The sequence below is a fragment of the Stenotrophomonas bentonitica genome (assembly GCF_002887735.1).
GTDB classification, from domain to species: domain Bacteria; phylum Pseudomonadota; class Gammaproteobacteria; order Xanthomonadales; family Xanthomonadaceae; genus Stenotrophomonas; species Stenotrophomonas bentonitica_A.
On the sequence record NZ_PKQP01000004.1, the window covers coordinates 1 to 56,864 of the forward strand.

Sequence of the window (56,864 nt, forward strand, 5' to 3'; positions counted from 1 at the left end):
GAAGCGAGCCGCCTATTATGTCAGGCTTTTCGTTTCCGTCAACACCTTCTTTCGAAGCTTGTTGCCGTCGCTGCGGGTGGGTGTTCACCGGGGTGAAGACCGCGTCGCAGCGAGGGAGCGAATACTAAAGACTTCTGAAAATTCGTCAAGCGTTTTCGTCGATCTTTTTCATCATCGCGTCATCCGTGCGTGCTGCTCGACAACAAGCGCGGCAGCACGCGCGTTGCGCGTGCTGCCGCAGGCTTGCTAACAATGCATCTCTTGTCATCAGGAATGCATGCGATGTCTGCGGTAGGCAAACGTTCGTTGTGGCGCGATCTCTCCCTGCCTGCGGTGATGGCGGGTTTCATCACCGTCTTGGTGGGCTTCGCCAGTTCGGCGGTGATCGTGTTCCAGGCCGCACGCGCGGTCGGCGCAGACCAGGCGCAGATCGCTTCGTGGATGTGGGCGTTGGGCCTTGGCATGGGCGTGACGTGTATTGGTCTGTCACTGCGCTATCGGATGCCGGTCGTCACTGCATGGTCCACGCCCGGTGCGGCGATGCTCGTGGTCGGTGCGGGCGCGGTCGGCTACAGCGACGCGATCGGTGCGTTCGTGCTTGCCGCCGTGCTTGGCATGTTGGCCGGCTTCTCGGGGATCTTCGCGAAGCTGATGAAGCGTGTGCCGATGGCGCTGGCCGCGGGCATGCTTGCGGGTGTACTGCTGCGCTTCGGGCTGGATGTGTTCGTCTCGATGGGCACCCAGCTGGGCATGGCATTGGCGATGTTCGCCACCTGGCTGATCGGGCGACGGCTGTTCCCGCGCTATGCGGTGATCGCCACCCTGCTTGTCGGCGTCCTGGTGGCGGCCGGTCAGGGCCTGCTTCATATGGAACAGGTGCGACTGGAACTAGCCACGCCGGTGTTCACCTGGCCAACGCTGTCGTGGGCAGCGGTGTTCGGCATCGCCCTGCCCCTGTTCGTGGTCACCATGGCCTCGCAGAACATCCCGGGCGTCGCGGTGATCCGTGCCTCCGGGTATGACACGCCGGTCTCACCCGTGATCGGCTGGATCGGCGTGGTCAATACGATCCTGGCCCCCTTCGGTGCGTATGGGCTCAATCTGGCCGCGATCACCGCCGCGATCTGCATGGGGCGCGAAGCGCACGAGGATCCGGCCCGCCGTTATACCGCCGCAGTGGCCGCGGGTGCCTTCTATATCGTGGTCGGGCTGTTCGGGGCGACGGTGGCCGCTGTATTTGCTGCCTTCCCCAAGGAGCTGGTCGCCTGCGTGGCCGGCATCGCGCTGTTCGGAACGATCGCCAACAGCCTGGCCATGGCGCTGAGCGAGGAGGCCGATCGCGAAGCGGCGCTGGTGACGTTCCTGGTCACCGCTTCGGGCCTGTCGCTGGCCGGGATCGGTTCGGCGTTCTGGGGGTTGGTGGCTGGCGGGATCTGTCTGGTGGCGTTGCGGCCGCGCCCGGCCGCACACTGACCGGTCACGCGCCTTACAGCCGCCTCAGCACGACGGATGGCGGTCATACACGGCCACGGCCGCATCGATCTGGGCGTCGATCATGGCCTCGTGCAGGGCGGTGCTGGGCGCGCGATAAGGATCCTCGGCCGTCTCGTCCGGCCGGGCCGGGGGTGGAACCGTACTCATAGCGGGCGAACCGCCAGCGTCTGCTGCAGCACGTGCTGCGCGCCCGGCGCCAGCGTCACCACATCCGGACCGGCGTTGGCCGCTTCCAGGCACACATAGTTGCGCCAGCCGGCCCCGACATCGGCCATCTTGCTGGCGCCGGCCTCACCCGGGTTCCAGGCGACCAGCGAGCGGCTGCCGGTGGTGGTGATCTCGATGCGGCGCTTCAGGCCCGGGTCCTTGAGCACGTAGCGGCCGCCGGCCTGCGTATAGATGCGGTCGCTGCGGCCGGGATCGCGCGGGTCGCGCAGGTTCCAGTCGCCCTGCTGCTGGCGCGGGGTCGCGTAATTCTCGAACTTGTCCAGGTAGGACAGGCCATCCAGGCCCTCCACGCTGACCTGCATCGCATCGCTGACATGGAAGTAGTTGTGCAGGGCCTGGGTGAAGGCGACCGGCTGGCGGCCGGTGTTGTCGGTGATCAGGCGCTGTTCCAGGGTCCGGCCGATGCGCAGCTCCATGCGCAGGCGCAGGTCCAGGTTCTCCAGCACCGGCGGCGCCAGGGTCAGCACCATGGTGCCGTCGGCCTCGCGACGGGCCTGCTGCAGGGTCCATGGCACGTTGCGGACGAAGCCATGCGAGGGCACGTCATTGCCCTGCCCCTGGCGGCCGAAGTACGGCCAGCACACGGGGCTGCCCCCGCGGATCGGGGTCGGCAGCGGCTGGGCGCTCGGCGAGAGCCACATGACGTCCTGCCCGCCCTTGGGCACATAGGACAGGAGCTGGCCGCCGAACACGCTGATCGCGGCGGTGGCGAACGGGGTCTGGACCGTCCACGCGGGGAAGCCCTGGATGTCGGCCAGGCTCAGGCCAGGCACCTTGGGCAGGGCAGCGCGCGGCGCGGCCGGGGACTGGACATACTGGGCGTGATTGGGCGGCAGGGTGAATACGGTGGATGCGGGCATGGTCGGTGTGGAAGAAGGAGGAGCACCGCGCAGGGCGGTGAGAATGCGCTGGCCGGCACGGCCATCGGCGGGGGTCCAGCCCAGGCGCTGCTGCTCGGCCTGGATGGCGCGGCGGGTCGCGGTACCGATCATGCCGTCGGCCGTACCGATATCGTGGCCGCGGGCCAGCAACAGGGTCTGCAGCTCTCGACGTTCGGTACGGCCGATGCCGGGATCGTCGGTCGGCCAGGCGGCGACGATACCCGGACCACCCCGCAGGCGATCGGCCAGGGTGGCGATCGCCAGGGCGTAGCTCTCGGCGGCGTTGTAGGCGTAGATCGCGTCGTAGTTGCGGAACACCAGCCAGGCCGGTCCCTTGATCCCGGTGGGCAGCAGCAGCGCGGCACTGCTGTCGGCGGGCAGTCCGGCCGGGGCCAGCGTGCCGCCGGCCACCGGGATGATGCCCTGTGCGCGCCAGTCGGCCAGTGGCCTGCGCTGGGTGCGGCCGGCCTGGCCGGCGTTGAAGCCGGCCGGAACCGTCACTTCCATCCCCCAGGGCTGGCCGGTGCGCCACCCGGCCTTCTTCAGATAATTGGCGGTGGAGGCCAGCGCATCGGGTATCGAGGCGACCAGATCGCGACGGCCATCGCCGTCGCCATCCACCGCGATGCGCGCATAGGTGGAGGGCATGAACTGGGTATGGCCGAACGCGCCGGCCCACGAACCGGTCAGGCCTTCGGCGCGCAGGTCGCCGGCATCGATCAGCTTGAGCAGGGCGAGCAGTTCGCCGCGGAAGAAGGGCTGGCGGCGGCCTTCGCAGGAGAGCGTGGCCAGCGACTGCAGCAGCGGGCGCTTGCCGAACACGCGGCCGTAGTCGCTCTCCACGCCCCAGACCGCCACGATGGTGGCCGGATCGACCCCGTACTCGGCCGAGACCCGGGCCAGCAGGTCGCGGTGCTCGACCAGGCGGGCACGCCCGTCCTCGACGCGCTGGGTATCCACCAGCGCCGCAAGGTAGTCCCACAACGGGGTAGTGAATTCCGGCTGCGCGTCCAGCAGCGGGAGCACGCTGGGATCCGGGGTCAGCCCGGCGGTGAGCACATCGAAGCGCTCGGCGCCGATGCCCTGCTTGCCGGCCTGCGCCTTGAGCGTGGCCAGACAGGTGGAGAATGCATCCGGGGAGGCCACCGCCAACGACGGTGCGCCGAGCCACAGCCCGGCCAACAACAGGGGCGACCATCGCATTGGCGGAATCCTTGCAGCCAGTGGACCTGCATCATAGCGGCAATGCGGCGCAGGTCAGACCGGCTGCAGCAGGCGCAGGCCGAAGGCGGGATCGGTGGCGTTCCAGTGGGCCGTCACGCGCAGGCCCGCGGCTGCGGCCATCGTTGCGAACACCGCGTCGGTGTACTTGTGGCTGTACTCGACCGTCATCGCCTCGCCCGCGGCGAAATCGAAGCTCTGCCCGTCCACCTGCACGCGCTGCTCGCGCTGGCTGACCAGTTCGGTTTCGATGCGCAGGCGCGGCACGCTGTACCGCGCGCGATGACGGAACCCGTCGAGATCGAAATCACTGCCGATGTCGCGGTTGAGCCGGCGCAGCAGATTGAGGGTGAAATCGGCCGTGACGCCGGCCGCATCGTTGTACGCCGCTTCGATCAGCCCCGCATCCTTGTGCAGGTCGATGCCGATCAGGGCCATGCCGTCGGGGCCCATGGTCTGGCGCATGGCCTTCAGCAGCGCAATGGCCTCGTCATGCGCGAAGTTGCCCAGCGTCGAGCCCGGGAAGAACACCAGGTGGCGCGCCGGCTCGCGCTGCGGCGATGGCAGCTGCACCGGCTGGGTGAAATCCGCGCAGACCGGCAGCATTTCGATCTCCGGCAGCAACGGGGCCAACCGGGTGATGCTGTCCAGCAGTGCGGCACGGGAGATCTCGATCGGGGTGTACGCCACCGGGTCACGCAGTGCCTGCAGCAGCAGCTCGGTCTTGCGCCCACTGCCGCTGCCCAGCTCGACCACGTGCAGGCGGGGACCAACCACCTTGGCGATGTCACGCGCGCAGTCCTGCAGCAGCTGCAGCTCGGTGCGGGTCGGGTAGTACTCCGGCTGCTGGGTGATCTGCTCGAACAACGCCGAGCCGTGGGCATCGTAGAAATACTTCGACGGCAGTTGCCGCGGCGTGGCGGAGAGGCCACGCAGGATGTCGGCGGTGATCTGGTCGCGGTCCGGCTGCAGATCGGTCAGCGCCTGGAGTGCATCACGGACCGAACTCATGCGGCGTCCCGGGCCAGGCGCAGGCCGGCGAACTGCCACCGGGCCGACGGCGCGAAGAAATTGCGGTAGCTGGCGCGCAGGTGATCGGCAGGCGTGGCACAGCTGCCGCCGCGCAGGACCCATTGCCCGCACATGAACTTGCCGTTGTACTCGCCGAGATTGCCCGGGAAGGTGCGGAACCCCGGATACGGCCCGTAGGCGCTGCTGGTCCATTCCCAGACATCGCCGAACAACTGGACGATATCGCCTGACTCCTCCGCCCCGCCGGGGTGAAGCTGATCGCTATCGGCGAAACGACCCCGCAGCGGGCGGCCGGCGGTGGCCGCCTCCCATTCGAATTCGGTGGGCAGGCGGGCCTCCTGCCAGCGCGCGTAGGCGTCGGCTTCGAAGTAACTGAGATGGCAGACCGGGGCGTGCGGATCGAGCGGGCGCCACCCGCCGAGGGTGAACTCGCGCTCCAGTGCGTCGTCCCAATACAGCGGATGCTGCCAGCGCTGGTCCTGGCACAAGGTCCAGCCTTCGCTCATCCACCAGCGTGGCTCGCGGTAGCCGCCGGCCTGGACGAACCGGCGATACTCATCATTGCTGACCGGGCGGTTGGCCAGCGCATGCGCCGGGACCAGGGCGCGGTGTACGGGCGATTCGTTGTCGTAGGCGAATGTCGGCTGGGTAGGCCAGACCGGCGCGCCGATCTCCACGATCTGCTCGGGACTGCTGAGCCACTGCAGGGGCAGCGCACGGGCCGGCGCCACCGCAAGATCCTCACGGTAGGCTGGCTGCAGCGGGTTGGACCAGAACGCATGCTTGATATCGGTCAGCAGCAGTTCCTGATGTTGCTGTTCATGGTGCAGGCCGAGCAGCAACTGGTGCCGGGCCTGCTCGCTGAGGCTGCCGGCCTGCAGGGCGGTGATCACGCGCTGGTCAATCCGGGCGCGGAACTCCAGCACCTCCTCCAGCGACGGGCGCGAGAGCAGGCCACGCTGCGGACGTGCATGTGCCGGACCGATGCTCTGGTAATAGCTGTTGAACAGGTAATGCCAGTCCGCATCGATCGGTGCGTAACCGGGCCGGGTGGCCAGCACGAAGCGCTCGAAGAACCAGGTGGTGTGGGCCAGGTGCCATTTGGCCGGGCTGGCATCGGCCATGCTCTGCACCATGGCGTCTTCGGCGCTCAGCGGGGCGGCCAACGCGACCGTGCGGGCCCGCACGCCGGCGTAGCGGGCGGCCAGCGACGACGGCGGGGCGGCGGTGAGCGGTGGTGCGGCAGCAACGGCGGTATTCATTGCGATCAGGATCGACCAGCCGGAGTGAGTGCCACGTCATGGCACGGCATCGGTCTGGTGACAGCGTTCAAGTTGAATACGCGATCCCCGTACGCGGCCGGGGCGACGGCGCTGGGGGTGCGTGCGGCCGCCTTGGGTCAGGGCAGCGCGTCGAGGTAGAACCAGCGCCCGTCTTCGCGCACGAAGCGGCTGTGCTCGAGCATCTTCACCGCACTGCCGCCGCCCACCTTGTAACGGGCAAGGAACCGGACCTGGGCGTGGTCCGGATCCGACTGCGTGTGGGCCTGGATCGTCAGCCCCAGCCAGTGGGTGCGCTGGCCGGGCGCTTCCTCCAGCGACAGCTCGGCCGGGCGCGTGGACGGGTGCCAGCTGGCCAGCAGGTAGTCGGCCAGGTGGCGCACGTAGGCGCTGTAACGCGAACGCATCAGCGCTTCGGCATCCGGGGCGGGCGCGCCGGCGTGATAGCGGCCGCAGCAGGCGGTGTAGGCCAAGGGGCGGCCGCAGGGACAGGGATCGGAGTTGGCGGTGGTCATGGGGGTATTGTCGCGCGATGACCGGGCGTATGCTGGCGCGCCTTCTGCCGCGATGTCCCGCCGTGCTTGAGCTGGTTCCCCCTGAGCTGTTGTGGTTGGTGGCGATCGCCTTCATCGCCGGTCTGGTCGATGCCGCGGTCGGCGGCGGCGGGCTGGTGCAGTTGCCCGGGTTGTTCACCGTATTGCCGCAGCACACCCCGGCCATGCTGTTTGGCACCAACAAATTCAGTTCGATGTTCGGTACGGCAGCGGCGGCGTTCCGCTACGCACGCAATGTGCGATTCCCGTGGCGGCCAGTGCTGTTCGCCGCGGGCACGGCCTTCGTGTTCTCCTTCGCCGGCGCCACGGCGGTCAGCCTGCTGCCCAAGGACGCGGTGCGCCCGCTGGTGCTGGTGCTGCTGGTGGCGATGCTTGGCTACACGCTGTGGAAGAAGGACTTCGGTGCCCTGCACCGCCCGCGCGAGATCGGCCGCAAGGAGCTGGTGACCGCGCTGGCGATCGGTGCGGTGATCGGGTTCTACGACGGCTTCTTCGGGCCGGGCACCGGCAGCTTCCTGATCTTCCTGTTCGTGCGTTTCTTCGGGCTGGACTTCCTGCGCGCCTCGGCCGCCTCCAAGGTGGTGAACCTGGCCACCAACGTGGCGGCGATCTCGTTCTTCGTGCCGACCGGCAACATCCTGTGGCTGTTCGCGCTGCCGATGGCCGCGGCCAACATCATCGGCTCGGTGGTCGGCACGCGGATGGCGCTGCGCGGTGGCACGCCCTTCATCCGCAAGCTGTTCGTCGGCCTGGTGGTGGTGCTGATCGCCCGGATGGGCTGGGATACCTTCGCCGGCTGACAGGACGGGCCAGCCCTGGGGGCTGACCCGTCGATTGCTCAACGCTTGGGCTTGACCGGCTTCTTCGCGGCGGTCCTGGGCGCCGGCCTGGCCGCCGCCTTGCTGGCGGCCTTCCTGCCCGGCGCTTTGGCGAGTGCCTTGGCCGGTGCCTTGGCCGCGGCTTTCTTCGGGCGCGATACCGGTGCCGGTGCATCCGGCGTCGCCGTGGCGGCGTCGGCCTGCCCGGCAGCCGGTTCGGCGATCACGGCATCGGCGGCCTGTCCTGGCACCTCGACTTCCGCCGGCGCTGCGATCACGGGCGCTGCCGCTACCGGCGCCACCGCGGCCTCACCGCCGGCGCGGGCGCGTTCGGGCAGCTTCAGGCGCTTGCCTTCGTCGTCGTACTCGATCAGCAGCACGCCGGAGTCGTGGCGCCCGCTGATCTCCACGAAGCACGCACCGCCGATGAACGGCTCCAGCGTCATCACCGACTTCAGCGGCGTGGCCACGACCATCTGGAACCCGAAGTTGTCGAAGATGTTCATCGCCAGCGCGGTGAACTCGTTGTCGGCCTTGTCGAAGGCTTCATCGAGCACGACTGCCGCGTAGCTGGGCAGCTGGCCATCGGCACCGCCGAGCTGGTAGCGCAGCGCGGCCGCCAGGCAGGTGGTGGCCAGCTTCTGGCGCTGGCCGCCGGATTTGCCCGCGCCGCTGCGGTAGATCTCGACCTGCTGGCGAGTGGCGGCATCGAGCTCGACGCCGACGAATTCCACATGCAGGCGCACGTCGAGTACCAGCTCGCGCCAGCGCTTGTCCTCGCCTTCCTGCGAGCCGAGCTTGGCGACCAGCTCACGCAGCACCGCGAACTGCGCTTCGGCCAGTTCGCGCTGCTCGGTCTGCTGCTGGGACAGGACATCGCGCAGGCGCTGGTGGAAATCCAGCACCTCGGGCAGACGGCGGTCGGTGAGTTCGATGGTCAGCAGGGTGCCGCGGTTGAACGGCACCTGCTCCAGCGAGGCATTGACCTCGTCCAGGCGCTGGGCGATCGACTTGCGCGCCTCGGCGGTGTGGCGCTGCAGCGCCAGCAGGTTGTTCTTGCTCTGGCTCTGCAGCAGATCGAAGAAGCGCGCCTCGTGCTGCGGCAGGCCATCGTTCTCCAGCCGTTGCAGGCGGGCCAGGAAATCGTCGGCGCTGGACAGGCTGACGGTGAAGTCGCCGCTGTCTTCCGGCCAGGCCTGGCAGTAGCGGCGGAAGCAGCCCAGCAGCAGGTTTTCCAGCCGGTTGTGTTCGGCCTGGGAGCCGCCGAGCTGTTCGTTGAGGGTGTTGCTGATCTGCCGGAAGTGCGCTTCCAGGTTTTCCAGGCTGAGCACGCCGAGCGCTTTGAGGCGTTCGTCCAGGCCCTGCTGCTGCAGGGGCGTGACCACGCGCTTGGCCAGCGGCGCGCACTGCTCGTGCAGGCGCGCCAGGCGTTCGTGCTCACGGCCGAGCTGGCCGCGCTCCACGCGCACGTCTTCATAGGTGCGCTTGGCCTGGGCCACATCGGCCCGGGTCTTTTCGATCTGTTCGCCGAGCCTGCGCAGGTCGGCATTGCCTTCGCGCAGGTCGTGCAGGGCTTGGGCGATGTCGTCCAGGCGCTGCAGCGGCGCGGCCACATCGATCTCGTCCCAGCCCAGCGTGCACAGTTGATGGCAGGCCAGGCGGGCCTTGCCATCCTGTTCGCGCTGCGCGCGCAGGCCGGCCACGTCGCTGTCGCAGGCGGCGATGCGCTGCGCCAGTTCGATCGCTTCGCGCTCGTACAGGTCCAGCTTGTCGCGGTTGTTGAAGCCGAGCAGCCAGCGGCGGCGGTCGCTGATGTTGTGGCGATCGTCCTTCTCGAAACGCTCGCCCGGGTGCTTGACCTGGCCTTCCTTGGTGATGCCGCGGTCGGTATCGCGCAGGTGGCGCGCATCGACGCATTCGTAGTCAAAGCGCTTGCCCAGCTCGCGGCGCAGCCAGCCGGCATAGCCGTGCTCGCGCAGCACCAGCTTGTGCAGCAGCGAGCGTGCACCGGGCTCGCGGCCGTGCAGGGCATCGTCGTTGCGGCGCACGCGGTAATACACCAGGCGGGTACCGAGGTGGGTCTGGTTGATCCACTCCGAGACCTGGGCATGGTGGCGCTCGTCAACCAGCAGCGACTGCGCGAAGCCGTGCAGCACACGCTCGATCGCGCCCTGCCATGCGGCGTCTTCATCGCGGACCTGCAGCAGTTCACCCACGAACGGCAGCGCCGCCTCGGGAATGCCGGTGTCGCTGCTCAGGCGCGCGCGCAGCTGCTGCATCGGCGCCGGAATGCTGGACGGGGTGCGCTTGAGCGCCTCCAGTTCCGAACGCACCTCGGCAAAGCGGCGCTCGTCGTCGCGCTTGCCGCCCATGCGCTCGGCGATGGCTTCATCCAGCTCGGCCGCGGCACGCTGGCCGTCGTCCAGTCTGGCCTGGGCGCGGGCAAGCTGTTCGGCGAAGCCGTGCGCGGTCTCGGCCAGGGTTTCGCCGAGCTCGCGGCTGGCATGGTTGGCCTGGTTGCGCTTGGCCAGGCGGCGGTCGCGTTCCCGGGCGACACGGCCCTGTTCGCGCTCCAGCTCTTCGATGCGCTCGCCGCCCTGCTGGCGACGCTGCCCCTCCAGTTCGGCGAGGTGGCTTTCATGGTTCTCCAGCGCGCTGCGGCGCTGGCCTTCTTCACCGGACAGGCCGCGGTCGCGGGTGTCCAGTTCCAGCAGGCGCGCCTCGAGCAGGGCCAGGCGACGCTGCTCGCGCACACCGTCGATGCCCAGCTTCATCTCGTCCAGGTCTTCACGCTGGCGGCGCAGTGCCTGCAGATCGGCGTAGTGGCCGCGCGCCGGCAGCAGGGTTTCGACCTGGCGGCGCGCGGTGACCACGGCCTGGTGGGCGCCATCGAGTTCGGCGAAATCATCGACCAGGCGCTCGGCGGCATCGAAGGTGCGCGGCGCATCGAGCATGAAGTCGCGCAGGAACACGTTCAGATCGCCGAGGTTCTTCGCCGACTGCGTCTTGTGCAGCAGGCGCAGCGCCATTTCGTTCTCGATCCCGAGCACGTGGCGGAACCGTTCGGCATAGCTGGCGAAGCTGTCGAAGTGATGCACATCGCCCAGGCGCTGCTTGAGCTTGCGCAGGTCCAGGTCGAAGCCGCCGAGGTCGCGCGCGATGTCGAAGCTGCGCTCTGCGACCATGTAGTGCTTGCGCACATCGGCCGCGGCGGCGCCGTTGCCGGCGATCCAGAACAGCCGCACCAGGCTGACGATGCGGCCGTCGTTGCTGCGGTACTCCAGCACCAGCGCGGTCCAGGTGGCGCCCTTGCGCAGGTACTGGGTGGCGATCTCGCCGGTGCCGCTGTCTTGCTGGTCAGCCCACGCGCCACGCACATACGAGACCAGGTTGCGGTCGCGGCCACTGCGTTCGGCTTCGCGCGCGGCGGCGTTGAAGTCGACCAGGGCCGGCGGCACCAGCAGCGCGGACATCGCATCGAGCAGGGTCGACTTGCCCGAGCCGGAGCGGCCGACGAACAGGAAGCCACGTTCGGCGATCGGCACTTCAGTCAGGCCGGAGAAGGTGCCCCAGTTGTGGACCTGCAGGCGGCGCATGCGGAACTGCTGCGCGCGCGGGTCGGGCTGGTCGCCGGGGAACAGAGCGGGTGCGGGAATGTGGACGGTCATGGCAGGGCTAGCAATCCAGGCAGGGCAGCGGCGCGCGGGCGCGCGCTCAGGCGTCGAGGTCGGCCGGCGCTTCGCGCAGGCGGCGGTACACCTGGGCCAGGGCGGCGACATCTTCGGCGGAGAACATCAGTTTCAGTGCCGGCGAGACTTCATGACGCGCATCGTCACCGCCAAGGCGGGTGAGGATGTGGTTGTCCTTCATCTTCTGCACGGCACTGGCGACGCGGCGGTTGAAGCCGGCGCGGTCGGTGGACAGGTGGCGCTCGTACACGGCCAGTGCTTCGGCCAGTTCGGCATCCTCGACCACCGCGCGCACGCCGCGTGCATCGGCTTCGGCCAGCTGCTGGCGCAGGTGCAGCAGCAGCACCGAGTCGATGAAGGTCAGCGGCGAGGTACGCAGCAGCACCGGCGCGTCGATATCTTCGGTATCGGCCTGGCGGGTGAAGGCCACCCCGCTCTCGCGGTCCAGCACCAGCTCCAGGAACAGGTCCGAGAGCGCCGAGCGGATCGCCGCTTCACTGCGGATCAGCGCCGGCCACAGCTTGGCGTGGCGCAGCTGGTCGATGCTGGGGCCGATCAGCAGCTGGCACAGCGCACGGCGGCCATCGAGCGGCAGCCGGCCGGTATCGCCCATGTAGAAGACATCGTTGCTGCGTCGCAGGACCGGCGTCACCACGACGGGCTCGTCGTCATGCTCGTCGGCGCCGCCATCGATCGGGGTGTCGGTGGATTGTTCATGCCAGCTCATGGCGTTTCTCCTGGGTGAACCAGATCAGCGGAATGCGGGCGCGACGCCATTGGCCATCGCCGCCGCGCCATTGCGCGATCTCCTGTTGATCGGTGGCGACCTCGCCATGGCGGGTGCCGAGGGAGAGGTAACCGATGATGCTGCCCAGCCCCTGCGGGGCCTCACGGTGGTCGAGCACCTGCGCGATCGACAGCCGCGGCTGCTCGCCAAGCAGGTCGTGCAGATCGCGGCGCAGGGTGCGGAAGTCGATTTCCGAGGCGGCGACGAGATCGCCGACGCTTTCCAGCGAGATCGCGGCGGTGTCGTTGCGCTGCACGCTGCCATCGACCTGCGCCTGGCGCGGGTCGTGCAGTTTCCACTGCGACAGCGAGCGCAGGCGGCTGGTGGTCAGCTGCAGGTCGCGGCCGATGCTGCGCTGGGCCGGGATGTGGTCGCGCAGGCCCAGCGCCTCGCCCTGGGCCTGCTTGAGCAGCTGGTTGAGGCGGCGCTGTTCCAGGTAGCCGCGGCTCTGCACGAAGCCACGCAGGCTGCGCGCGAAGTGCTGCAGCACATCGTGGACCTGGCCACCGCGCTCGAGCATGGTGGTGGTGAAGCCGCGCAGGAAGGTGCGTTCGTTGCGGTCCAGCTTGCGGGCAAAGCCACGGGCAAGCACGGTCTCCAGCGCGGCGTCGAGCTGGGCGCTCTGTTCGGCATCGTTGAGCAGGCGCCAGAACGCGTCGAAACTGCGCCCGGCATCGCTGTCACCGATCACATCCACGCCTTCGAACAGCTTGGAGAGCACGTCGCCGCGCTCGCCTTCGTCATCGATGATGCGTTCGCGGAATTCGCGGTTGAGGCGTTCGAAGTCGTCACGCACGCGGCGGAAATCTTCGGTCAGTTCGTCGGCCAGGCCGATGATCTGGCGGGTCCGTTCCAGCGCGCGCTTGCCATCCAGCGAGGACACCTTGCCGCCGCTGACGCGGGCGATCTCGGCATCGATGCGGTCGCGCTCGTCGCGCAGCGCGGACAGGCGTGCGTCCGGATTGGATTCGGTCAGCGCGGCCAGCTGCGAGAGCTGCTCGATCACCAGTGCCAGGCGGCTCTCGGTGGCGGCAGCGCGCGCCTGCTCCAGGCTGTCGGCGAAGCGGATCGCCTGCGCGGCCTGGGTGGACAGTTCGTACTGTTCCTGGTCGGCACCCTCGGGCAGGCGGCGTTCCAGCCAGCCCTGGGCCAGCCAGTGGGCGATGTAGGCCTGCGCGGTGCGCGGCAGATCGCGCGAGAGTTCATCGGCCTTGAGATCGTCCAGCGCGCGCTGCAGGCGTTCGTGCAGCACCGCGGTGGACAGGGTGCGCTCGTCCTGCATCAGCAGGCTCTGCAGCAGGCCGATGATCTCCGGCGCGTGATCGGCCGCCAGCAGCTTCCACTGCGATTGTTCGCGCAGGTGGCGGTAACGGGTAATGCGCTCGCGATGCTTCATTCGAGACCGGGGACAGGAAGACGGGCCGCGCGGGTCGCAGCGGCCGGGAGGGAAACGGGACGCGCACGCACCGGCCGGGCCGGGCCGAAGCCCAGCACCTGCCGGCCGCGCGCGACGGCGCGGGGAATCAGCGCTTGCCGCCCACTTCGATGAAACGCAGGAACTCGGCGCGGGTACGCGCGTCCTCGCGGAAGCTGCCCAGCATCTTGGAGGTGACCATGCTGACGCCACGCTTGTGGATGCCGCGGGTGGTCATGCACTCGTGCGCACCTTCCACCACCACGCCCACGCCGACCGGCTGCAGCACGTCCTGGATGCACTGGGCGATCTGCGCGGTCATCTTTTCCTGGACCTGGAAGCGGCGTGCGTACGCCTCGACCACCCGGGCCAGCTTACTGATGCCCACCACCTTGCCGGCCGGCAGGTAGCCGACGTGCACGCGGCCGATGATCGGCGCCATGTGGTGTTCGCAGTGGCTTTCGTACTCGATGTCGCGCAGCACGATCAGTTCATCGTAGCCGGCCACTTCCTCGAAGGTCCGCTCCATGTAGGCGCGCGGGTCATCGCGGTAGCCGCTGAACCAGTCGCCATAGGCTTCGGCGACGCGGCGTGGGGTATCCAGCAGGCCTTCACGGGTCGGATCTTCACCGGCCCAGCGCAGCAGGGTGCGCACCGCCGATTCGGCCTCGGCCTGGGTGACGGGGTTGGCGTCGTTGTCTTGCTTGCTCATTACATACAGCACCCGAAGGGGGGCGAGCATCGTACCCGACAGACCCCTCGGGCGTCCTGCGCCGGGGCTCGGTGGCCCTGCCCGCGCAGGCCCTCGTTGGGCGACGGTTGTGCCGGATGTATTGATAGGAGGGAAATTAGTAGTATCCTATCTATTCTGATGAACCGATCCTTCGACGAACGCACCCAGCTGCAGATGCAGCTCAGTTCCGGCCTGCTGTACGCAGGGCGGCAGTGGCAGCGCCTGGCCGACCAGGCCCTGGGCAGCTACGGCATCTCCGCCGCCTGCACCATGCCGCTGCTGATGATCGGGCGCGCCGGCGGGGGTATCCGCCAGGTGGCACTGGCCCATCAGCTGGGCATGGAAGGCCCGTCGCTGGTACGCCTGCTGGACAAGCTGGCCGCCAGCGACCTGGTCCGCCGAGAATGCGACGCCAGCGACCGCCGCGCCAACCTGCTGTGGCTGACCGACAAGGGCGAGGCCCTGGTCAGCGAGCTGGAAACCCAGTTGATCGGCCTGCGCCAGGACGTGTTCGGCGAGCTGTCCATGGATGAACTGCGCACCGTGCTGAAGCTGTGGCAGCTGCTGGCCGACGCTGCCGATCGCGTGACGTAAGCCTGTTCCCCCGTTGTGCCGCCCGGTGTCGTCCCTCGACGCCGGGCGAACCCCTTTCCGCTCCCCTGCGAATCCTTTGCCTCGATGTACGGTGAATTCAGTCTCTATGGTGTGTTCGTCCCGACCCTGCTCGGGCTGATGCTGCTTGCCTACCTGCTTAAGAGCGGGTTGCGCGTGGTCCTGCAGCGCACCGGCGCCTACCGCCACATCTGGCACCCCGCCCTGTTCAACCTGGCCGTGTACGTGATCGTGCTCGGCGGGTTGTTTTCCCTGATGCGTTGGATGCAATCGTGAACAAGATCCTCAAGCAGACATTCCCGGTCGTATTGACCGTCGTGGCCGTGGTGGCCGCCGTGCTGGTGCTGCGTCACCTGTGGGCGTACTACATGGACGAACCGTGGACGCGCGATGCGCACGTCAGCGCCGACGTGGTGCAGGTGGCGCCGGATGTGTCCGGGCTGGTGGAAGCGGTGAAGGTGGCCGACAACCAACCGGTCAAGCGCGGTGAGGTGCTGTTCGTGGTCGACCGGGCGCGCTATGAGATCGCGCTGGAGCGGGCCCAGGCCGCGCTGGGCGAGCGCCGCGCCACGCTGGACCAGCTGCGCCGCGAGATCGCGCGTGACCGCAGCCTGCAGGATCTGGTCGCCGCCGAGGACGCCGAAGTGCGCCGCGCCAAGCTGCTCGCCGCGCAGGCCTCGATGGCGACCGCACAGGCCGCGGTGGATCTGGCCAAGCTCAACCTGGCGCGCACTGAAGTGCGCAGCCCCAGCGATGGCCACGTCAACGACCGCACCGTGCGTGCCGGTGACTATGTGACCGCCGGGCGGCCGGTGATGGCCGTGCTCGATACCGGCTCGTTCCGCGTGGACGGCTACTTCGAGGAAACCCGCCTGCAGGGCGTGCATGCCGGCCAGAAGGTCGACATCCGCCTGATGGGCGAGGCGCAGCCGCTGCAGGGCCACGTGCAGAGCATCGCCGCCGGCATCGAAGACCGTTACCGCAGCGAAGGCAGCAGCCTGCTGCCGAACGTGACCCCGGCCTTCGACTGGGTGCGGCTGGCGCAGCGCATCCCGGTGCGCATCCATATCGACCGCGTGCCGGCCGGCGTGAACCTGATCGCCGGGCGCACCGCCACCGTTACCATCCAGCCGGACACCGCGCCGGCCACGCCGGCACAACCGGCACGGACGGCGCTGTGAACCGCCCGGCGCTGCACCGCATCGCGCTGGGGCTGGCGCTGACCACGCTGGCCGCGTGCCGCACCGTCGGCCCGGACTACGCGGTGCCGGCCGGCTCCGCGTTCCAGCGGCCGGAGGCCAATGCCGCGTTCCTCGACACCGGCAACCCGCAGGTCGCCGCTGGCGCCGCGCTGCCCGCACGCTGGTGGGAGCTGTACCAGGACGACACCCTCAACGCCCTGGTGCAGCAGGCGCTGCGCGACAACGTGGAACTCAAGGTGGCCGATGCCAACCTGCGTCGCGCTGCTGCCGTGTACGAGCAGGCGCTGGATGCCGGTGGGTTCGAATACGAGGCCGAGGCCGGGGTGAGCCGCGCGCAGCTGTCGGCCGAATCATTCCTGCTTGAACACGAACTGCCGCCGATCAACCTGGCCGACGGCAAGTTCGCGGTGTCCTATCAGTTCGATCTGTTCGGCAAGCTCAAGCGCGCCTCCGAAGCCGCGCATGCCGACGAGCAGGCCACCGCCGCCGCGATGGACCTGGCGCGCGTGTCGCTGGTGGCGCAGGTGGCCGGCAGTTACGTCGACATCTGCCACGCCAACCACGAACTGCATGTGGCCGAGCACTCGCTGCAGCTGCAGCAGCGCAGCCGCGAGGTCACCCAGCGCTTGATCACCGCCGGCCGCGGCACCCCGCCGGAGCTGGCGCGTGCCAACGCCCAGGTGGCGATGCTGCAGGCCGCGTTGCCGCCGCTGCGCGCGCACCGGCAGGCCTCCGAATACCAGTTGGCCGCCCTGCTCGGCCGCACCCCGGGCCAGCTGCCCGACGGCGTGAGCGACTGCAGCCTGGCCCCGACCCTGGCCCAGGCGCTGCCGATCGGCGATGGCCGCGCGCTGCTGCAGCGCCGCCCGGACATCCGCCAGGCCGAGCGCAAGCTGGCTGCCGCCACCGCGCGGATCGGCGTGGCCACCGCCGAGCTCTACCCGGACATCCGCCTCGGCGCCTCGCTCGGTGCGGCCGGCCTGCTGGAAGACTTCGGCACGCCGCTGACCCAGCAGTGGTCGATCGGTCCGCTGATTTCCTGGACGCTGCCCTCCTCCGGCACGCACGCACGCATCCACGCCACCGAAGCCGGTGCCGATGCGGCGCTGGCCGAGTTCGACCACAGCGTGCTGCAGGCCCTGCGCGAAACCCAGACCGCGCTGAGCCGCTATGCCCAGGATCTGCAGCGCCTGCAGTTCCTGCAGCAGGCGCAGCAGCAGGCCGACCTGGCCGCCAGCCAGAACCGCCGCCTGTACCAGGGCGGGCGCACGCCCTACCTGGCCAGCCTGGACGCGGACCGCAGCCTGGCCAGCGCCGATGCGACGCTCGCCGATGCCCAGGCGCAGGTCTCGCGCGACCAGATCCAGTTGTTCCTGGTGCTCGGCGGTGGCTGGAATGCCGACGCCGTCGCCGCCGGCACGGCCGCGAGGTAAGCCATGCTGCTGCTGGACAGACAGGCCTGGTTGTTCTCGGTCAAGACCTTCCTGGCGGCGCTGGCAGCGCTTTACATCGGGCTGGCCGGCAATCTCTCGCGCCCGTACTGGGCGATGGCCACGGTCTACATCGTGACCCAGCCGATGCTGGGCCCGACCCGCGCCAAGGGGGCCTACCGCATCCTCGGCACGCTGATCGCCGGCGCGGCCACGCTGTGGATGCTGCCGCACCTGGTGGAAACCCCGCTGCTGCTGAGCGCGGCGATGTCGCTGTGGCTGTCCTCCTGCCTGTTCATCGCCCTGCTCAACCGAGGCCCGCGCGGCTACGCGTTCCTGCTGGCCGGTTACACCACCGCCTTCATCGGCTTCCCGGCGGTGACCTCGCCGGACACCATCTTCGACACCGTGGTGGCGCGCAGCGAGGAGATCATCCTCGGCACCGTGGTGGCGGTACTGTTCGCCTCGCTGTTCTTCCCCGCCTCGGTGCGGCCGATGCTGCGCGCGCGGATCGGCGGCTGGATGGCCGATGCCGCCGACTGGTGCCGGCAGATCCTCTCGCGCGGTCACGCGCATGGACCGCGCAACCGCCTGGCGGCCGATCTGGTCCAGTTCGAAGCGCTGATCGAGTTCATGCGTCGCGACGACCCGCGCCACGCCGGGGCGGCGGTCTCGATGGAGCGCCTGCGCGAACGCATGCTGCTGATGCTGCCGGTGCTGTCCTCGATCGCCGACCGGCTCGGTGCGCTGCGCGCGGGTGGCCGCGCGCTGCCACCGGGGCTGGAGCCCTTGATCGCCGATCTGGCGCAGTGGCTTGAGCAGCCCGGCCGCTCCAGTGCCAGCGCCTACGCCACGCTGCGCGCGCGCATCGTCGCGCTAAAGCCGGCGGTGGATGGCGAGCTGGATCACCTGCTGCTGGTCACCCTGCTGCTGCGCCTGGAAGAGCTGGTCGATCTCTGGCAGGACTGCACCACCCTGCACGCCGCCATCGACGCCGGCACCGCGCCGAGCGATACCGCGCACTACCGCGTGCGCACCCAGCGCGTGGACCACGTGCGCCATGTGGACTACGGCATGGCGCTGTTCTCCGCGGCCAGTGCCGGTGTCGCCCTGATGACCTACTGCGTGCTGTGGATCGGGCTGGGCTGGGAAGGCGGTGGCAACGGCGCGATGATGGCCGCGGTGGCCGCCGCGTTCTTCGCCGCGCAGGATGATCCCGCACCGAGCATGCTGTCCTTCCTGCTCTGGGCCATCGTGGCCAGCCTGGTGGCCGGCGTGTACCTGTTCGGGATCTTCCCGGCCGTGCACGACTTCGGCAGCCTGGTGCTGGTGCTGGCGGTGATCTTCCTGCCACTGGGCCTGCTGCTGCATCGGCCCAAGACCGCGTTGATCGGCTTGCCGCTGACGGTGAACCTGGTGGCGCTGCTGAACGTGCAGAACACCTACAGCGCCAACATCCAGAGCTTCATCAACTCCGCCGTGGCGATGTTCATCGGCATCGGCTTTGCGGTGGTGATGACCCGGCTGTTCCGCTCGGTGGGTGCCGAGTGGACCGCGCGCCGGCTGGTGCGCCAGGGCTGGACCACGCTGGCCGATGCGGCCGAGGGCCGCGGCCAGCAGGATCGTCAGCAGTTCGCCGCGCGCATGCTGGATCTGCTCGGCCTGCTCGCACCACGCCTGGCAGCCGCGCCGGAAGGCAGCGACATCGCCTCGGTGGACATGCTCACCGAGGCGCGCATCGGCCTGAACATCCTGCAGCTGCGCCGCTCCCGGCACGGCCTGCCGCCGGCCAGCGTGGCCGCGATCGAGGCCATCCTGGACGACATCGCCGCGTACTACCGCGCGCAGGCGGCCAAACGCCGCCCCCTGCCGGCACCGCCCGGGCTTCAGGCACGGCTGGAGGCCTCGCTCAAGCGCGTGCAGACCGTGGAGGCGGGCAAGGCCCGCGACGAGGCCCTGATGGGGTTGATCGGGCTGCGCTATGCGCTGTTCCCCGAGGCACCGGTCGTCGAGGCCGCCGCCGACCCCGCCGCGGCAACACCGGGCCTGCCGGCGCGGCGCTGAACCGGCCCCGGCGCGCGCCGGCCGGTCCGCGCCGATCAGGGCTATCCTGACGCATGCATTTGCGCATGGATCAAGGTGATTCCCGATGAGTTACGACCTGATGGTGTTCGACCCCGCCGTCGCCCCGCGCGAGGCCGAGGCCTTCCTGCAGTGGTACGACGCGCAGACCGAGTGGAACGAGACGCACGACTACGACGACCCGGCCGTGTCGGTGCCGGCGCTGCAGGCGTTCTTCGCCGCGCTCGCCGAGCATTACCCGCCGATGGATGGCCCGCTGTCCGATGAGGAAGACGACCGCCCGGAAGTGACCGACTACAGCATCGGCCAGCACGTGGTCTACGCCTCGTTCGATGACGAGGTGGCCGAGAACGCGCACGGCCTGGTGCAGGTGCTGGCCAACACCCACCAGCTGGGCTTCTTCGATGTCAGCGGTGACGGCGCCATCGTGTTCCCCGATGGCACCGTGGTGATTCCGGAGTAAGACCGGACCGGGGCTAGAACAACTGCCCTTGGGCCGGCGCCGTCACGACGGCGTCGGCCACTGCGTTCCCCTCGCCGCCCTGCAGGCGAGCAGCCAGACCCGACAGCCGGCTGGCGTGCCGCGCCAATGCGGCCTCCAGCACCTCCGCACTGCCGAGCACATGCAGCGCCTGCCGCGCGCGGGTCATGCCGGTATAGATCAGCTCGCGCGACAGCACGCGATTGTCGCGTCGCGGCAGCTGCAACCAGACCTCATCGAACTCCGAGCCCTGTGCCTTGTGCACGGTCATCGCGAACGCGCTTTCGTGCGCCGGCAATGCACCCGGGTGGAAGCCACGTGGTTGATCCGGCGTTTCGCCCGGGAACCACGCGGTCACGCTGCCGTGGCGATCGATCAGGCAGATGCCGATGTCGCCGTTGAACAGGCGGTGCCGGTAGCTGTTCTCGGTGATCAGGAGCAGCCGGCCGTGGAAGTAACCCGGCGCCATGCCCGGCCGCGGCACACCGGCCAGCAGCGCTTCGATGCGGGCATTGAGCCCGCGCGCGCCCTGTGGGCCTTCGCGCACGGCGGTGAGCAGGCGGATGCGGCCGGCATTGGCCAGCGCAACGCCGGGATCGGCGGCTTCGCCGAGGCCGCGCCAATGCCCGAGCAGCTGCTCGCGGTGATGCTGCAGCGGATCGCTCTGGTCTTCGTGGAAGTGCACACCGGCCAGCGTGCCCGTCCTCAGCAGTGCCAGCGCGGTGGCGCTGTTGCCGTCGCGCACGGCATGCGCCAGCGGTGCCAGATCGAGCGCGTCGGTCTGCCGGTAGCCCCGCTGCAGCTGCACGCGCCGGCCGGCGAACCGGCGTGGCGGTGCCAGCGGTTGCAACGCATCGGCAGCAAGCAGCACGCGCAGCGCCTGGGCATCGTCAGCCTGGGTACCCAGGCCATCGCCGCTGGCACGCAGGATCGCGCTGAGCACATCGCCGGCTTCCACCGAGGGCAGCTGGTCCGGATCCCCAAGCAGCACCAGCCGGGTGCCATCGGCCACCGCCTCGACCAGCTTGGTCATCAGTGGCAGGTCGATCATCGAGGCCTCGTCCACCACCACCACGTCGTACGGCAGCGGGTTGTCGGCGTGATGGCGGAAGCGTGGCGAATCCGGGATCACCCCGAGCAGGCGATGCAGGGTGGTGCCGGTGCTCGGCATCGCGTCGCACAGCGCCGGTGCGATGCCCACCAGGCGCAGCCGCTGCACGGCAAGGCGCAGGCTCTCGGCCATGCGCTCGGCGGCGCGGCCGGTGGGCGCGGCGAGCGCGACCCGTGGCAATGCCTGGTCGGCCTGCACCGCCTGTGCGGCAAGCAGCACCAGCAGCCGCGCGATGGTAGTGGTCTTGCCGGTGCCGGGGCCGCCGGTCACCAGCACCAGTGGATGGCGCAGCGCGACGGCCGCGGCGCGGGCCTGGTGATCGACCCCATCGTGGGCCTGCGGGAACAGTTGGCCGAACAGCGTGGCCAGGGTGCCGGGATCGGCGTCGGGCAGCGGATGCGTGGCGATGCGCTGCAGGCCCTCGGCAAGCCGACGTTCGTATTCGCGGTAGCGACGCAGATAGAGCAGGCCGTTCTCCAGCACCAGCGGTGCATCGCCAGCGACCACGTCCTCCGCGCCGGGTACCTCCACCCACGGCGACGCCCGCAGCTGCGCCAACCACGCCTCGGGTGCCGGCCAGTCGACATCGACCTCGATCAGGCGCTGCGGCTGGGTCGGATCCAGGCCGGCGTGTCCTTCCGAGACCGCCAGCGAGGCCAGTGCGGCACCGACCAGCACCGCGTCGGGCGTGTCAGGGCGCAACCTGCGCAGGCTCTGCGCCAGCGCATGGTCGAGCGTGCGAAGCACGTTGCCACGGTAGAGCGTGGTGAGCAGGCTCATGCCTCCCCCCGTGCGCGCGCGGCCATGCGTGCCTGGGCGTGTTCGCCCCCGGCGAACAGGGCATCCAGGGCATCGACCAGGGCCGGATCGAAGCGATGCGCATACAGGCCCGGGCTGTCGTCGCGGCGGGCATCCAGGCCGCGGCAGAACAGATAGCGGATACCGCCCATGTCGCGCGCATAGTCGTACTGCGCGCCCAGCCGGAAGCGCAGCCAGCGGTGCAACGCGACGGTGTAGATCAGCGCCTGCAGGTCGTATTCGCTGTGCTGCATGGCGCTGGCCAGCCGGGCCGCGTCGTAGCCGGGCAGGCGATTGGATTTGTAGTCGAGCACGTACCAGCGGTCCGCACGCACGTAGGTGAGATCGATCTTGCCCGTCATCAGCCCCTCCAGCCGCCGGCGGGTGCCGAAGCCATGGCGGTCAGGCACCAGCCCGTGCGCGTGCAGCAGGCTCAGCAGCGCTGGAACGGCGGTCGGCTGCATCGCGAAGTGGAATTCGATCTCGGCACGGCGTGCATCGGCCGGCAGGTCGTGCAGTGCGCCGCCTTCCGGCAGGGGCACGGTCAGGGTCTGGCCGACCAGCCCGGTCAGCATGGCCACGCCATCGTCCAGGTCTTCCTCGGCATAGCCTTCCGCGCGCAGCGAGGCGCGCAGGACCTCGGCTTCCTCGCCGGGTGCGGTCTCGCCGGCCTGCCAGCCGCCCCACTGCGCGAAGTCGGTGTTTTCCAGCGCATCGTGCAGCACGTTGCCGAAGCGGCTGCCCATGAAGCGCGGGTCGCTCTCTTCGCTGGCCACGGCCGGTTGTTCTGCTTCCAGGGTGAGGTCCACGCCGGCCGGCTCATCGGCTGCGGGTGCCGGCACTTCGGTCGCGGCCGCATCGGTGTCGTGGCCCGCGTCGGCATGCGCCAGCTGGGTGAAGCTGTACACCCACCAGTCGTGCGGCACGCGGCGGGTCAGCGCGCGGACCGGTGGCAGTTCGCCGTCGCGCTCGAAGGCGAGCTGCGCCGGGCGGGGTTCCACCGGGCCCTCGATCACGGCGATGTCCGGATGCGCACGCAGCGCTTCCAGGTCCGACAGCATCGGTGCCAGGCGGGTCTTCGCCAGCCCGGCCAGATCACCGGCGGCGATCCACAGGGCGTGCTCGGCCCGGGTCAGCCCGACGTATAGCAGGCGCGCGTCTTCGGCGTCCTGTTCCTGGGTCCTGCGCGTGCTGGCCGCATTCCAGCTGTCGTCCTTGTCCAGTTTCCAGTGCAGCTCGCGGCGGCCGTTGGCGTACACCGTGCAGTTGGCCTCGGTGTTCGGTGCGCCCCCCCCGATGCCGACGAACGGCAGGAATACCAGCGGATACTCCAGCCCCTTGCTCTTGTGCAGGGTGATGATCTGCACGCGGCGCGCATCCGATTCCAGGCGCAGCAGCTGCTGTTCGTCGTTCTGGTCGGCATGCGCCATCTGCACCTGCAGCCAGTCGAGCAGGCCGTGCATGCCCAGCGTCTGCCCGGCCGCCTGCTGCAGCAGTTCACCCAGCTGCAGGTAGTTGGTCAGGCGGCGCTCGCCATCCAGCAGGCCCAGCAGGCGCTCGGCGTGTTCGGCGCAGAGATCGGCGATCACCGCGAACGGGCCGCCGCGCTGCCAGCGCTCACGCCATTCCAGCAGCCGCACCTGGAAGGAGCGCTGCGCATCGCCTTCGCGCTCCAGCGCATCGATCGCCTCGGCATCTTCGCCGAGCAGCACGGTCGACAGTGCGGCGCGCAGCCGCCCTTCGTCGGCCGGCTGCAGCAGCGCCAGCAGCAACAGGCGCAGGTCGTGCGCTTCGGGCGTGGCATACAGGCTCTGCTTGCCCGCAGCGACGGCGGGAATGCCTACCGCACCGAGCGCCTGCTGGATGCGCGTGGCCTCCTTGTGCGAGCGCACCAGCACCGCGATGTCGCCGGGTTGCACCGGCACGTCGCGCAGCAGCGCGCGCCCTTGCCGGGCTTCGCTGAGGATCTGGTGGATCGCGGCCACACAGGCATCACTGGCCTGCTGCCGCGAGGGATCGGCCTTGAGGTCGCCGCCCTCGGTGTTGTGCAGCACGCGCACGGTCAGGCCAGGTGCGGGGAGACCGTCGCGCAGGAAATCCGCATCCATCCGGGTGCTGCCGGGGTGCACCGGTTCGAAGGCGATGTCGGCTTCGAGGAAGGCGCGCTCACCGGCGTTGGCGTACAGCGCTTCGATCGCGTGCAGCACCGCCGGACGCGAGCGGAAATTGCGGTCCAGCGCGGGCGCGGCATCGGCCTGGCGCTTGGCCTTGAGATAGGTGTGGATATCGCCGCCGCGGAAGCCGTAGATCGCCTGCTTGGGGTCGCCGATCAGGAACAGCGCCGGTGCCAGGCCCGCGTCCCGGGTCTCCTCCGAGTCGCCAAACACACGCTGGAAAATGCCCCACTGGCGGTCATCGGTATCCTGGAACTCATCCACCAGCGCGATCGCATACTGCGCGCGCAGCTGCTGCACCAGGGTGGCGCGGTGCGGGCCTTCCAGGGCATCGGCAACGCCATCGATCAGGTCATCGTAGGTCTGCACGCGGCCGATCCGCTTGAGCTCGGCCAGCCGCGCACGCGCTTCGTCGCGCAGATCATGCAGGAAGGCGGTGGCCTGCTGGCGCAGCCACTGCTCGCGCGCATCGGCGGCATGCCACCAGGCCTGCAACGCATCGAACAGCGGCGACGCCGGGCACTGGCCTTCCATGCCGTCCTTGCAGAAGGCCAGCAGCTGCACCGGCAGCAGTTTGCCCAGGTGGCTCTTGTCGCCACGCGGCCAGTGCTGCGCGCTGCGGCCGGCCAACAGCTCGCCGAAGGCCTTGTCGAAACTCGGCCGTTTCGCACGACGGCCATCGAAGATCTTGCGGTCGAAGGCCACGGCGATCTGCGCCTGGGCGTCTTCGACGTGCGTCTGGATCGCCTCTGCCAACGCAGCCGCGGTGAGCCGCAGTTGCGGGGCGGGATCGTCGAAGGTACGCGCGGCCCGCGCTGGCAGCAGCGGCAACGGCTTGATCAGCGTGGACAGATCGCCTGCCAGCGCCTCGGGCGAGGACCACAGCCAGGTCAGCGCATCGACCGTGGCCGGGTCGTTGGCATGCACGCGCCACAGGTCGGCGGCCAGTTCTTCGTGCAGCTCGCGTTCGCTTGGCAGCAGGGTCGGCGGATCGAAGGTGTGCCCGCTCTCCAGCGCATGTTCGCGCAGTACCCGGGTGCAAAAGCCGTGGATCGTGAAGATCGAGGCGAGGTCGATTTCATCAGCGGCGGTCTGCAGCCGGCGCGCAAGCGCGGCGGGTGTCTCTTCACCGAGGGCGAGCTGGCGTTGCAGGATCACCCGGGTCAACGCGACATCGGGAGTGTCCTGATCGGTCGGCACCCGCTCGACCAGCTGTGCGGCCAGGGCCAGCCGTTCGCGGATGCGCTTGCGCAGTTCCTGCGTCGCGGCATCGGTGAAGGTGACGGCCAGGATCTGGCCGATGCGCCAGCCCTTCTCCACCACCAGCCGGGTGAACAGCGTGGCCAGGGTGAAGGTCTTGCCGGTGCCGGCGCTGGCCTCGATCAGGCGCACGCCGTCCAGCGGCAGCGCCAGGTAGGGATCGTTGAGCAGGTCGTGGTCGGTCATCGCAGGGCTCCTTGCTCGTCAAAGCCCGGGAACACCCGGCCTTCGCGCACCGCGGTGAACACCACGAAGCTGTTGTGCAGCAGTTGCCGGTAACTGTCGGCACTGGCGAAGGGGTCGTGGCCGCGCAGCGCGAGCTGGTAGCCGGCGCCGGTGGACTCGCCCCAGGTGCGGTCGCTGCCGTGCCACTTGGCGCGGCCCTCGGCCTCGCGCCTGGCCTCGGCGGCGGTGTAAAGCACCCAGCCGGTGGACGGGCCGTACAGCAGCGGCGCGCGCAGCCCTTCGCTGCGCAGCTGCAGCAGGCGACGCAGCACCTGCTGCGCGCGCTCGGCGCCCAGCGGCGGCAGCGTGTGCGGACCCAGCCCGTCATCGCCTGCCTCGTGGAACTGCACCAGGGGCAAGACATCACCGGCGGCATTGGCCAGCAGCCAGTCCAGGCCCTGGCGGATCGCGGCACGACCGTTGAGCGGACCCGGGCGCAGGCGCACCAACCCGTGCGGATGTACTCCGTCCACGCGGCCGTGCAGGCGAGCCCCGTCGATATCCACTTCGTAGCGGCGGCTGTCGGCCGTAGTACCGGCCTGCCACTGGGCCAGCGCCTGCGCGTAAGGCTCGGTCTGGGCCTGCAGCAGCGCGAACTGCCGTTCGCCCAGGGCGCCGGAGGGCAGCAGCGCCCGCGCACGCAGCCGTGGGTACAGCGGCGTGTCGTCCTGCCCAAGGGTGGCCTCGATCACGGCCTGCTGCAGCAGCACCGTGTCACCGCCGCGCGCGGCCATCACCAGCGGCTCGACGTCGTCGCCGTTGTCCACGTCATCGGGCAGGCGCAGGCCGAGCCGTTGCGAGAGGAACTGGCTGGCCGGATCGGTGAGGAAACGACGCAGCGCATCCACGCTCAGTTCCGGCTCGGCAGCGCTGCTCTCCATCGGCGGCAGCGGCGTGGCGAACCACGGCGCCAGCGCGCGACGTGCACCGCCGAGCGAGCCGGCGGCGGGGTGCCATTGGCGGCGATAGCTGAAACGCCGTGGCTCCTCGCCCCCGCCGAACGCGGCCGGAGCGAACGGCTGCAGTGAATGGCGCACGGTCATCCTGCGCGCCGCCGCCGGGGGATCCAGGTGGTACTCGGCCGCGGCATCGATCAGCTCGCTGACCAGCACCGAGGGTTCGCGCACGCTGCCATCGCGCGGATCGGCGCCCAGATAACTCAGGTAGAACACGTCCTCCGCCGAGGCGAACAGCTGCAGGAACAGGAAGCGATCATCCTCGCGCAGCGAGCGGTCGCCATGCCGGCGCTTGTCGGTGCCCAGCTCGGCGGTGAGCTGGTTGAGGCCGGCTGCCGGATCGCGGCGCGGGAAGTCGCCATCGTTCAGGCCAAGCACGCAGATCACCCGGAACGGCAGCAGGCGCATCGGCACCATCCGGCCGAAGCTGACGCCACCGGTCAACAGCGGTGCACGCGTATCGGCCTGGGCGAGCACGCCGGCGAAATGGGCGCGCAGCACCTCCGGTGGCACGTCGCCTTCAAACCCGGCGGTCTCCGCATCGCGGGCGAACTCGTTGATCAGTTTGCGCAGGCGCTCCAGCGCGCGCTGGCTGCTGGCCGCCTGCGGCGGTTCGGGCAGCAGCGCATCGAGCAGGGCCAGCAGGCGCTGCCGCCACTGCCCGGGCGACATGGCCTCACCGAGCGCCCGCTGGTAGCGCGCCAGCACGCGCAGCAGGCCGAGCAGGCGGTCCAGCGCGTCCAGCGCACTGCCTTCCAGCTCCGGCCATGGCGCGACCCCGGCGATATCGCCGTCGCTGCCGCTGGCGTGGCCAAGCAGCAGGCGATCCAGCGCGAACTGCCAGGTAAACGCATCGTCCACCGGGGCCTTATGCTGGCCGCGATGGGCCGCATCCAGCCCCCAGCGCGCGCCGGCGGCCTGCAGCCAGTCGTGCAGGCGGTCGAACACCACGGCATCGAGGCCGGCGGCGTCCGCCAACGGTGCACTGGCGAGCAGATCGAGCACTTCGTTCAATCCGAAGCGCGAGACCGGCAGCCCGAGCAGGTGCACGAACACATCGGCCAACGGCTCGCCGGCCAGCGGGCTGGTATCGGCCAGCGCATAGGGAATGTGGTCATCGCCGCCGCTGCGGCCGCCGAACACCGCTTCCAGGTATGGCACGTAGGGATCGATGTCCGGTGCCAGCACCGCGATGTCGCGCGCCTGCAGCGGCGGATCGAAGCGCGGATCCTGCAGCAGGCCGCGCAGCTGGTCATGCAGCACCTGCAGTTCGCGCAGGCGGGTGTGGCAGGCATGCACCTGCAGGCTGGGGTCGTCGTAGCGCAGCCCCTCGCGCAGCTCCCCCGCCGGCTGCCCGCGGCGGTGGAACAGATCGCGCTGCAGGCGGTGCAGCAGGCTGTCGGACAGCCCGCCGTCGGCCATGTCCGGGCGCGCATCCTCTTCGGGATCGTCGTACGCGGCGATCTCACCGGAGGGGTGCACGACCTCGTAGCTGCCCAGCACCGCCATGAAATCGCGACCCGCCGCGCCCCAGGCCTGCAGCAGGCGGTTCTCGCCCGCCGCCTCCCCGAACGGATCGGGCGCGCCGCTGCGCAGCTTCTCGCCCAGGGTCTGCAGATCGCCCCAATAGGCCTGGGTCGGCGTGGGCAGATAGAAGTGCATCGTGCCGACCCGCGCCTGGGTGGCCAGCACCCGCAGCACGTCCGGGGAGATGTTGAGGGTGGCGAAGGCGAACACGCGCGTCGGCAGGCCCTGCGGCAACGGCTGCCCGGCACCCTCGAAGCGGGCCAGGTAGGCATCGATGCGGCGCGCACGGTACTGCTCGCCGCCGGCGATGCGCCGCCACAGGATCGCCTGCGGGTCGTTCGGCGCTGCGCCCGCGTCCCAGCGCAGCAGCCAATCGCGACGCCACGCCTGGTACTTCTCGAACACCGAGGCCAGCTCGGCCGCCAGCGCCCATGGCTTGAGCGGATCGGCCGCCGACAGATACGCCTGCAGCGCCGCCATCGGCGGCTGCGCCATCAACACCGGGTCGCGCAGGGCGGCATACAACCGCCAGCGCAGCCCCTCGGCATTGAGATCGTCATGTTCCCCGGGCACGTTGGCATTGAGGGCGCGGGCGACCAGCTCACCCGGCGTGAGGAACGCGAGGTTGGCGGCAATGCCATACTCGGCCGCCAGGGTCGATTGCAGCCAGCGGCGCATCGCCACCTGCGGGATCAGCACCACCTCCGGCACCAGGATGGATTGGCCCGGCACCGGCGTGCGCAGCGTCGTGGCCAGCAGCGCGGCCAGCACATCGAGCGAGTTGGAGTGGTACAGGCGAAAGTCTGAAGCAGCGTCGGTCATCGCAGGAGTGTGCCGTAGCCGACGCACGAACGCAGCGCTGCTGGCGGTGCGGACGAGGAAAAGGCGCGGGCCACCACCGGCCCGACACGCTGTGTTGCAGGTGACGGCATGCCCGCCGCGGCACTGCCCTCACCCGCCCGTGCGACAATACTGCACGGTCCAGTTCGGTTATGTTCAGCCGTTCACCACGATCTTACAACGTTGGAATTTTGTTAATGGCGCCCATGACGGTTTCCGAAGAGAGTCTGGTGCAGTTATCCAACGTCCGCATCGACCGCGGCGGACGTACGATCCTGCGCGACGTTTCGCTGACCGTTCCGCGCGGCAGCATCACCGCCGTGCTTGGCCCGTCGGGCAGTGGCAAGTCCACGCTGCTGGCGGCGCTGACCGGTGAGCTGCGCCCGGTGGCCGGCGAGGTCACCCTGTTCGGCCAGCCCATTCCGACGGGCGCACGCGCGCTGTTGGAGATGCGCAAGAGCGTGGGCGTGCTGCTGCAGGGCAATGGCCTGCTGACCGACCTGACCGTCGCCGAGAACGTGGCCCTGCCACTGCGCACCCATACCCGCCTGCCGAAGCCCGTATTGCGCCGCCTGGTGCATATGAAGCTGCACGCAGTGGGCCTGCTGGCCGCTGCCGATGCCTGGCCGCGCGAGCTGTCCGGCGGCATGGCGCGGCGTGTGGCCCTGGCCCGTGCGCTTGCGCTCGACCCGCCGCTGATGATCTACGACGAGCCGCTGACCGGGCTGGACCCGATCGCCTCGGGCGTGATCATGAGCCTGATCCAGCGCCTCAACCACAGCCTGGGGCTGACCAGCATCATCGTCAGCCACCACGTGCACGAGACCCTGCCGATCTGCGACCAGGTGATCGCCATCGCCAACGGCGGCATCGTATTCCAGGGCAGCCCGGCCGCACTTGAATCCAGCCAGGACCCGCTGCTGCGGCAGTTCCTGCATGGTGAGCCGGACGGCCCGATCCCCTTCGATGCCGCACCACGTGCGAGGGTTGCCTGATGCCGTTCGTTGACGCTACCCGCTCGCTCGGTCGCGCCGGCCTGTTCTCGCTGACGGTACTGCGCGGCTCGCTGCCGACCGCCGATTTCCTTGCCGAGCTGACCCGCGAAATCTACAAGATCGGCGCACGTTCGCTGCCGATCATTGCCGTAGGCGGCGCGTTCGTGGGCCTGGTGCTGACCCTGCAGGGCTACCGCACGCTCACCACCTTCGGCGCCGCCGATGCGTTGTCCACGCTGCTTGGCCTCTCGCTGTACCGCGAACTGGCCCCGGTGCTGACCGCACTGCTGTTCATCGGCCGCGCCGGCAGCTCGATCGCCGCCGAACTGGGCCTGATGCGCGCCACCGACCAGATCAAGGCGCTGGAGCTGATGGCCATCGACCCGGTGGCCAAGGTCGTCGCCCCGCGCTTCTGGGCGGCGGTGCTGACCGTGCCGCTGCTGACCGGCATCTTCTGCTCGCTGGCGATCAGTGCCAGCTACTTCGAGGCCGTGCATGTGCTCGGCCTGGACAACGGCGTGTTCTGGTCGGCGCTGAGCAACAGCGTGGACTTCTGGGACGACTTCGGTGTGGCGATGCTGAAGTCGGCGATCTTCGGCGGCACCGCGGCCCTGGTCGCTTCCTATGTCGGCTTCCATGCCGAACCCACGATCGAAGGCACGTCGGTCGCCACCACGCGCGCGGTGGTCAACGCCTCGCTGCTGGTGCTGGTCTTCAACTTCGTGCTGTCCGCCATGATGTTCCAGTAGGTACCGACCGTTGGTCGGTACGGCCGTTGTCCCTGGCCAGCACCCCCGCTTCAGTACGCAAAGACTTCCCGCCCGGACACCTGTCCAGGCACCTGACAAAGAACAGTGAGATATCCCATGGCCATCCGCGGTCCCAGACTCGAATTTTCCGTCGGCGCGTTCCTGCTGCTGGCGCTGGCCTCGCTGCTGGTGCTGGCCGTGGCCTCCACCAATCAACGGTGGGGCACCGGCGGCAGCGGCTACGAACTCAAGGCGCGCTTCACCCAGATCGGCCAGCTGCGCAAGCAGGCGCCGGTCAAGATCGGCGGCGTGACCATCGGCCAGGTCTCGGGCATCGAACTGGATCCCCAGAAGTTCGACTCGATCGTGACCCTCAAGCTGGACGGCAAGTTCAAGGATCTGCCGGCCGACACCTCGGCCGGCATATTCACCAGCGGTTTGCTCGGCGAGAGCTATATCGGTCTGCAGCCGGGCGGTGACCCGGATGTGCTCAAGTCCGGCGACGAGATCGTCTTCACCCAGCCGGCGGTGGACCTGCTCCAGCTGGTCGGCAAGTACATGTTCAGCGGTCCGGCCAATACCGGTGGCGCTGACTCCCACGATGGCAACGGCGCGCCTGCGCCTGCAACGGAACCGCAACCATGAAAAAGACCCTGATCCCGGCGCTGCTGGCCTCGGCCCTGCTCGCCGCCACGCCCTCGCTCTCCTTCGCCCAGGCCGCTCCCGCTGCCGCTGCCGCCCAGCAGGGCCAGGCCAGCAAGGCGGTGATGGACGCCAGCACCCGCATCCTGACCTCGCTGCAGCAGCGCCGCACCGAGTTCCGGGCCAACCCGGCCGTGCTGCGTGACTTCATCAACAGCGAGCTCAACAAGACCTTCGACCGCGACTACGCCGCCCGCCTGGTGCTGGGCGTGCACGGCCGCGGCGCCTCCGATGCCGACGTCAAGCTGTTCGCCGATGCGATGGCCGACAACCTGATGCAGCGCTACGGTTCGGCCCTGCTCGAGATCCAGGGCAAGCCGACCTTCCGCCTGAAGAGCGAGTCGCCGCTGCCGGGCAACCGCGGCGTGCGCGTGTCCACCGAGCTGATCCGCGCCGGCAACGAGCCGACCCCGGTCGACTACCTGATGCGCAACGTCAACGGCCAGTGGAAGATCTTCGATGTGATGATCGAAGGCATTTCCTACGTGCAGACCTTCAAGACCCAGTTCGACGCCCCGCTGCGCCAGAAGTCGATCCAGCAGGTCGCCACCGAACTGCGCAACGGCAGCATGCAGGCCGGGCAGGCCCCGCGTGGCAAGTAACAGCGCCAGCGTGCAGCGCAACGGTGCCTCGCTGGTGTTCAGTGGGGTGCTCGACCGCGCGGCGGTGACGGCCCTGTGGCCCTCGCTGGCCGCGCTGGACGGCGTGCAGCAGTTGGATCTGGCGGCGGTGAGCAAGCTGGACAGTGCCGGCCTGGCCCTGCTGGCCGAGCTGGCCGCACGCCTGCGTGCAAACGGGACCGCGCCGACGATCATCGGCAGCCCGGACGGTTTCACCGACCTCAGTGCCGCCTACCGGCTGGCACCCACCCTGGATTTCCATGCCCTTTCTGCGGCGAGCTGACATGAACGTCATACGCACCCTCCCCCTCCTCGTGCTGGCGCTGGCCCTGAGCGCCTGTGCCGGCAAACCCGCACGCGACAGCGCACCGGTCAGCGTCGAGGTCGCCCCTGCGGCGGCACCGGTGGCCGATGTGGCCGACACGCCCGTGGTACCGGCCGACGCCGTCGCCGACAGCACGGCCCCGGCCGCGCAGGCCGGTACCGACCCGGCGGCGGAACCGGCCACGGCCGGCACCGCGCCGACCAACGCCGAGGACGACTTCGCTGCGTTGTACGGCGGGCCCGCCCCGAGCGCGGATGGCACCGAGCCCAGCGGCACCCCGTACGATCCGTGGGAACCGTTCAACCGCAAGGTGCACAGCTTCAACAACGTGGTCGACCGTGCGGTCGCACGCCCGCTGGCGGTGGCCTACACCAATGTGGTGCCGCGCTTCGCCCGCACCGGCGTGAGCAACTTCTTCAGCAACCTGCGCGCACCGGTGACGATCACCAACCAGCTGCTGCAGGGCCGTCCGGACGATGCCTGGGACAGCCTGGGCCGCTTCCTGATGAACTCCACGCTGGGTATCGGCGGGCTGTTCGATCCGGCCAGCAAGGCCATGGTGCCGCGTCGCAAGGAAGACTTCGGTCAGACCCTGGGCACGTGGGGCTGGCGCCGTTCGCGCTACGTGGAGCTGCCGTTCTTCGGCCCGCGTACCGTGCGCGATGTGTTCGGCCTGGCCGGCGACATGCCGCTCTCGCCGATCCGCACGATCGAAGAGGACAAGATCCGCATCGGCCTGCAGGGCCTGCAGCTGGTGGACATGCGTTCGCAGCTGCTGGCGGTCGATGACATGCGCGACAACGCCGTGGACGAGTATTCGCTCGTGCGCGATGCATGGCTGCAGCGCCGCAACTACCAGATCGAGAACGACCTGCGTGGCAAGCATGCGCGCGGCAAGGACGATCCGGACGCCCCGATTCCGGTCGATGCGATGCCGATGCCGAACTGGGGTAACTGATCCCCCACGAGAAAGCCCCGCCGAAGCGGGGCTTTTTTTGTTCCCGCGTCAGCCGATCAGGCCGCCAGCGCGGCGTCGATCGCGGCCACCAGACGGGTATCGTCGGCCGGCACGTCCGGGGCGAAGCGCGCGATGACCTGGCCGTCGCGGCCGATCAGGAACTTCTCGAAGTTCCACAGCACGCCCGGGGCGGCATTGACCACCAGCTCGGGGTACTTGGCCACGGCGCCCTGCAGCTTTTCGCGCATCGGGCCTTCGCCGGTGGCGGTCGGCTGCGCGGCGGTCAGCTGCTGGTACAGCGGATGGGTGTCCTCACCGGCCACGCTGATCTTGGCGAACATCGGGAAGCTGACGTTGTACTCGAGCTGGCAGAACTGCTGGATGTCCGCTTCGCTGCCCGGTTCCTGGGCCAGGAAGTTGTTGGCGGGGAAGCCCAGCACTTCCAGGCCGGCGGCCTGCTTGTCGGCGTACAGCGCCTGCAGACCTTCGTACTGCGGGGTCAGGCCGCACTTGGAGGCGACATTGACCACCAGCAGCACCTTGCCGCGGTAATCGGCCAGCGAGGTCGGCTGACCTTCGATGGTGGTGACGGGGATGTCGTAGACGGTCTGGCTCACGGCAGGTTCCTTGCGTTGGATCAGGGGAGGCACAGCATAGCCGTGCCGCGGGAAGCTCAGTCGACGCAGATCGTGCCCAGTGCCACGCCGCCATCGATGCGCTGGCGGCAGCCGAAGTTCTGGCTGACATCACGCTGGCAGACGCCGCGCGCGGCCGTTCCCGGCGCGACATCGCTCGTGGCCAGGCATTGGCCGCTGCAGTCGGCCTTGGCGCTGCAGACCTTGCCGGCATCGGCGTAGGGCACCACGCACTGCACGCGCTGCAGGCGACCCAGCGGCTGCAGACTGCCACCGGCGGCGGTGCATGCGGCAGCGCTCGGTGTGGCGGAGGTGGTCGCCGCGGTGTCGGCAGGGGTATCGACAGGTGGCGTACTGCTGCACCCGGCCAGGGCGAGCAGGAGGGACAGCATCAGGGTCAGGCGCATCGGCGTTCCTTGGAAGGCGGAAGAGAGACAGGGCAGAGCGTGTGCCGCGCAGCATGCGTGATCGCCTGCATGCATGGCGTCGGCGCTCACTCCTGCGCGGCGCTGGTCTCGTCGCCGGCCACGTCCTCGTCCTCGCCGCTCATGTCGCCGAGCAGGTCCTGGGTCTGTTCGCTGCCCAGCGTTTCCACGCTGCGCAGGCGGCGCTCGATGGTGCGCGTCTTGCGGCTGGCTTCACCGAGGCTGCGGCCGACGGTGGTGATCTGCTTCTCGGCTTTTTCCAGGATGCCGGCGAACTTGCCGAACTCACTTTTGACCGCACCGAGCAGGCCCCACACTTCGCTGGAGCGCTGTTCGATGGCCAGCGTGCGGAAGCCCATCTGCAGGCTGTTGAGCAGCGCGGTGACGGTGGTCGGGCCGGCCACCACCACGCGGTGGTCGCGCTGCAGCAGGTCGATCAGGCCGGGGCGGCGGATCACTTCGGCGTACAGGCTTTCGGTCGGCAGGAACATCACCGCGAAATCAGTGGTGTGCGGCGGGGCGATGTACTTGTCGCAGATCGATTTGGCCTGGATGCGGATCGCGCGCTCCAGCTGCGCGCCCTGCACGCGCACCCCCTCGACATCGCCCTGTTCCTGCGCATCGAGCAGGCGTTCGTAATCCTCGCGCGGGAACTTGGAATCGATCGGCAGCCACACCGGCGTGTCTTCGTGGCCACGACCCGGAAGGCGCACCGCGATGTCCACGATCTCGTTGCTGTCCGGGCGCACTTTGACGCCGCGCGCGTACTGCTCCTGGGTGAGCGTCTGCTCGAGGATGTTGTCCAGCTGCACTTCGCCCCAGCTGCCGCGGTTCTTGACGTTGGTCAGCACGCGCTTGAGGTCGCCCACGCCGGTGGCCAGCTGCTGCATCTCGCCAAGCCCGCGCTGGACCTGCTCCAGCCGCTCGGAGACCAGCTGGAACGAAGCACCCAGGCGGGTTTCCAAGGTGGTCTGCAGCTTCTCGTCCACGGTCACGCGCATCTGGTCGAGCTTCTCGGCGTTGTCGCTCTGCAGGCTCTTGAGCTGCTGCTCGAGCGTGGCGCGCATCTCGCCGATACGCTGCTCGTTGCGCTGGGTCATTTCCTGCAGGCGCAGGCCCAGCGATTCACCCAGGCGCTGCTGCGACTGCCCGGTTTCCTCGCGGCCCAGGCGCGCGTCTTCGGCCAGGGCCTGGCGCAGCGCGGCCATGTGGCTGTCGGTGCGCGTGGTCAGGTCCACCAGCTGCTGGCCGAACGCTTCAATGCGCGCCTGCTGCTGTTGCCCGAATGCTTCCAGCTGCGCACGCACTTCCTGCATGCGCAGTGCCAGCAGGTCGCCGGTGCGCTGCTGGCTGAGCGTGCTTTCCTCGCGGGCCTTGCGCGCGTCTTCACCGAGCGCATCGCGCAGCAGGTCCAGGCGCTGGTCGGTGCGGGTGGAGAGATCGGTCAGCGCGCGCGCGAAACTCTCCAGCCGGGCATCCTGCTGGCGGCCCAGGCCTTCGAGCTGCTCACGCAGTTCGCTGCGGCCGACCCGCGCTTCCTCGCGCAGGGTCTGTTCGAGGCCGCCGTTGCCGGAACGCCGCAGCAGCGCGAGCAGCTGCAGCACGAGGACGGCACACACCAGGCCGCCGAGAATGAGGAATTCGGTTTGCATGCGCCAAGTGTAGGCCGCGGCGGTCTCATTGGCTGCGTCAGAACCCTTCGAGCACGAGCTTGCCGCGCGCGCGGTGGCTCTCGATCAGGGCGTGCGCCTGACGCAGGTTGGCGGCGTTGATGCGGCCGTAGTGTTCGCCCAGCGTGGTGCGCAGCACGCCCGCGTCGATCAGCGCGGCGACGCGCTCGAGCAGCTCGTGCTGGCGCTGCACATCGGGGGTGTTGAAGCTGGAGCGGGTGAACATCGATTCCCAGTGCAGGGACAGGCTCTTGCGCTTGAGCGCCATCACATCGAGCTGGCCGGGATCGTCGATCAGCGCCAGCTGGCCCTGCGGCGCGAGCACCGCGACGATCTGGTCGTAGTGCTGGTCGGTATGGGTCAGGCTGGCCACGTGGCTGACCTCGGCGATGCCCAAGCGCTGCAGGCCTTCGCTCAGCGGCTGGGTGTGGTCGATCACGTGGTGCGCGCCCAGCGCGTAGACCCAGTCCTGGGTATCCGGGCGCGAGGCGGTGCCGATCACGGTCAGGCGGGTCAGCTGGCGAGCCAACTGGACCAGGATCGAGCCGACGCCACCGGCGGCACCGATCACCAGCAGGGTCTGCCCTTCGCCGCCGTTTTCCGCGATGCGCAGGCGATCGAACAGCAGCTCCCAGGCCGTGATCGCGGTCAGCGGCAACGCCGCGGCGGCGGCGTCATCCAGGCTGGCCGGCTTGTGGCCGACGATGCGCTCGTCCACCAGCTGGTACTCGGCATTGCTGCCGGCGCGGCCGATCGCGCCCGCATAGAAGACCGCGTCGCCGGGCTGGAACAGGGTCACCGCGTCGCCCACCGCATCCACGATGCCGACCGCGTCGAAGCCCAGTACGCGCGGCTCGGTGACCGCCACGCCGGTGCGGACCTTGGTATCGACCGGGTTCACCGAGATCGCGCGGACCTCGACCCGCAGATCGCGCGGGCCGGGGGTGGGAATCGGCAGGGTGATGTCCACCAGCGCGGCGGGGTCGCTGATCGGCAGGCCATGCTGGGTATAGGCGACGGCTTTCATCGGGGGAGATCCAGTGGGGAAGGCGGACAGCGTGCGCTTCACGGCGGGGTGGAGAAAGGCGCAAAATCGGGCAGCACTTTCACTGCAGGAATGAAAATGATCCGGTTCGACGACCTCGCCCTGTTCGTCCGCACCGCCGCGCTGGGCAGCTTTTCCAACGCCGCACGCGAGGCGGATCTGCTGCCCGGCCAGGTTGCTGCGGCGGTGGCGCGGCTGGAACGCGAGCTGGACCTGCGCCTGTTCGTGCGCTCCACCCGCAGCCTGCGCCTGACCGCCGAGGGCGCGCTGTATCTGCCCTACACGCAGGAGGTGCTGGCCGCGCTGCGCGAGGGCGAGGCCCGGGTGCGTGGCGAGGATGCCGAGCTGCGCGGCACGCTGCAGGTGGCGGCGCCATCGGACCTGGGCCGCAACCTGCTGCTGCCGTGGCTGACCGAGTTCCGCGCCGCGCACCCGAAGCTGCAGCTGCGCCTGCAGTTGTCCGACCAGGTGGCCGATGTGTTCCGCGATCCGGTCGACATCGCCTTCCGCCTGGGCCGCTTCGACAACGCCAGCTATGTCGCCCTGCCCCTGCTGCCCGGCAATCGGCGGGTGCTGGCCGCCTCACCGGACTACCTGGCCCGGCACGGCACGCCGGACAGCCTGGACGCGTTGAAGGAGCACCACTGCCTGCTCTACCAGCTGGCCGGGCGTGCGTATGACCGCTGGAGCTTCGAGGCCGATGGCCGCCGCACGGTGATCCCGGTGCGCGGCAACATGGTCTGCGACGATGCCGACGTGGTCCGGCGGTGGGCGGTGGCGGGGGAAGGCATCGTGTTCAAGTCGTGGCTGGATATCTGCGCCGATGTGCAGGCCGGGCGCCTGCAGGTGCTGCTGGACGGGGCCGGCGACAGCCTGCCGTTGAACCTGGTGTGCCCGCACCGCAAGCAGTTCTCCCCGGCGATCCGCCAGCTGCATGCGATGTTCGAACAACGGCTGCAGCCCCTGCTGGCCGGCTTGCCGGACGGCGCGCGCTGACGCTATCGCCCGGGGCGCAGCTGCCGGACAATGCCTCTCCCCCGTTGTCGAGTCGCCGCCATGCCGTGGATGGGCATCCAGGATCTGTGGACCTTTGTTGCTGCCGTGCTGGTGTTCTTGGCCCTGCCGGGCCCGGGCACGTTCACCCTGCTCACCGCCACCGGCCGCGGCGGCGTGCGTGGCGGTTACACGGCGTTGTTCGGCCTGCTGCTGGGCGATCAAATCCTGATGTGGCTGGCGGTGGCCGGTGTGGCTGCATTGCTCAAGGCGAACCCGCTGGTGTTCCACGCGGTGCAGTACCTGGGCGCGGCCTACCTGGTATGGATCGGCATCGGCCTGCTGCGCCAGCCGCGCGCCCAGGGCGAGGAAGGCGGGATCCGCCTCACGCCGGGCCACTACTTCCGCCAGGCGGTGCTGATCAACCTGCTCAACCCGAAGGCGATCATCTTCTACATGGCTTTCCTGCCGCTGTTCATCGATCCAGCACGCCACCAGGGCGTGGTGACGTTCGCGACCATGGCACTGATCATCTTCGTCATGGGGCTGGCGTACTGCTCGGTGCTGATCGGGGTGGGCAACCTGCTGCGCCGTCGGATTCTCCAGCACCCGCGTGTCGGGCTTTGGCTGAGGCGCGTGGCGGGGGTGTTCCTGGTCGGGTTCGGTGTGCGGCTGGGCGTGAGCGGCTGAGCCCTTGCACGCAAGCGTGGTGCACGACGACAGCGCGCGTCGCGTTCGGCCGCGGATAGGCAGCATCATCGCGACGCTCGGTTTTCATTCAAACATTGAGATTCCCCTGCGTACCGGCGAGGTGTCCAATCGGCGCCATCGTCCAACGTCGCCTCACCGGCGCGTGCGCAACACTGCGGGGACCCATGCCGCCACCTGTCTACTTCGTGCAGCACCTGAGCGGTCATGACGAGCGCCTGCTCGGCATGCACACCCGGCGCATCGATCTGGCCCATCCCGCCGTGACCCGCATCGTCGCGGGGCTTCAGCCGCTGGACCGGATCGATCTGCGTACGTGCCTGTTCGACTGCCACGCCAGCCTGGTGCTTGGGCTGCGCCATCGCATCGCCGAGGCCGAAGCGGCGGCGCAGGGCTGGCGTCTGTTCGATGCCGACGGCGTGTTGTGCTGCAAGCGCTTCCCCGGGGATGCGCAGGTGATCTATCCACAGGGCCATCCACCGCAGGCAGACTGGGCACGCGCCCTGCTGCCCGGCACCGGCCCAGCCGCGCGCATCAGCGCCGCATCGCCTCACGCAGGTGGTCGATGAACACCCGCAGCTTGGGCGCCATCTGCTCACGTGCCGGGTAGTAAAGGTGGAAACCGGCGAACGGCTGCTGCCAGTCCTGCAGCACGCACTGCAGCCGGCCGGCCGCCACATCGCCGGCGTACAGCGCCTCGAATCCCTGGGCCAGGCCAATGCCCCGGGTGACGGCGGCATGGATCAGCCCGGCGTCGTTGAACACCAGCCGGCCCGCCACCTCGACCTCGAAATCGCGACCCTCGCCGGTGAACTCCCACGCCATCCGCCGGCCGGTGCTGAGCCGGTGCACGATGCACTCGTGCGCGACCAGGTCGGCCGGGGTCGCGGGCACGCCGTGCGTGGCCAGATAGTCCGGCGTGGCCACTACCACCTGGCGTTCCAGCGGCCCGATCGGCACCGCGATCATGCCGCGGGCCAGGCTTTCGCCCAAGCGGATGCCCGCGTCGAAGCCGCCGGCGACCAGATCGGTCAGCGCGGTTTCCACGAACAGCTCCACCTCGATCTGTGGATAACGCGCCAGGAAGCCGGGCAGGTGCGGCAGCACCAGCAGTTCGGCAGCGATCCGCGGCACGTTGATGCGCAGCTTGCCGGCGGGGACATCGCGCACCTGGTCCAGGTCGTCGAACGCGGCGTCGATCCGGGCCAGGCCCTCGCGTACCTGCGCCAGGAAGCGTGCGCCCTGCTCGGTCAGGCCGACCCGGCGCGTGGTCCGGTGCAGCAGCCGCACGCCAAGGTGGGCCTCCAGCGCGCGCACCGTCTGCGAGAGCGCCGAGGGCGATACGCCCAGCTCGTCGGCGGCCCGGGTGAAGCTGGCATGGTGCGCGACGCGGGCGAAGGCAACCACGGCGGGCAGGGGATGCTGAGCGCTCATTGTGAAGGATTGCTTCAAAGATGATGCAGGAGCGGCCAGTTTATCCACATAGTCCGCAGGAGGATGCTGGTCCTGTTCCTTCCCTTCCCCGGAGTACTTCATGCAGACCCGCACCCTTGGCCGTGATGGCCCCACCGTTTCCGCGCTCGGCCTGGGCTGCATGGGCATGAGCGCCTTCTATGGCGGCCGCGGCAGCGATGCCGACGCGATCGCGGTCATCCACCGCGCGCTGGAACGCGGCGTCACCCTGCTCGACACCGCCGACATGTACGGCCCGCACACCAACGAGGTGCTGGTCGGCAAGGCGATCGCCGGCCGCCGCGACCAGGTGTTCCTCGCCACCAAGTTCGGGATCAGGCTGGAGCCGAGCGACACCGCCGCGCGCAGCGTCGATGGCCGCCCCGAGTACGTGATCGCCGCCTGCGAGGCCAGCCTGCAGCGGCTGGGCGTGGACCACATCGACCTGTACTACCAGCACCGCGTGGACGGCACGGTGCCGATCGAGGACACCGTGGGGGCGATGGCGCGGCTGGTCGAACAGGGCAAGGTGCGCTTCCTCGGCCTCTCCGAAGCCTCGGCAAGCACGATCCGCCGCGCCCATGCGGTGCATCCGATCACCGCGGTGCAGACCGAGTACTCGCTGTGGTCGCGCGATCCGGAAGACAACGGTGTGCTGGCGACGGTGCGCGAGCTCGGCATCGGCTTCGTGCCCTACTCGCCGCTGGGCCGTGGCTTCCTGACCGGCGCGATCCGCAGCCCGGCCGATTTCGACGCCGATGACTACCGCCGCCAATCGCCGCGTTTCCAGGGCGAGAACTTCGACCGCAACCTGGCGCTGGTCGACGCGGTCACCGCGATGGCCAAGACCCAGGGCGTGAGCCCCGGGCAGCTGGCCCTGGCCTGGGTGCTGGCGCAGGGCGAAGACCTGGTGCCGATCCCGGGTACCAAGCGCCTGGCGTATCTGGACGAGAACCTGGGCGCGCTGCAGGTGCAGCTCAGCGCCGACGAGCTGGCCCGCATCGACGCCCTCTTCCGGGCCAATGCCGCCGCCGGCCCGCGCTATGCTCCCGCGGCGATGGCGACATTGAACCGCTGAGATCCACCGGCCAGCAGCGTGCGCGGCAGCCAGACCGCGTTCGGCGACGACATCCGGTGCCGTGACCGGTACCGGATGTCACAGGGATGAGTGCCCGGACTTTGTGCTGGTTTCGTCACCTTCGCCCCAGTCATGGCGACCGTGCGGCTGCTTACGACGCTTGGCAGTAGTAATGCTGCGCCGCGTTCGGTAAAACTCGCAGACTTGTCGTTCACAGTCATCCACCGCGAGGCCCCATGTCATTGCTCCGGCGCAAGTCCCTAGACACTGTCACCGTCCATGAAGCCGGCAGGCAACTGATCCCGACCCTGAGTTGGCCGCACCTGATCGCGCTGGGCATCGGCGCCATCGTCGGCACCGGCATCTACACCCTGATCGGTGTCGGCGCGAACCTGGCCGGGCCGGCGGTGTTGATCTCGTTTGCCATCGCCGGCGCGGTCTGCGCCTGCGCGGCGCTGTCCTATGCCGAACTGGCCACGATGATGCCGGCCGCCGGCAGCGCCTACACCTACAGCTATACCGCGCTCGGCGAGATGGTGGCCTGGGTGGTGGGCTGGAGCCTGATCCTGGAGTACTCGCTGGTGGTCAGCACGGTGGCGGTGGGGTGGTCCGGCTACGCGGTCGGCTTCCTGCACGGCTGGGGCATCGACCTGCCCTTGATGCTCACCGCCGGCCCGCACGTGGAAGGCGGTTTCATCAACCTGCCGGCCGTGCTGATCACCTTCCTGGTGGCCGGCATGCTGATGGCCGGGACCAAGGAGAGTGCGACGCTCAACGCGGTGCTGGTGGTGGTCAAGATCATCGCGCTGACCGTGTTCGTGGCGATCGCCCTGCCGCACTTCGATACCGGCCACATGGAGCCGTTCATGCCGTTCGGCTTCGTCAAGTCGCTGGGCGCCGATGGCGTCGAGCGCGGAGTGATGGCGGCCGCGGCGATCATCTTCTTCGCGTTCTACGGCTTCGATGCGATCTCCACCGCGGCCGAAGAAACCAAGAAACCCGAGCGCGACCTGGCGATCGGCATCATCGGCTCGATGGTCGGCTGCACCATCATCTACGTGCTGGTGGCGCTGGCCGCCGTGGGTGCGATGAGCTACACGATCTTCGGCCAGAGCGCCGAGCCGCTGGCACTAATCCTGCGCGAGCTGGGCAGCCCGGGCGCGGCCAAGTGGATCGGCGCGGCGGCGGTGATCGCCCTGCCGACAGTGCTGCTGGCCTTCCTGTATGGCCAGAGCCGCATCTTCTTCGTCATGTCGCGCGATGGCCTGCTGCCGCGTGGCCTGTCCAAGGTCAGCGCGCGCACCGGCACCCCGATCGCGACCACGCTGTTCACCGCGGTGCTGGTGGCCGCGCTGGCCGGTGTGGCACGCCTGGATGAAATCGCCGCACTGGCCAACGCCGGCACGCTGGCCGCGTTCACCGCGGTGGGCCTGTGCCTGGTGGTGCTGCGCAAGCGCGAGCCCAACCGCGTGCGCAAGTTCCGCACGCCGCTGGCCTACGTGGTCGGCCCGCTGGCGGTGATCGGCTGCGTGTACCTGTTCTTCAGCCTGCCGAGCACCACGCAGTTGTACTTCCTGGCGTGGAACGTCGTGGGCCTGATCGCCTACTTCGCCTATGGCCGCCGCAATGCGGTGCTGGGCAAGGGCTGAGCTATCGCGCCGGCCACCGGGCCGGCGATGAGATGACCGGGTGTGAAAAAGGCAGGCCCAAGGCCTGCCTTTTTCGTTGTTGGCAGCGGTGACGACGCCCTGCCGGGCAGCGCGCGACGCGCCACTGGCCTCAGGGTTTCGCGGCCGCGGCCTTGGCGGCATGATCGTGCGCCTGCTGCATGACGCGCAGCAGGTTGCCGCCCCAGATGCCGGCGATCTGCTGCTCGGTGTAACCCTTGCGCAGCAGCCACGCAGTGATCTTGGGCAACTGGCTTACGTCCTGGAGATCGGCCAGGCCACCGCCGCCATCCCAGTCCAGGCCGATGCCTGCGTGTTCGGGGCCGACCACCTTGAGGATGTGCTCGAAGTGGGCGAAGAAATCGTCCAGCGTGGCCTTGCGCAGCGGGATGCGCTGGTCGATCTCCTCCAGCCCCTTCTTCAGCGCGACCCCCTGCTGGATGCTCATCCCGTCGTAATCGGTGCCGAGCTGCGCCATCAGCGCCGTCTCGGCCGCTTTGCGCGCCTCGCTTTTGCCGGTGTCGATCAGGTAACCGCCATAGGCGTTGACCTGGATCACGCCGCCGGCCTTGGCCAGCCGCTTCAGGCGCGCATCGTCGAGGTTGCGCGGATGGTTGTAGATCGCCTTGGCCGAGCTGTGCGAGAGCACGAACGGCACTGGCATGCGCTCGATCAGATCATCGAACACCGCATCGGAGGCATGCGATTGATCGATCACGATCCCCAGACGCACCGCTTCATCCACCAGCGCCTTGCCGGCCGGGCTCAGGCCCTTCCATTCGGCGCCCTTGGGATCGGTGGCCGAATCGGCGAACTCGTTGTTGGCGAAGTGCACGGTGCTGAGCAGGCGCAGGCCGGCCAGGTGGTAGTAGCTGAGCAGCGTGGGATCGTCGACCAGCGGGCTGGCGTTCTCCATGCTGATGTAGACCACGCGCTTGCCGGCGGCCTTGATGCGCGCGGCATCGGCGGCGGTCAGCGCGAGCTGGAAGGTATCCGGATGCGCGGCGAGCATCTCGCGGATTTCCGTCAGCCGCAGCAGGCCGGCATCGCGGTCGTGCTGGTGCGCCTGCGCACTGCGGTCGCCCTGGTCGGTGTAGATGGCCCAGAAACCGCCATCCAGCGCGCCTTCCACCATGCGCGGGTAATCCACTTGCGACAGCGCGTTGTGGTCGTGCCGCTGGGTGATGTCGAAGCCGTCACGGTGGAAGTTGGCCGGTGTATCGAGGTGGCTGTCCAGGGTCAGCAGCCGCTGCTGCAGCGTGGACGCCCTGGCCAGTTCCTGCGGGGTGAATTCGATCGCGTGGGCGGCCAGTGGCGTGCACAACGCCAGCGAAACCAGCAAAGACAGACTGCGCAACGTCATGACGCCTCACCTTGGTTGTAGAGCCACGCCATGCGTGGCTGGGCTTGATCTGGCCCGCGAAGCCACGCATGGCGTGGCTCTACGGTCCCGGGTTCAACGGGTCTGGCCCGGACAGACCTCAATCCACCACGCGGCAGAACACGGCCTTGAGGTAGCGCGATTCCTGCACGTGGGCCATGAACGGATGGTCCGGACCGGCGCCAGCCACTTTCAGGATCTGGATGGTGCGGCCGGCGTAGAACGCGGCGCGGCGCAGCATGTCCAGGAACTGATCCTCGGCCACCAGGCCGGTGCAGGAGAACGTGGCGAGCAGTCCGCCGGGCTTGACCACGCCCAGCGCCAGCTTGTTCATGTCCAGGTACTTCTTCAACGCGGTGATGACCTGGTCGCGGTCGCGGGTCATCTTGGCCGGGTCGAGGATCACCACGTCGTACTGCTCACCCCGGTTGGACGCATCGCGCAGCCACGGGAAGATGTCGGACTGGATGAACTTCGGCCGCACGTTGTTGAGCTTGGCGTTGCCCTTGGCGATGGCGATCACGTCTTCATCGATATCGATGCCGACCACTTCGGCCGCACCGCGCGCAGCGGCATACACCGCAAAGCCACCGGTGTTGCAGCACAGGTCGAGCACGGTCTTGCCTTCCACCTGCTGGCTCAGCCACTGGCGGTTCTCGCGCTGGTCAGCGAAGAAACCGGTCTTGTGCGCACCGGCCGGGTCGGCGCGGAACTTCACGCCGTACTCGGTGATGACCGAGGCTTCGGTGGTGGTGTTGCCGTGGAAGTCGAAGCTTTCCTGCTTCTGCACGTGCTCGTCGGCAAAGCTGTGGAAACGGCAGCCCGGGAACTGTTCGCGCAGCGCCTCGTAGACCCATTCGCGGTGGCGGAACATGCCGGCGGCAAAGAACTCGACCACCACCAGGTCGCCATAGCGGTCCACGACCAGGCCGGACAGACCGTCGCCTTCGCTGTGGACCACGCGCCAGGCATCGGAGACCTGGTCCAGCTTGAGCACCTCACGACGCAGCGACACCGCCTGGGCGATCTTGCGCGAGAACCAGCCGGCGTCGACCGGGATGGCCTGATCGGTCTCCAGGATGCGCACGGCGATGCGCGAGTGACCGTTGTAGAAGCCACGCCCGATCCACTCGCCGTCCACGCCGACGACGTCGACGATGGCACCGGGTTTGGGACGGACGGCCGGCTTTTCGACCAGTTTCTGGAAGATCCACGGGTGGCTGGAGCGCCAGGCGTTCTTGAGGCGGACAACGGGGGCAGGGGTATTCATGGGCGTATTGTAAACGGGAAGCCTGCAGCCCTCGGCGCTGGGAGCGACGCCGCTGGCGCTCTGGTGGTGACGGCCGCTGGCCGTCAGCGCGGTAGACCCGGCCGCTACGTGGTTGACGGCCAGCGGCCGTCACTACCGGTTGGGGCGTTTCGTTCAGCCGCACCGGGGCATGGAAAGGATTTGACGCCGGCCCCGGCACCCCGCAGAATCGGCCCCAGAAGGGGAGTAGCTCCCAGACGTTGTCGCCGTCAATTCGAGCCCGCAGGCTCCGGTGCAACGGCAGTCCCACCCATCGGGACTGCGAGCGAGACCTTCGCCGTATGGCGAAGCTCTGTCCCTGGATCCCCCCGATCCTCCGTTGCAGATCCTCGCCGTCCGGCTTGAGGCAATCTATTTTTCCAACGGATAAACCCAATGCAGACGATCGGTAATGTGTGGTTGTGGGGCGGCTTCGGCGCGGTGGTGATCATCGCGCTGCTGGTCGACCTCGTCTTGATGCGACACGGCGGCCCCCACAAGGTCACCTTCAAGGAGGCCCTGTGGTGGTCCATCGGCTGGGTCGCCCTGGCCCTGGCCTTCAACGGTGGCCTCTGGTATTACCTGAACGAGACTGCCGGCCAGGTGGTGGCCAACAAGGTCGGCCTGGAGTTCCTGACCGGTTACCTGGTCGAGAAAGCCCTGGCGGTGGACAACATCTTCGTGTTCCTGATGATCATGGGCTACTTCGCAGTGCCCGAGGAACAGCGTCAGAAGGTATTGATCATCGGGATCCTGGGCGCGATCGTGCTGCGTACGATCATGATCTTCGCCGGCAGCGTGCTGCTGACCAAGTTCCACTGGCTGCTCTACGTGTTCGGTGCATTCCTGCTCTTCACCGGTTGGAAGATGTGGTTCTCGGCCGGCAGCGAGCCGGATCTTGAGACCAACCCCGCCCTGCGCTGGATGCGCAAGCACCTGCGCCTGCTGCCCGACTATGCCGGCAACGCCATGAGCGTCATGCGCGATGGCAAGCGCTGGTTCACGCCGCTGTTCGTGGTGCTGATCCTGATCGCGGTCACCGACGTGATCTTCGCGGTGGACAGCATCCCGGCGATCTTTGCCATCACCACCGACCCGTTCATCGTGCTGACCTCCAACGTCTTCGCGGTGCTGGGCCTGCGCGCGATGTTCTTTCTGCTGGCCGGCATGGCCGATCGCTTCCACCTGTTGCCGTACGGCCTGGCCCTGGTGCTGGCCTTCATCGGCATCAAGATGATGCTGATCGACCTCTTCAAGATCCCCACCCCGATCTCGCTGGGCGTGGTGGCGGTCATCATCGCCGCGACCGTGGTGTTGAGCCTGAAGAACCCGCCGAAAGAAGGCGGCCACGCCTGACCGACCGTGCCGCCTGCGGGATTGTCCCGCAGGCGGTACCTCTCTCTCCCACGACGTTGCCCTTGTGTTCATCCGGGGCGACGCCATCCCTAAGGGTATGAACGCCAACCTGCCCCAGCCCACCGGCGCGCCGCCGGTTCCGTCCCGCAACGACCGTGGTGGTGTACTGCGGGCGTTCAACCTGAGCCTGGCCTTCGTGGTGCTGCTGGTCGCGGTGTATACCGCCCAGGGCCACTTCGACTGGCGTCCGTGGGCCGTGGCCCCGCTGGACAAGGCCGGCCTGCTCGGCATTCTCGGTGCACCGCTGCTGCACGGCTCGATCCAGCATCTGGGTGCCAACGCGGCAGCCCTGCTGATCCTCGGCACCCTGGCCGGCAGCGTGTATCCCAACGCAACGCTGCGCGCGCTGCCCCTGCTGTGGCTCGGCTCGGGCCTGGGTGCCTGGTTGCTCGGCGATCTGGGCAGCCGCCATCTGGGCGCCAGTGGCATCACCCACGGCCTGATGTTCCTGGTGTTCGTGCTCGGCCTGCTGCGCCGCGACCGGCCAGCGATCGCTGCCGGGCTGATCGCCTTCCTGTTCTACGGCAGCATGCTGCTCACCATCCTGCCGCACGAGCCGGGCGTGTCCTGGCAATCGCATATGGGCGGTGCCTTCGCCGGCATCATCAGCGCGCTGCTGTTCCGCCTCTCCGACCCGATGGCGCCGCGCAAACGCTACAGCTGGGAAGATGAGGAAGAGGACGACATCGAGGCGGCGCGCGACGCCGATCTGGAGCCGCCCTCCCCGACCCGCGTGCCGGTGCTGTGGCAACCACGCGAGGGCCGCGACTTCGTGGTGCTGCCGTTCCGGCGGCGCGATGAAGGGTCATCGCTGGATTGACCGGCGACGCCACCTGATGGCATGCCGGGGTAGAGCCACGCCATGCGTGGCTGCCGTGCGCCGGACATTCCGATATCGCGCCGATCACGAGCGTACCGACCAACGGTCGGTACCTACCGGCTCGCCGGTGCGCCATCCCCATCCACCGCACGCCTGCCCAGCGCCGGGTCATCGGTGAAGAAGGCATCGATGCCGGTGGCCAGATAGGCCCGCATCTCGGCGACCGAACCTTCCGCGTTGCGGGCATTCGGCTCGCCGCTGCGGAACTCCGCGGCCTGGAAGTAGTTTTCCGGCCGGAACGTATACGGCACCACCATCAAGCCGGCCGCATGCGCATCACGCACCAGGGAAGTCGGGGTGCCGAGCTTCCCCTGCGCGTCCAGCGGAATGACCATGCGCAGGCTTGGGCCGATGCCGTCGGCGTAGGTGGCCACGTCGCGCAGCCCGGCCGGGGTGATCAGGTCGGCATAGCGCTGGCTGCCCTTGGCCGCGAGTACATCACCGGGCTGCTGCTTGGGATCGCCGAGCAGCTGCAGCAGGCGGATATTGCTGTCGCGGCCGAGCTTACCGCGCAGGTAACGCAGGTTGCCCACCTCGAACGACTGGATCGTCACTGGCGCCACGCGCGTGTAGGCGTTGCCCTGCAGCGCGGCGACCACCTTGTCTTCCATCGGCAGGCCGATGCGCGTGAAGTAGGTGCCGTGCTTGATCTCCGGTACCAGCCCGATGCCGCGGTTGGCGCGGCCGGCCTGCTGCACCAGGAAAGCGATGATCTCGTCCAGCGTGGCGATGCGGAACTGGCCGTCGAACGCGGTGCTGCGCAGCTGCGGCAGGCGCTCGCGGGCGTACAGGGTTTTCAGTTCGGCGAGGGTGAAGTCTTCGGTGAACCAGCCTTCGATGCGTTCGCCATCGATGGTCTTGACCGCCTTGCGGCTGGCGAACTCGGGGTGCGCGGCCACATCGGTGGTGCCGCTGATCTCGTTCTCGTGGCGCGACACCAGCACACCGTCCTTGGTCATCACCAGGTCCGGCTCGATGTAGTCGGCGCCGTCGGCGATGGCCTGCGCATAGGCGGCAAGCGTGTGCTCGGGCAGCAGCGCACTGGCGCCGCGGTGGCCGTAGACGGCGGCCTTGGCCGGCGTAGGGGAAGACGATTCAGCGCTCATGGCCACCGATGGTGCCACGGCCAGCGACACCAGCAACACACATCCCCACAACGGCTTGGACACTTCAGATTCCTGTCGATAAAGAACCGGGTCAGTCTGCTGCAGGGGTGTGACAACGCGAAGAAAGGCGCCGCCTACTTCCCGATGCAGAAGCTGGAGAAAATGCGCCCGAGCAGATCATCGGCGCTCATCCGCCCGGTGATCTCGCCCAGCGCCTCATGCGCCAGGCGCAGTTCCTCGGCGGCCAGCTCCAGGTGCTCGTGGACCAGCTCCGATTCGGCGCGTTCGGCATGGCCGATGGCCTGGCTGATCGCTTCCACATGGCGGGCACGCGCGGAGAACTCGCCGTCCACGCTGTCGCCGGCACTGCCGCTGGCCAGCGCGCGCAGGCGCGCGTGCAGCTGATCCAGGCCGAGGCCGGTGGCGGCTGAGACATGCACCACGTCCGCAGCGGCGTCAGACGGAATCGCGTCCAGCAGATCGCTCTTGTTGTGGATCCACAGCTGCTGCGGCACCTCGGCGATGCTGTCGCCCACCGCGTCGCGGCCCGCCTGCGGGTCGCGCGCATCGACCACCACGATGGCCAGGTCGGTGCGCTGCATTTCCTCGCGCGCCCGGCGCATGCCTTCGCGCTCGATGGCATCCCCGCCTTCGCGCAGGCCGGCGGTGTCGACCAGGGTCAGTTCCAGCCCATCGATACGGATGGTTTCGCGCAGGGTGTCGCGGGTGGTGCCGGCGATGTCGGTGACGATCGCCCGCTCGCTGCCGGCCAACGCGTTGAGCAGCGAGCTCTTGCCGGCGTTCGGCGGGCCCACCAGAACCGCGTGCAGACCATCGCGCAGCTTGCGCCCGCGTTCGGCATCGTCGCGCAGCCGGATCAGTGCCTGCAGCGCGGTGACCAGACCGCTGCGCACCTGGGCGCCGCCGAGGGTATCCAGGGGTTCGTCGGCGAAATCGATCGCCGCTTCCACGTGGATCCGCAGCAGAACAAGCTGTTCTGCGACCTCGTCCACGCGGCGCGAGAACACGCCATCCAGCGAGCGGCGTGCCGCGCGCGCTGCGCGGGTATCGCTGGCGGCGATCAGGTCGGCGATCGCCTCGGCCTGGGCCAGGTCGAGCTTGCCGTTGAGGAAGGCGCGCTCGCTGAATTCACCGGGCCGCGCCTGCCGCGCGCCCAAGGCGATGCAACGCGCGACCAGCTGCTGCAGCACCACCGGGCTGCCATGTCCCTGCAGCTCCACCACTTCTTCGCCGGTGAAGCTGTTCGGGGCCGGGAACCACAGCGCGATGCCGTCGTCGATCACCTCGCCGGCCGCATCGCGCAAGCGCGCGTAGTGCGCATGCCGTGGCTGCATCGCGCGCACGCCGATCGCCTCGGCGATGGGCCGCGCCTGCGGGCCGGACAGCCGCAGCATGCCGACGCCGCCCGCGCCGGGCGCGGTGGCGATGGCCACGATGGTGTCGGGGGCATGGGTCATGTCGGGCTCACTGCGGCGTGCGGGGAATCAGGGGGCATTCTACGGACCGCAGGATGCGCGGGCCGCAGATGCAGGAAACCCGCCTTGCGGCGGGTCTCCTGTGCAGCTTACTTCTTGGCGGTGACGACCGGCAGCGGGTCGCTGCCGTGGCGCTTGGTCATCCACCACTGCTGGAGCAGGCCCAGGCCGCCGTTGACGACCCAGTACAGCACCAGACCGGACGGCATGAAGGCCATCATGACGCCGAACACCAGCGGCATCAGCTGCATCATCTTGGCCTGCATCGGGTCCATGCCCGGCGCCGGGGTCAGCTTCTGCGTGGCCCACATCACCGCCACGTTGATCACCGGCAGGATGAAGTACGGGTCACGTGCGGTCAGATCCTGGATCCAGCCCAGCCAGGGGGCCTGGCGCAGTTCCACCGATTCCACCAGCACCCAGTACAGCGCGAAGAAGATCGGCATCTGGATGAGGATCGGCAGACAGCCGCCCATCGGGTTGATCTTCTCTTTCTTGTACAGCTCCATCATCGCGGTCTGGAACTTCTGGCGGTCATCGCCATAGCGTTCCTTGAGCTGCGCGATGCGCGGCTGGAAGCGACGCATCTTGGCACCGGACTTGTACTGCACGGCCGAGAGCGGATACAGCACCAGCTTCAGCAGCACCACCAGGCCGACGATGGCCCAGCCCCAGTTGTCGACCACCTTGTGAACCTGGTTCAACACCCAGAACAGGCCCTGGCCGATGATCGCCATCAGCGAGAAGCGGCTGTAGTCGACCACGCGGTCCAGGCCCTTCACGTCTTCCTTGGCGATCAGGTTGACCAGCTTCGGGCCGACCCACAGGCGGGCTTCGGTGCTGACCTGCTGGCCCGGGGCCACGGTGAAGGCCGGGCCGCGCGCTTCGATCTGGTCACGGCCATTGTTCTGCGCCAGCGAGTACTGCGCGGCCTGGTCGGCCTGCGGAATCCACGCGGTGAAGAAGTGGTGCTGCAGCATCGCCAGCCAGCCGCCGGTGATGGTGCGGTTGAGGTGGCCGTCGTCCAGGTAATCCTTGAACGCGCGACGCTCGTAACCGTCCTGCGGGCTGAACCAGGTCGCGCCGTTGAAGCTGAACGAGTCCGGGTTGGTCATGCTGCGCGAGAGGATGGTCGGGGTGCGGTCCAGGGTGCGGAACACGTAGCCGCTCCACGGGGCGCTGCCGCCGTTGACGACTTCATCCTTGACCGTGATCGCGTACTCGTTGCGACCCAGCGAGTAGGTGCGGCGGATGGTCACGCCGTTCGGGCCGGTCCATTCGAACGGCACGGTGACCTCGTCCTGGCCCTTGGCCAGCACGAAGTCGTGGTTGTCGCCGACCAGCTTGAAGCCGTTGGCGGCCGGCACCGGCATGGTCTTGTCTTCACTGATCCAGCCACTGACCGCGCGGTACGGGTGGGTGGCTTCTTCGGTCAGCAGGCGGACCGGCGGGCTGCCTTCTTCCTTGGTCTGCGGGAACTGCAGCAGTTCGGCGTCCAGCACCGTGCCACCGTCCAGCACCAGACGCAGCACGTCGGTGGTGATGGTCACGCGGGCCGGGCCGGCCTCGGTCTGTGCGGCCGGCTGTGCCGCCGGCAGGGAACCGTCAGCCTGGGGCACGGGTGCACCGGGAATGCTGCCGGCAGCCGCACCCGGCACGCTGGCCTGGGTGGTCTGGGCGGCCACGGCCGGGGTCGGCGGCGCGGCTTTGTCGCGACCCCACTCCATCCACAGCAACACGGCCACCATCAGCCAGGCAAAAATCAGGAAAACGCGGGTCTGGTTCATCAGCGTGCAGGCTCGACGGGGCCGGCACGCAATGCCGGCTCGGACTGGGAAAGGGGTACAACGCCCAGGGGCGGCGGCATTGTGCCGTCCGCGCCCGGCATGGGCAATGCGCCAAGGCGGCGCAGCGGGCAACGACGACGTAATCGCCGGCACTCATCCACGGCCGTAGGTGGCGTGTGGCATCGCGCAGCACACGCTTTACTCGGTTGCGACCCACGGCTCGGGGATCGACTTTGCGCGACACCGCAAGACCCAACCTGGCTGGCGTATCGCTCTTCAGCCAGTGCAGGGTCATCAGCGGATCGGACACACGGCGGGCGCCGTTGAAGACCGTTGTATATTCGGCACGCGTACGAACCCGCGCAGAGCGAGGAAATCGCTTGCGCGGGTCGGAACTGCTCACAGTCAGGATTGCGTCTGCCGCGGAAAGCGGCATTGCAATCAAGCGCTCAGGACTTTACGGCCCTTGGCGCGGCGACGCGACAGGATCTTGCGGCCGTCAGCGGTCTTCATACGGGCACGGAAGCCATGGTCGCGCTTACGCTTGAGGTTGCTGGGTTGGAAAGTGCGCTTGGTGGCCATGCGGGCCTCTATATGAAGGGGACGGAAAGAACCGGAAATTCTATAGACCTCATCGAGGTCCCGTCAAGTGTCTGTCACTACGGGAATTCACCGGGCTGTGCAATAGCTGTGGATCGTTTTGTGAATAACTTTGGGACAACCATTCCCGGCCCCCCTCGTCGGTGGTAGTCTGCGCCATCCATTCTTCCCCCCTTCCGGCCTGCGGTGCGGCGCTTTTGTTCGCCTATCCGCTAGCCCCAGACGATTATTGCCGATGGATGCCTGGTCTCGTTCCCTCGAACGCCTCGAAGCAGAGTTTCCGCCCGAGGATGTTCACACCTGGTTGAAGCCGCTGCAGGCAGATCTGCGCGCGGACAGCCTGGTGCTTTATGCGCCGAACGCCTTCATCGTCGACCAGGTGCGCGAGCTGTATCTGCCGCGCATCAAGGAACTGCTGGCGCACTTCGCCGGTTTCGGCGACGTTTTTCTTGAAATCGGCTCGCGTCCGCGCCCGGTGGAGGCGCAGATCGCGCCGATTCCGGGCCTGTCCGCACCGGCGGCACCGGCCGAGCCCCTGGTGCCGTTCGCCGGCAACATGGATTCGCACTACACCTTCGCCAACTTCGTGGAGGGCCGCAGCAACCAGCTGGGCCTGGCCGCGGCGTTCCAGGCGGCGCAGAAGCCGGGCGACCGGGCCCACAACCCGTTGCTGCTGTACGGCGGAACCGGCCTGGGCAAGACCCACCTGATGTTCGCGGCAGGCAATGCGATGCGTCAGGCCAACCCGGCGGCCAAGGTGCTGTACCTGCGTTCGGAACAGTTCTTCAGCGCGATGATCCGTGCGCTGCAGGAAAAAACCATGGACCAGTTCAAGCGCCAGTTCCAGCAGGTGGACGCGCTGCTGATCGATGACATCCAGTTCTTCGCCGGCAAGGACCGTACCCAGGAAGAGTTCTTCCATACGTTCAACGCCCTGTTCGACGGCAAGCAGCAGATCATCCTGACCTGCGACCGGTACCCGCGCGAAGTCGAAGGCCTGGAAGCACGGCTGAAGTCGCGACTGGCCTGGGGCCTGTCGGTGGCGATCGAGCCGCCGGACTTCGAGACGCGTGCAGCGATCGTGCTGGCCAAGGCCCGCGAGCGTGGCACCGATATCCCCGACGATGTGGCGTTTCTGATTGCCAAGAAGATGCGCTCCAATGTCCGCGACCTCGAAGGTGCGTTGAATACCCTGGCCGCACGCGCCAATTTCACCGGCCGTGCGATCACCACTGATTTCGCCCAGGAAACCCTGCGCGACCTGCTTCGCGCCCAGCAGCAGGCGATCAGCATTCCCAACATCCAGAAAACCGTGGCCGACTACTACGGGCTGCAGATCAAGGATCTGCTCTCCAAGCGTCGGACCCGCTCGCTGGCCCGTCCCCGTCAGGTCGCCATGGCCCTGACCAAGGAACTGACCGAGCACAGCCTGCCGGAAATCGGCGACGCCTTTGCCGGCCGGGACCACACCACGGTGCTGCATGCCTGCCGGCAGATCCGGACGTTGATGGAAGCCGACGGCAAGTTGCGGGAAGACTGGGACAAGCTGATCCGGAAGTTGAGCGAATGATGCATGTACGCCGCTAAGGCGTCATCGCATAAAACGGTGCAGAATCCGGTAGTAAGCGAGGTATAGGTTGTGGATAAAAAAGCCGCTCGATTCGGCGGTAAAGTTATCCACACCTTTCCCCACCCCTTGGGGGCTAGTAATGCAGAGGGTTTCGAGATCAAAAAACCTTTTGTTTACAAAGGCTTAGTCGTGTTTTCCCGCGATTCTGGCCCTACCAGCACCACCAAGCTTTTGATTTATTCCACATTTTTTTAAAGCATAGGGGCACGGAACCACATGCGTTTCACACTGCAGCGCGAAGCCTTTCTCAAGCCGTTGGCACAAGTCGTCAACGTGGTCGAACGCCGCCAGACCCTGCCGGTTCTGGCTAATTTCCTGGTTCAGGTCCAGAACGGACAGCTGTCGCTGACCGGCACGGACCTGGAAGTGGAAATGGTGTCGCGGATCGCGGTGGAAGATGCCCAGGACGGCGAGACCACCATCCCCGCCCGCAAGCTGTTCGAGATCATCCGTGCCCTGCCCGACGGCAGCCGGATCACCGTCTCGCAGACCGGTGACAAGATCACCGTGCAGGCCGGGCGCAGCCGCTTCACCCTGGCAACGTTGCCGGCCAACGACTTCCCGTCTGTCGACGAAGTCGAAGCCACCGAGCGCGTGGCCATCGGCGAAGCGACCCTGAAGGAGCTGATCGAACGCACCGCGTTCGCGATGGCCCAGCAGGACGTGCGCTACTACCTCAACGGCCTGTTGTTCGACCTGCGTGGCGATGCCCTGCGTACCGTGGCGACCGATGGTCACCGCCTGGCGCTGTGCGAAACCGAGCTGGAAAAGGCCAGCGGTGCCAAGCGGCAGATCATCGTGCCACGCAAGGGCGTGACCGAGCTGCAGCGCCTGCTGGAAAGCGGTGATCGCGAGATCGAGCTGGAAGTCGGCCGCAGCCACGTGCGCGTCAAGCGCGACGATGTGACCTTCACCTCAAAGCTGATCGACGGTCGCTTCCCGGATTACGAGGCTGTCATCCCGATCGGTGCTGATCGCGAAGTGAAGGTCGATCGCGAAGCCCTGCGTGCCTCGCTGCAGCGTGCTGCGATTCTGTCCAACGAGAAGTACCGCGGTATCCGCGTGGAAGTCTCGCCGGGCAACCTGAAAATCAGCGCGCACAACCCGGAGCAGGAAGAAGCCCAGGAAGAGATCGAGGCAGATACCACGGTCAGCGACCTGGCCATCGGCTTCAACGTGAACTACCTGCTGGACGCCCTGTCGGCACTGCGCGACGAGCACGTCGTGATCCAGCTGCGTGATTCGAACTCCTCTGCCCTGGTCCGCGAGGCCAGCAGTGAGAAGTCGCGTCATGTGGTGATGCCGCTGCGTCTCTGACATGGCGCGCTGGTTCCACGTGGAACCGAGTTGTTTGAGAGGCCCGGCACTGCCGGGTTTCTTTTTGGGCTCAAGAAGCGATGTTCCACGTGGAGCATCGTCGTAGCGTTGAACCTTTGGAGATGCTTGGTTCGTCTGCCCGTCTGCTTGCCTGACCGGGTATCCGCACACGCAGGCCTGCTGCATGGGTAGGCGGTGAACGCCGATGTCCATGGTTACCGGCCACGTGGACCAAGCTCGCCACCGGTACACGCGATTCGCATCCCCGCTGCGCTCACAAACCAGTGGCGGTCTTGCGATGGGGTGATCGTTCTCGAACGCAGGTGCAAAAGTGGCTCGGTAGCGCCGCCCGCCGCCAATCTCGCGAATCCTGTTAAGCCGCCACTGCGAGCCAGGACAGATTTCTCTTCCGATCTGGAGCGCCGCGACGAGCCGGCTTTCCGCCGCTGAATCACAGCTCTATGCTTTTAAAAACTGTATATAAATCTAAAGCTAGGTGGTGGTGGTAGGGCCAGATTTGGTTGAAAAGTAGGTTAAGTGGTTGGTTGCAAAGGGAATTAGGGCCTCGAAACCCCCGGTAAAACAGGGCCTGAGCCTGGGGGTGATCCTGTGGATATCTTTAAGGCCTGTTCCAGGGCCTCTTTTTATCCACAGATTGCCCTTAGGTTGTGCATAACTCATACATGGGGGATGTGGACAGTCTCGTTTGGGTCTGCGCGAGCGTCCTTCATTTCTGACGGGGTGCGCTTCGGCGACGCGCGCAGAATTCAAACAATCCCGCTCGGACGTACTGATCGGGCTGCTGGGCGCCCTGGAAAACGCCGCGGATTTCTTGAAATCTGCAGCACCATGGGCCTGGACGAGCCTCAGAATTAAAGAAATTGAGCGCGTTCTTGAGCCTCCGGGTGGAGGTCGACGGGCATGTTCCACGTGGCACGGCACGCCTGAGTGAGTCCCCTACGCCGCCTCGTCCGCCTTGCACTGCCCTGCTCCACATCGGGCAGTGGGGTTCGCCATCGTCCGCCGGGGCCCGGCACTTCCTAACGCGGGTGGGTGAAACGCCGGGGACTGTACGGCGGCGCACTTCCAGGGCTGCTTGCACCACGTGGAAC

At 68.2% G+C, this 56,864-nt stretch carries 46 protein-coding genes and 2 pseudogenes; 24 read left to right on the forward strand and 24 right to left on the reverse strand.

The annotated features are described in order from the left end of the window. Nucleotides 1-250 (forward strand): hypothetical protein (locus C0R07_RS20040; protein ID WP_217350020.1); only part of this gene is annotated, 250 nt, incomplete at its 5' end. A 32-nt stretch (nucleotides 251-282) separates the two neighbouring features. Next, on the forward strand, nucleotides 283-1,473 hold the full coding sequence (locus C0R07_RS09155) for a benzoate/H(+) symporter BenE family transporter (RefSeq protein WP_102788749.1): 1,191 nt from the start codon (nucleotides 283-285) through the stop codon (nucleotides 1,471-1,473). Nucleotides 1,474-1,497: 24 nt separating this feature from the next. On the opposite strand, the gene C0R07_RS19900 is transcribed toward C0R07_RS09155, so the two are convergent. From C0R07_RS19900 to C0R07_RS09175, 5 genes are all read right to left on the reverse strand, one after another. Then, nucleotides 1,498-1,641 (reverse strand): hypothetical protein, encoded by a 144-nt coding sequence (locus tag C0R07_RS19900; RefSeq protein ID WP_167390346.1) that lies wholly within the window; start codon nucleotides 1,639-1,641, stop codon nucleotides 1,498-1,500. Further along, nucleotides 1,638-3,806: a lytic murein transglycosylase gene (locus tag C0R07_RS09160; protein ID WP_102788750.1), complete on the reverse strand. Its 2,169-nt coding sequence runs from the start codon at nucleotides 3,804-3,806 to the stop codon at nucleotides 1,638-1,640. The genes C0R07_RS19900 and C0R07_RS09160 overlap by 4 nt, the downstream gene beginning before the upstream one ends. A 54-nt stretch (nucleotides 3,807-3,860) precedes the next feature. Continuing rightward, on the reverse strand, nucleotides 3,861-4,835 hold the full coding sequence (gene egtD / locus C0R07_RS09165) for an L-histidine N(alpha)-methyltransferase (protein ID WP_070426256.1): 975 nt from the start codon (nucleotides 4,833-4,835) through the stop codon (nucleotides 3,861-3,863). Then, nucleotides 4,832-6,118, reverse strand: a complete 1,287-nt coding sequence (gene egtB, locus C0R07_RS09170; RefSeq protein WP_102788751.1) for an ergothioneine biosynthesis protein EgtB — start codon at nucleotides 6,116-6,118, stop codon at nucleotides 4,832-4,834. Before egtB ends, egtD begins: the two co-directional genes overlap by 4 nt. A gap of 137 nt (nucleotides 6,119-6,255) precedes the next feature. After that, nucleotides 6,256-6,651, reverse strand: a complete 396-nt coding sequence (locus C0R07_RS09175) for a YchJ family metal-binding protein (RefSeq protein WP_070474134.1) — start codon at nucleotides 6,649-6,651, stop codon at nucleotides 6,256-6,258. Between the two features lie 62 nt (nucleotides 6,652-6,713). Between C0R07_RS09175 and C0R07_RS09180 the strand changes: the two genes are divergently transcribed. Further along, on the forward strand, nucleotides 6,714-7,490 hold the full coding sequence (locus C0R07_RS09180; protein ID WP_070474219.1) for a sulfite exporter TauE/SafE family protein: 777 nt from the start codon (nucleotides 6,714-6,716) through the stop codon (nucleotides 7,488-7,490). Nucleotides 7,491-7,528: 38 nt separating this feature from the next. Here C0R07_RS09180 and C0R07_RS09185 read toward each other — a convergent pair whose 3' ends face one another. The 4 genes from C0R07_RS09185 to folE form a co-directional block, all read right to left on the reverse strand. After that, a complete protein-coding gene (locus tag C0R07_RS09185; RefSeq protein ID WP_102788752.1) occupies nucleotides 7,529-11,176 on the reverse strand; it encodes an ATP-binding protein in 3,648 nt (1,215 codons plus the stop codon). A 46-nt stretch (nucleotides 11,177-11,222) separates the two neighbouring features. Beyond that, the gene (locus C0R07_RS09190; protein WP_070474138.1) at nucleotides 11,223-11,924 is read right to left on the reverse strand and encodes a DUF4194 domain-containing protein; all 702 of its coding nucleotides are present in this window, start codon (nucleotides 11,922-11,924) and stop codon (nucleotides 11,223-11,225) included. Beyond that, a complete protein-coding gene (locus C0R07_RS09195) occupies nucleotides 11,911-13,380 on the reverse strand; it encodes a DUF3375 domain-containing protein (RefSeq protein ID WP_046274169.1) in 1,470 nt (489 codons plus the stop codon). Before C0R07_RS09195 ends, C0R07_RS09190 begins: the two co-directional genes overlap by 14 nt. A gap of 127 nt (nucleotides 13,381-13,507) precedes the next feature. Then, complete coding sequence (gene folE / locus C0R07_RS09200) at nucleotides 13,508-14,110, reverse strand: GTP cyclohydrolase I FolE (RefSeq protein ID WP_019183982.1); 603 nt, start codon at nucleotides 14,108-14,110, stop codon at nucleotides 13,508-13,510. 159 nt (nucleotides 14,111-14,269) lie between these two features. Here folE and C0R07_RS09205 point away from each other — a divergent pair, with 159 nt between their 5' ends. From C0R07_RS09205 to C0R07_RS09230, 6 genes are all read left to right on the forward strand, one after another. Next, a complete protein-coding gene (locus C0R07_RS09205) occupies nucleotides 14,270-14,725 on the forward strand; it encodes a MarR family winged helix-turn-helix transcriptional regulator (RefSeq protein WP_019183983.1) in 456 nt (151 codons plus the stop codon). 84 nt (nucleotides 14,726-14,809) lie between these two features. Continuing rightward, nucleotides 14,810-15,019 (forward strand): DUF1656 domain-containing protein, encoded by a 210-nt coding sequence (locus C0R07_RS09210; RefSeq protein WP_019183984.1) that lies wholly within the window; start codon nucleotides 14,810-14,812, stop codon nucleotides 15,017-15,019. Further along, the gene (locus C0R07_RS09215) at nucleotides 15,016-15,924 is read left to right on the forward strand and encodes an efflux RND transporter periplasmic adaptor subunit (protein ID WP_167390347.1); all 909 of its coding nucleotides are present in this window, start codon (nucleotides 15,016-15,018) and stop codon (nucleotides 15,922-15,924) included. The genes C0R07_RS09210 and C0R07_RS09215 overlap by 4 nt, the downstream gene beginning before the upstream one ends. Then, the gene (locus C0R07_RS09220; RefSeq protein WP_102788754.1) at nucleotides 15,921-17,378 is read left to right on the forward strand and encodes an efflux transporter outer membrane subunit; all 1,458 of its coding nucleotides are present in this window, start codon (nucleotides 15,921-15,923) and stop codon (nucleotides 17,376-17,378) included. The genes C0R07_RS09215 and C0R07_RS09220 overlap by 4 nt, the downstream gene beginning before the upstream one ends. Before the next feature lie 3 nt (nucleotides 17,379-17,381). Then, a complete protein-coding gene (locus C0R07_RS09225) occupies nucleotides 17,382-19,439 on the forward strand; it encodes an FUSC family protein (protein WP_102788755.1) in 2,058 nt (685 codons plus the stop codon). Nucleotides 19,440-19,524: 85 nt separating this feature from the next. Next, nucleotides 19,525-19,920 carry a hypothetical protein gene (locus C0R07_RS09230; protein ID WP_019183988.1) on the forward strand — a complete coding sequence of 132 codons (396 nt, stop codon included), beginning with the start codon at nucleotides 19,525-19,527 and terminating at the stop codon, nucleotides 19,918-19,920. A 13-nt stretch (nucleotides 19,921-19,933) separates the two neighbouring features. On the opposite strand, the gene recD is transcribed toward C0R07_RS09230, so the two are convergent. Genes recD through recC form a run of 3 tightly spaced genes read right to left on the reverse strand, consistent with a single transcriptional unit; the run spans nucleotide 19,934 to nucleotide 28,811 of the window. Next, nucleotides 19,934-21,829: an exodeoxyribonuclease V subunit alpha gene (recD, locus tag C0R07_RS09235; protein ID WP_070474148.1), complete on the reverse strand. Its 1,896-nt coding sequence runs from the start codon at nucleotides 21,827-21,829 to the stop codon at nucleotides 19,934-19,936. Then, nucleotides 21,826-25,467, reverse strand: coding sequence for an exodeoxyribonuclease V subunit beta (recB, locus tag C0R07_RS09240; RefSeq protein ID WP_102788756.1), 3,642 nt, complete (start codon nucleotides 25,465-25,467; stop codon nucleotides 21,826-21,828). The genes recD and recB overlap by 4 nt, the downstream gene beginning before the upstream one ends. After that, nucleotides 25,464-28,811, reverse strand: coding sequence for an exodeoxyribonuclease V subunit gamma (recC, locus tag C0R07_RS09245; protein WP_102788757.1), 3,348 nt, complete (start codon nucleotides 28,809-28,811; stop codon nucleotides 25,464-25,466). The genes recB and recC overlap by 4 nt, the downstream gene beginning before the upstream one ends. Before the next feature lie 224 nt (nucleotides 28,812-29,035). On the opposite strand from recC, the gene C0R07_RS09250 reads away from it, so the two are divergent. From C0R07_RS09250 to C0R07_RS09275, 6 genes are all read left to right on the forward strand, one after another. Then, the gene (locus tag C0R07_RS09250) at nucleotides 29,036-29,824 is read left to right on the forward strand and encodes an ABC transporter ATP-binding protein (RefSeq protein ID WP_102788758.1); all 789 of its coding nucleotides are present in this window, start codon (nucleotides 29,036-29,038) and stop codon (nucleotides 29,822-29,824) included. Further along, a complete protein-coding gene (locus C0R07_RS09255; RefSeq protein WP_019183993.1) occupies nucleotides 29,824-30,573 on the forward strand; it encodes an MlaE family lipid ABC transporter permease subunit in 750 nt (249 codons plus the stop codon). The genes C0R07_RS09250 and C0R07_RS09255 overlap by 1 nt, the downstream gene beginning before the upstream one ends. Nucleotides 30,574-30,690: 117 nt before the next feature. After that, a complete protein-coding gene (mlaD, locus tag C0R07_RS09260) occupies nucleotides 30,691-31,218 on the forward strand; it encodes an outer membrane lipid asymmetry maintenance protein MlaD (RefSeq protein ID WP_019183994.1) in 528 nt (175 codons plus the stop codon). Then, nucleotides 31,215-31,877 (forward strand): MlaC/ttg2D family ABC transporter substrate-binding protein, encoded by a 663-nt coding sequence (locus C0R07_RS09265; protein ID WP_019183995.1) that lies wholly within the window; start codon nucleotides 31,215-31,217, stop codon nucleotides 31,875-31,877. The genes mlaD and C0R07_RS09265 overlap by 4 nt, the downstream gene beginning before the upstream one ends. Next, nucleotides 31,867-32,178, forward strand: coding sequence for an STAS domain-containing protein (locus C0R07_RS09270; RefSeq protein ID WP_019183996.1), 312 nt, complete (start codon nucleotides 31,867-31,869; stop codon nucleotides 32,176-32,178). Before C0R07_RS09265 ends, C0R07_RS09270 begins: the two co-directional genes overlap by 11 nt. 1 nt (nucleotide 32,179) lies before the next feature. Next, a complete protein-coding gene (locus C0R07_RS09275; protein ID WP_070474156.1) occupies nucleotides 32,180-33,178 on the forward strand; it encodes an MlaA family lipoprotein in 999 nt (332 codons plus the stop codon). A gap of 56 nt (nucleotides 33,179-33,234) precedes the next feature. On the opposite strand, the gene C0R07_RS09280 is transcribed toward C0R07_RS09275, so the two are convergent. From C0R07_RS09280 to C0R07_RS09295, 4 genes are all read right to left on the reverse strand, one after another. After that, nucleotides 33,235-33,795, reverse strand: a complete 561-nt coding sequence (locus C0R07_RS09280; protein ID WP_070474157.1) for a glutathione peroxidase — start codon at nucleotides 33,793-33,795, stop codon at nucleotides 33,235-33,237. Between the two features lie 56 nt (nucleotides 33,796-33,851). Then, a complete protein-coding gene (locus tag C0R07_RS09285; RefSeq protein WP_070474159.1) occupies nucleotides 33,852-34,220 on the reverse strand; it encodes a hypothetical protein in 369 nt (122 codons plus the stop codon). Nucleotides 34,221-34,306: 86 nt separating this feature from the next. Further along, nucleotides 34,307-35,890: a DNA recombination protein RmuC gene (gene rmuC, locus C0R07_RS09290; protein WP_070474161.1), complete on the reverse strand. Its 1,584-nt coding sequence runs from the start codon at nucleotides 35,888-35,890 to the stop codon at nucleotides 34,307-34,309. Nucleotides 35,891-35,927: 37 nt separating this feature from the next. After that, the gene (locus C0R07_RS09295; protein WP_102788759.1) at nucleotides 35,928-36,935 is read right to left on the reverse strand and encodes a zinc-binding alcohol dehydrogenase family protein; all 1,008 of its coding nucleotides are present in this window, start codon (nucleotides 36,933-36,935) and stop codon (nucleotides 35,928-35,930) included. Between the two features lie 90 nt (nucleotides 36,936-37,025). On the opposite strand from C0R07_RS09295, the pseudogene C0R07_RS09300 reads away from it, so the two are divergent. The 3 genes and pseudogenes from C0R07_RS09300 to C0R07_RS09310 form a co-directional block, all read left to right on the forward strand. Next, a pseudogene (locus tag C0R07_RS09300) lies at nucleotides 37,026-37,993 on the forward strand (LysR family transcriptional regulator); the annotation flags it as partial. A 16-nt stretch (nucleotides 37,994-38,009) separates the two neighbouring features. After that, nucleotides 38,010-38,636 (forward strand): leucine efflux protein LeuE, encoded by a 627-nt coding sequence (gene leuE, locus C0R07_RS09305; RefSeq protein ID WP_102788761.1) that lies wholly within the window; start codon nucleotides 38,010-38,012, stop codon nucleotides 38,634-38,636. 185 nt (nucleotides 38,637-38,821) lie between these two features. Further along, entirely contained in the window at nucleotides 38,822-39,223 is a 402-nt protein-coding gene (locus C0R07_RS09310; protein ID WP_102788762.1) for a hypothetical protein, read from the forward strand. Here the strand turns inward: C0R07_RS09310 and C0R07_RS09315 are convergent. Further along, nucleotides 39,189-40,088, reverse strand: a complete 900-nt coding sequence (locus tag C0R07_RS09315; RefSeq protein WP_102788763.1) for a LysR family transcriptional regulator — start codon at nucleotides 40,086-40,088, stop codon at nucleotides 39,189-39,191. The two genes, C0R07_RS09310 and C0R07_RS09315, sit on opposite strands and share 35 nt — an antisense overlap. Before the next feature lie 100 nt (nucleotides 40,089-40,188). Between C0R07_RS09315 and C0R07_RS09320 the strand changes: the two genes are divergently transcribed. Together C0R07_RS09320 and C0R07_RS09325 are read left to right on the forward strand one after the other, a co-directional pair. Then, complete coding sequence (locus tag C0R07_RS09320; protein ID WP_102788764.1) at nucleotides 40,189-41,184, forward strand: aldo/keto reductase; 996 nt, start codon at nucleotides 40,189-40,191, stop codon at nucleotides 41,182-41,184. A gap of 236 nt (nucleotides 41,185-41,420) precedes the next feature. Beyond that, entirely contained in the window at nucleotides 41,421-42,833 is a 1,413-nt protein-coding gene (locus C0R07_RS09325; protein WP_019184038.1) for an amino acid permease, read from the forward strand. A 130-nt stretch (nucleotides 42,834-42,963) separates the two neighbouring features. On the opposite strand, the gene C0R07_RS09330 is transcribed toward C0R07_RS09325, so the two are convergent. Then, nucleotides 42,964-44,214: a dipeptidase gene (locus tag C0R07_RS09330; protein WP_070474176.1), complete on the reverse strand. Its 1,251-nt coding sequence runs from the start codon at nucleotides 44,212-44,214 to the stop codon at nucleotides 42,964-42,966. A gap of 118 nt (nucleotides 44,215-44,332) precedes the next feature. Next, nucleotides 44,333-45,502, reverse strand: coding sequence for a class I SAM-dependent rRNA methyltransferase (locus C0R07_RS09335; RefSeq protein WP_019184040.1), 1,170 nt, complete (start codon nucleotides 45,500-45,502; stop codon nucleotides 44,333-44,335). Nucleotides 45,503-45,916: 414 nt separating this feature from the next. Between C0R07_RS09335 and C0R07_RS09340 the strand changes: the two genes are divergently transcribed. Together C0R07_RS09340 and C0R07_RS09345 are read left to right on the forward strand one after the other, a co-directional pair. After that, entirely contained in the window at nucleotides 45,917-46,876 is a 960-nt protein-coding gene (locus C0R07_RS09340) for a TerC family protein (RefSeq protein ID WP_070474178.1), read from the forward strand. A gap of 97 nt (nucleotides 46,877-46,973) precedes the next feature. After that, entirely contained in the window at nucleotides 46,974-47,756 is a 783-nt protein-coding gene (locus tag C0R07_RS09345) for a rhomboid family intramembrane serine protease (protein ID WP_102788765.1), read from the forward strand. 113 nt (nucleotides 47,757-47,869) lie between these two features. On the opposite strand, the gene C0R07_RS09350 is transcribed toward C0R07_RS09345, so the two are convergent. The 5 genes and pseudogenes from C0R07_RS09350 to rpmH all read right to left on the reverse strand — a co-directional run bounded on the left by C0R07_RS09350 (nucleotide 47,870) and on the right by rpmH (nucleotide 52,787). Further along, entirely contained in the window at nucleotides 47,870-48,922 is a 1,053-nt protein-coding gene (locus C0R07_RS09350) for a glycerophosphodiester phosphodiesterase (RefSeq protein WP_102788888.1), read from the reverse strand. A 134-nt stretch (nucleotides 48,923-49,056) separates the two neighbouring features. Then, nucleotides 49,057-50,400 (reverse strand): tRNA uridine-5-carboxymethylaminomethyl(34) synthesis GTPase MnmE, encoded by a 1,344-nt coding sequence (mnmE, locus tag C0R07_RS09355; protein ID WP_070474182.1) that lies wholly within the window; start codon nucleotides 50,398-50,400, stop codon nucleotides 49,057-49,059. A 107-nt stretch (nucleotides 50,401-50,507) separates the two neighbouring features. Further along, entirely contained in the window at nucleotides 50,508-52,205 is a 1,698-nt protein-coding gene (gene yidC, locus C0R07_RS09360) for a membrane protein insertase YidC (RefSeq protein ID WP_019184045.1), read from the reverse strand. Then, nucleotides 52,205-52,641 (reverse strand): annotated as a pseudogene (rnpA, locus tag C0R07_RS09365) (ribonuclease P protein component). The gene yidC and the pseudogene rnpA overlap by 1 nt, the downstream one beginning before the upstream one ends. Before the next feature lie 5 nt (nucleotides 52,642-52,646). Then, nucleotides 52,647-52,787, reverse strand: coding sequence for a 50S ribosomal protein L34 (gene rpmH / locus C0R07_RS09370; RefSeq protein WP_006404565.1), 141 nt, complete (start codon nucleotides 52,785-52,787; stop codon nucleotides 52,647-52,649). A gap of 253 nt (nucleotides 52,788-53,040) precedes the next feature. Between rpmH and dnaA the strand changes: the two genes are divergently transcribed. Both dnaA and dnaN read left to right on the forward strand, forming a co-directional pair. Continuing rightward, nucleotides 53,041-54,375: a chromosomal replication initiator protein DnaA gene (dnaA, locus tag C0R07_RS09375; RefSeq protein WP_046272260.1), complete on the forward strand. Its 1,335-nt coding sequence runs from the start codon at nucleotides 53,041-53,043 to the stop codon at nucleotides 54,373-54,375. 276 nt (nucleotides 54,376-54,651) lie between these two features. Then, nucleotides 54,652-55,752, forward strand: coding sequence for a DNA polymerase III subunit beta (gene dnaN, locus C0R07_RS09380; protein WP_019184048.1), 1,101 nt, complete (start codon nucleotides 54,652-54,654; stop codon nucleotides 55,750-55,752). Nucleotides 55,753-56,864: the final 1,112 nt, after the last annotated feature.

What these genes read in the sequence shown, in the direction of transcription:
- C0R07_RS09155 (WP_102788749.1), top strand. Translation starts at nt 283, where the DNA reads ATGTCTGCGGTAGGCAAACGTTCGTTGTGGCGCGATCTCTCCCTGCCT.
- C0R07_RS19900 (WP_167390346.1), bottom strand. Translation starts at nt 1,641, where the DNA reads ATGAGTACGGTTCCACCCCCGGCCCGGCCGGACGAGACGGCCGAGGAT.
- C0R07_RS09160 (WP_102788750.1), bottom strand. Translation starts at nt 3,806, where the DNA reads ATGCGATGGTCGCCCCTGTTGTTGGCCGGGCTGTGGCTCGGCGCACCG.
- egtD (WP_070426256.1), bottom strand. Translation starts at nt 4,835, where the DNA reads ATGAGTTCGGTCCGTGATGCACTCCAGGCGCTGACCGATCTGCAGCCG.
- egtB (WP_102788751.1), bottom strand. Translation starts at nt 6,118, where the DNA reads ATGAATACCGCCGTTGCTGCCGCACCACCGCTCACCGCCGCCCCGCCG.
- C0R07_RS09175 (WP_070474134.1), bottom strand. Translation starts at nt 6,651, where the DNA reads ATGACCACCGCCAACTCCGATCCCTGTCCCTGCGGCCGCCCCTTGGCC.
- C0R07_RS09185 (WP_102788752.1), bottom strand. Translation starts at nt 11,176, where the DNA reads ATGACCGTCCACATTCCCGCACCCGCTCTGTTCCCCGGCGACCAGCCC.
- C0R07_RS09190 (WP_070474138.1), bottom strand. Translation starts at nt 11,924, where the DNA reads ATGAGCTGGCATGAACAATCCACCGACACCCCGATCGATGGCGGCGCC.
- C0R07_RS09195 (WP_046274169.1), bottom strand. Translation starts at nt 13,380, where the DNA reads ATGAAGCATCGCGAGCGCATTACCCGTTACCGCCACCTGCGCGAACAA.
- folE (WP_019183982.1), bottom strand. Translation starts at nt 14,110, where the DNA reads ATGAGCAAGCAAGACAACGACGCCAACCCCGTCACCCAGGCCGAGGCC.
- C0R07_RS09205 (WP_019183983.1), top strand. Translation starts at nt 14,270, where the DNA reads ATGAACCGATCCTTCGACGAACGCACCCAGCTGCAGATGCAGCTCAGT.
- C0R07_RS09210 (WP_019183984.1), top strand. Translation starts at nt 14,810, where the DNA reads ATGTACGGTGAATTCAGTCTCTATGGTGTGTTCGTCCCGACCCTGCTC.
- C0R07_RS09225 (WP_102788755.1), top strand. Translation starts at nt 17,382, where the DNA reads ATGCTGCTGCTGGACAGACAGGCCTGGTTGTTCTCGGTCAAGACCTTC.
- C0R07_RS09230 (WP_019183988.1), top strand. Translation starts at nt 19,525, where the DNA reads ATGAGTTACGACCTGATGGTGTTCGACCCCGCCGTCGCCCCGCGCGAG.
- recD (WP_070474148.1), bottom strand. Translation starts at nt 21,829, where the DNA reads ATGAGCCTGCTCACCACGCTCTACCGTGGCAACGTGCTTCGCACGCTC.
- recB (WP_102788756.1), bottom strand. Translation starts at nt 25,467, where the DNA reads ATGACCGACCACGACCTGCTCAACGATCCCTACCTGGCGCTGCCGCTG.
- recC (WP_102788757.1), bottom strand. Translation starts at nt 28,811, where the DNA reads ATGACCGACGCTGCTTCAGACTTTCGCCTGTACCACTCCAACTCGCTC.
- C0R07_RS09250 (WP_102788758.1), top strand. Translation starts at nt 29,036, where the DNA reads ATGACGGTTTCCGAAGAGAGTCTGGTGCAGTTATCCAACGTCCGCATC.
- C0R07_RS09255 (WP_019183993.1), top strand. Translation starts at nt 29,824, where the DNA reads ATGCCGTTCGTTGACGCTACCCGCTCGCTCGGTCGCGCCGGCCTGTTC.
- mlaD (WP_019183994.1), top strand. Translation starts at nt 30,691, where the DNA reads ATGGCCATCCGCGGTCCCAGACTCGAATTTTCCGTCGGCGCGTTCCTG.
- C0R07_RS09265 (WP_019183995.1), top strand. Translation starts at nt 31,215, where the DNA reads ATGAAAAAGACCCTGATCCCGGCGCTGCTGGCCTCGGCCCTGCTCGCC.
- C0R07_RS09275 (WP_070474156.1), top strand. Translation starts at nt 32,180, where the DNA reads ATGAACGTCATACGCACCCTCCCCCTCCTCGTGCTGGCGCTGGCCCTG.
- C0R07_RS09285 (WP_070474159.1), bottom strand. Translation starts at nt 34,220, where the DNA reads ATGCGCCTGACCCTGATGCTGTCCCTCCTGCTCGCCCTGGCCGGGTGC.
- rmuC (WP_070474161.1), bottom strand. Translation starts at nt 35,890, where the DNA reads ATGCAAACCGAATTCCTCATTCTCGGCGGCCTGGTGTGTGCCGTCCTC.
- C0R07_RS09295 (WP_102788759.1), bottom strand. Translation starts at nt 36,935, where the DNA reads ATGAAAGCCGTCGCCTATACCCAGCATGGCCTGCCGATCAGCGACCCC.
- leuE (WP_102788761.1), top strand. Translation starts at nt 38,010, where the DNA reads ATGCCGTGGATGGGCATCCAGGATCTGTGGACCTTTGTTGCTGCCGTG.
- C0R07_RS09310 (WP_102788762.1), top strand. Translation starts at nt 38,822, where the DNA reads ATGCCGCCACCTGTCTACTTCGTGCAGCACCTGAGCGGTCATGACGAG.
- C0R07_RS09315 (WP_102788763.1), bottom strand. Translation starts at nt 40,088, where the DNA reads ATGAGCGCTCAGCATCCCCTGCCCGCCGTGGTTGCCTTCGCCCGCGTC.
- C0R07_RS09320 (WP_102788764.1), top strand. Translation starts at nt 40,189, where the DNA reads ATGCAGACCCGCACCCTTGGCCGTGATGGCCCCACCGTTTCCGCGCTC.
- C0R07_RS09325 (WP_019184038.1), top strand. Translation starts at nt 41,421, where the DNA reads ATGTCATTGCTCCGGCGCAAGTCCCTAGACACTGTCACCGTCCATGAA.
- C0R07_RS09330 (WP_070474176.1), bottom strand. Translation starts at nt 44,214, where the DNA reads ATGACGTTGCGCAGTCTGTCTTTGCTGGTTTCGCTGGCGTTGTGCACG.
- C0R07_RS09335 (WP_019184040.1), bottom strand. Translation starts at nt 45,502, where the DNA reads ATGAATACCCCTGCCCCCGTTGTCCGCCTCAAGAACGCCTGGCGCTCC.
- C0R07_RS09340 (WP_070474178.1), top strand. Translation starts at nt 45,917, where the DNA reads ATGCAGACGATCGGTAATGTGTGGTTGTGGGGCGGCTTCGGCGCGGTG.
- C0R07_RS09345 (WP_102788765.1), top strand. Translation starts at nt 46,974, where the DNA reads ATGAACGCCAACCTGCCCCAGCCCACCGGCGCGCCGCCGGTTCCGTCC.
- C0R07_RS09350 (WP_102788888.1), bottom strand. Translation starts at nt 48,922, where the DNA reads ATGAGCGCTGAATCGTCTTCCCCTACGCCGGCCAAGGCCGCCGTCTAC.
- mnmE (WP_070474182.1), bottom strand. Translation starts at nt 50,400, where the DNA reads ATGACCCATGCCCCCGACACCATCGTGGCCATCGCCACCGCGCCCGGC.
- yidC (WP_019184045.1), bottom strand. Translation starts at nt 52,205, where the DNA reads ATGAACCAGACCCGCGTTTTCCTGATTTTTGCCTGGCTGATGGTGGCC.
- rpmH (WP_006404565.1), bottom strand. Translation starts at nt 52,787, where the DNA reads ATGGCCACCAAGCGCACTTTCCAACCCAGCAACCTCAAGCGTAAGCGC.
- dnaA (WP_046272260.1), top strand. Translation starts at nt 53,041, where the DNA reads ATGGATGCCTGGTCTCGTTCCCTCGAACGCCTCGAAGCAGAGTTTCCG.
- dnaN (WP_019184048.1), top strand. Translation starts at nt 54,652, where the DNA reads ATGCGTTTCACACTGCAGCGCGAAGCCTTTCTCAAGCCGTTGGCACAA.